The sequence below is a fragment of the Candidatus Puniceispirillum marinum IMCC1322 genome, assembly GCF_000024465.1.
Classification (GTDB): domain Bacteria; phylum Pseudomonadota; class Alphaproteobacteria; order Puniceispirillales; family Puniceispirillaceae; genus Puniceispirillum; species Puniceispirillum marinum.
The window spans coordinates 2,548,701-2,605,233 of sequence record NC_014010.1; the positions used below are offsets into that span (position 1 = coordinate 2,548,701).

At 50.8% G+C, this 56,533-nt stretch carries 59 protein-coding genes, 3 tRNA genes and 1 other RNA gene (2 of these 63 only partly in view); 33 read left to right on the forward strand and 30 right to left on the reverse strand.

All coding sequences use genetic code 11. The features are described from left to right. The 16 genes from ftsZ to SAR116_RS11995 all read right to left on the reverse strand — a co-directional run. A protein-coding gene (ftsZ, locus tag SAR116_RS11920) for a cell division protein FtsZ (RefSeq protein ID WP_013047198.1) crosses the window boundary here: on the reverse strand, positions 1–272 show its start. It extends 1,627 nt beyond the left edge of the window; only the first 272 of its 1,899 coding nucleotides appear in the window; its start codon is at positions 270–272; its stop codon lies off the left edge, out of view. 158 nt (positions 273–430) lie between these two features. Then, entirely contained in the window at positions 431–1,729 is a 1,299-nt protein-coding gene (ftsA, locus tag SAR116_RS11925; protein ID WP_013047199.1) for a cell division protein FtsA, read from the reverse strand. Next, positions 1,726–2,565 carry a cell division protein FtsQ/DivIB gene (locus SAR116_RS11930; RefSeq protein ID WP_013047200.1) on the reverse strand — a complete coding sequence of 280 codons (840 nt, stop codon included), beginning with the start codon at positions 2,563–2,565 and terminating at the stop codon, positions 1,726–1,728. The genes ftsA and SAR116_RS11930 overlap by 4 nt, the downstream gene beginning before the upstream one ends. Further along, a complete protein-coding gene (locus SAR116_RS11935; protein ID WP_013047201.1) occupies positions 2,553–3,461 on the reverse strand; it encodes a D-alanine--D-alanine ligase in 909 nt (302 codons plus the stop codon). The genes SAR116_RS11930 and SAR116_RS11935 overlap by 13 nt, the downstream gene beginning before the upstream one ends. Beyond that, a complete protein-coding gene (gene murB / locus SAR116_RS11940) occupies positions 3,458–4,387 on the reverse strand; it encodes a UDP-N-acetylmuramate dehydrogenase (protein ID WP_013047202.1) in 930 nt (309 codons plus the stop codon). Before murB ends, SAR116_RS11935 begins: the two co-directional genes overlap by 4 nt. Then, the gene (murC, locus tag SAR116_RS11945; RefSeq protein WP_013047203.1) at positions 4,384–5,805 is read right to left on the reverse strand and encodes a UDP-N-acetylmuramate--L-alanine ligase; all 1,422 of its coding nucleotides are present in this window, start codon (positions 5,803–5,805) and stop codon (positions 4,384–4,386) included. The genes murB and murC overlap by 4 nt, the downstream gene beginning before the upstream one ends. Beyond that, positions 5,802–6,986 carry an undecaprenyldiphospho-muramoylpentapeptide beta-N-acetylglucosaminyltransferase gene (murG, locus tag SAR116_RS11950; protein WP_013047204.1) on the reverse strand — a complete coding sequence of 395 codons (1,185 nt, stop codon included), beginning with the start codon at positions 6,984–6,986 and terminating at the stop codon, positions 5,802–5,804. The genes murC and murG overlap by 4 nt, the downstream gene beginning before the upstream one ends. After that, positions 6,983–8,107, reverse strand: a complete 1,125-nt coding sequence (locus SAR116_RS11955) for an FtsW/RodA/SpoVE family cell cycle protein (RefSeq protein ID WP_013047205.1) — start codon at positions 8,105–8,107, stop codon at positions 6,983–6,985. Before SAR116_RS11955 ends, murG begins: the two co-directional genes overlap by 4 nt. Then, positions 8,100–9,455, reverse strand: coding sequence for a UDP-N-acetylmuramoyl-L-alanine--D-glutamate ligase (murD, locus tag SAR116_RS11960; protein WP_013047206.1), 1,356 nt, complete (start codon positions 9,453–9,455; stop codon positions 8,100–8,102). The genes SAR116_RS11955 and murD overlap by 8 nt, the downstream gene beginning before the upstream one ends. Before the next feature lie 9 nt (positions 9,456–9,464). Further along, positions 9,465–10,553 carry a phospho-N-acetylmuramoyl-pentapeptide-transferase gene (gene mraY, locus SAR116_RS11965; protein ID WP_013047207.1) on the reverse strand — a complete coding sequence of 363 codons (1,089 nt, stop codon included), beginning with the start codon at positions 10,551–10,553 and terminating at the stop codon, positions 9,465–9,467. Continuing rightward, positions 10,543–11,994, reverse strand: coding sequence for a UDP-N-acetylmuramoyl-tripeptide--D-alanyl-D-alanine ligase (locus tag SAR116_RS11970; RefSeq protein ID WP_013047208.1), 1,452 nt, complete (start codon positions 11,992–11,994; stop codon positions 10,543–10,545). The genes mraY and SAR116_RS11970 overlap by 11 nt, the downstream gene beginning before the upstream one ends. Further along, complete coding sequence (locus SAR116_RS11975; RefSeq protein WP_013047209.1) at positions 11,991–13,499, reverse strand: UDP-N-acetylmuramoyl-L-alanyl-D-glutamate--2,6-diaminopimelate ligase; 1,509 nt, start codon at positions 13,497–13,499, stop codon at positions 11,991–11,993. Before SAR116_RS11975 ends, SAR116_RS11970 begins: the two co-directional genes overlap by 4 nt. Then, positions 13,486–15,207 (reverse strand): peptidoglycan D,D-transpeptidase FtsI family protein, encoded by a 1,722-nt coding sequence (locus SAR116_RS11980; protein ID WP_013047210.1) that lies wholly within the window; start codon positions 15,205–15,207, stop codon positions 13,486–13,488. Before SAR116_RS11980 ends, SAR116_RS11975 begins: the two co-directional genes overlap by 14 nt. Continuing rightward, the gene (ftsL, locus tag SAR116_RS11985) at positions 15,204–15,671 is read right to left on the reverse strand and encodes a cell division protein FtsL (RefSeq protein WP_013047211.1); all 468 of its coding nucleotides are present in this window, start codon (positions 15,669–15,671) and stop codon (positions 15,204–15,206) included. The genes SAR116_RS11980 and ftsL overlap by 4 nt, the downstream gene beginning before the upstream one ends. Next, a complete protein-coding gene (gene rsmH, locus SAR116_RS11990; protein ID WP_013047212.1) occupies positions 15,662–16,666 on the reverse strand; it encodes a 16S rRNA (cytosine(1402)-N(4))-methyltransferase RsmH in 1,005 nt (334 codons plus the stop codon). Before rsmH ends, ftsL begins: the two co-directional genes overlap by 10 nt. Continuing rightward, positions 16,666–17,148: a division/cell wall cluster transcriptional repressor MraZ gene (locus SAR116_RS11995; RefSeq protein ID WP_013047213.1), complete on the reverse strand. Its 483-nt coding sequence runs from the start codon at positions 17,146–17,148 to the stop codon at positions 16,666–16,668. Before SAR116_RS11995 ends, rsmH begins: the two co-directional genes overlap by 1 nt. Positions 17,149–17,637: 489 nt before the next feature. Between SAR116_RS11995 and SAR116_RS13385 the strand changes: the two genes are divergently transcribed. The 3 genes from SAR116_RS13385 (at position 17,638) to SAR116_RS13390 (ending at position 20,491) form a co-directional block, all read left to right on the forward strand. Then, entirely contained in the window at positions 17,638–19,197 is a 1,560-nt protein-coding gene (locus SAR116_RS13385; RefSeq protein ID WP_013047214.1) for a hypothetical protein, read from the forward strand. Between the two features lie 9 nt (positions 19,198–19,206). After that, entirely contained in the window at positions 19,207–19,488 is a 282-nt protein-coding gene (locus tag SAR116_RS12005; protein WP_013047215.1) for a hypothetical protein, read from the forward strand. A 136-nt stretch (positions 19,489–19,624) separates the two neighbouring features. Continuing rightward, positions 19,625–20,491, forward strand: a complete 867-nt coding sequence (locus tag SAR116_RS13390) for an FkbM family methyltransferase (RefSeq protein WP_013047216.1) — start codon at positions 19,625–19,627, stop codon at positions 20,489–20,491. Positions 20,492–20,580: 89 nt separating this feature from the next. Here SAR116_RS13390 and rnpB read toward each other — a convergent pair. The 3 genes from rnpB to SAR116_RS12020 all read right to left on the reverse strand — a co-directional run bounded on the left by rnpB (position 20,581) and on the right by SAR116_RS12020 (position 23,684). After that, positions 20,581–20,972, reverse strand: an RNA gene (gene rnpB / locus SAR116_RS13415) — RNase P RNA component class A. Between the two features lie 81 nt (positions 20,973–21,053). After that, a complete protein-coding gene (locus tag SAR116_RS12015) occupies positions 21,054–22,961 on the reverse strand; it encodes an ABC-F family ATP-binding cassette domain-containing protein (RefSeq protein ID WP_013047217.1) in 1,908 nt (635 codons plus the stop codon). Further along, positions 22,962–23,684 (reverse strand): TerB family tellurite resistance protein, encoded by a 723-nt coding sequence (locus tag SAR116_RS12020; RefSeq protein ID WP_013047218.1) that lies wholly within the window; start codon positions 23,682–23,684, stop codon positions 22,962–22,964. A 146-nt stretch (positions 23,685–23,830) separates the two neighbouring features. On the opposite strand from SAR116_RS12020, the gene SAR116_RS12025 reads away from it, so the two are divergent. Continuing rightward, on the forward strand, positions 23,831–24,094 hold the full coding sequence (locus SAR116_RS12025; protein ID WP_013047219.1) for a sulfurtransferase TusA family protein: 264 nt from the start codon (positions 23,831–23,833) through the stop codon (positions 24,092–24,094). Here the strand turns inward: SAR116_RS12025 and SAR116_RS12030 are convergent. Beyond that, positions 24,091–24,423, reverse strand: coding sequence for a hypothetical protein (locus SAR116_RS12030; RefSeq protein ID WP_013047220.1), 333 nt, complete (start codon positions 24,421–24,423; stop codon positions 24,091–24,093). The genes SAR116_RS12025 and SAR116_RS12030 overlap by 4 nt on opposite strands. Before the next feature lie 134 nt (positions 24,424–24,557). Here SAR116_RS12030 and SAR116_RS12035 point away from each other — a divergent pair, with 134 nt between their 5' ends. Genes SAR116_RS12035 through SAR116_RS12050 form a run of 4 tightly spaced genes read left to right on the forward strand, consistent with a single transcriptional unit; the run spans position 24,558 to position 26,105 of the window. Continuing rightward, positions 24,558–25,223, forward strand: a complete 666-nt coding sequence (locus SAR116_RS12035; protein WP_190275449.1) for a lysophospholipid acyltransferase family protein — start codon at positions 24,558–24,560, stop codon at positions 25,221–25,223. Then, entirely contained in the window at positions 25,223–25,615 is a 393-nt protein-coding gene (locus SAR116_RS12040) for a DUF2237 family protein (RefSeq protein WP_013047222.1), read from the forward strand. Before SAR116_RS12035 ends, SAR116_RS12040 begins: the two co-directional genes overlap by 1 nt. Positions 25,616–25,667: 52 nt before the next feature. Continuing rightward, positions 25,668–25,871 carry a hypothetical protein gene (locus SAR116_RS12045; RefSeq protein WP_013047223.1) on the forward strand — a complete coding sequence of 68 codons (204 nt, stop codon included), beginning with the start codon at positions 25,668–25,670 and terminating at the stop codon, positions 25,869–25,871. A 51-nt stretch (positions 25,872–25,922) separates the two neighbouring features. Beyond that, positions 25,923–26,105: a disulfide bond formation protein DsbB gene (locus SAR116_RS12050; protein WP_013047224.1), complete on the forward strand. Its 183-nt coding sequence runs from the start codon at positions 25,923–25,925 to the stop codon at positions 26,103–26,105. On the opposite strand, the gene SAR116_RS12055 is transcribed toward SAR116_RS12050, so the two are convergent. Beyond that, a complete protein-coding gene (locus tag SAR116_RS12055; protein WP_013047225.1) occupies positions 26,102–26,485 on the reverse strand; it encodes a TfoX/Sxy family protein in 384 nt (127 codons plus the stop codon). The genes SAR116_RS12050 and SAR116_RS12055 overlap by 4 nt on opposite strands. A 131-nt stretch (positions 26,486–26,616) precedes the next feature. Here SAR116_RS12055 and SAR116_RS12060 point away from each other — a divergent pair, with 131 nt between their 5' ends. Beyond that, complete coding sequence (locus SAR116_RS12060; protein ID WP_013047226.1) at positions 26,617–27,570, forward strand: homocysteine S-methyltransferase family protein; 954 nt, start codon at positions 26,617–26,619, stop codon at positions 27,568–27,570. Positions 27,571–27,573: 3 nt separating this feature from the next. Here SAR116_RS12060 and SAR116_RS12065 read toward each other — a convergent pair whose 3' ends face one another. Beyond that, positions 27,574–29,100 carry a carotenoid oxygenase family protein gene (locus tag SAR116_RS12065; protein WP_013047227.1) on the reverse strand — a complete coding sequence of 509 codons (1,527 nt, stop codon included), beginning with the start codon at positions 29,098–29,100 and terminating at the stop codon, positions 27,574–27,576. 39 nt (positions 29,101–29,139) lie between these two features. Then, positions 29,140–29,604 carry a DUF2141 domain-containing protein gene (locus tag SAR116_RS12070; RefSeq protein WP_013047228.1) on the reverse strand — a complete coding sequence of 155 codons (465 nt, stop codon included), beginning with the start codon at positions 29,602–29,604 and terminating at the stop codon, positions 29,140–29,142. A gap of 174 nt (positions 29,605–29,778) precedes the next feature. Here SAR116_RS12070 and SAR116_RS13395 point away from each other — a divergent pair, with 174 nt between their 5' ends. From SAR116_RS13395 to SAR116_RS12085, 3 genes are all read left to right on the forward strand, one after another. After that, positions 29,779–30,561, forward strand: coding sequence for a LytTR family DNA-binding domain-containing protein (locus SAR116_RS13395; protein ID WP_190275450.1), 783 nt, complete (start codon positions 29,779–29,781; stop codon positions 30,559–30,561). Between the two features lie 110 nt (positions 30,562–30,671). Then, the gene (locus SAR116_RS12080; RefSeq protein WP_013047230.1) at positions 30,672–31,046 is read left to right on the forward strand and encodes a rhodanese-like domain-containing protein; all 375 of its coding nucleotides are present in this window, start codon (positions 30,672–30,674) and stop codon (positions 31,044–31,046) included. Between the two features lie 17 nt (positions 31,047–31,063). Continuing rightward, positions 31,064–31,600, forward strand: a complete 537-nt coding sequence (locus tag SAR116_RS12085; RefSeq protein WP_013047231.1) for a tetratricopeptide repeat protein — start codon at positions 31,064–31,066, stop codon at positions 31,598–31,600. Between the two features lie 266 nt (positions 31,601–31,866). On the opposite strand, the gene SAR116_RS13765 is transcribed toward SAR116_RS12085, so the two are convergent. Next, entirely contained in the window at positions 31,867–32,037 is a 171-nt protein-coding gene (locus SAR116_RS13765) for a hypothetical protein (RefSeq protein WP_013047232.1), read from the reverse strand. A 97-nt stretch (positions 32,038–32,134) separates the two neighbouring features. Between SAR116_RS13765 and SAR116_RS12090 the strand changes: the two genes are divergently transcribed. The 4 genes from SAR116_RS12090 to SAR116_RS12105 all read left to right on the forward strand — a co-directional run bounded on the left by SAR116_RS12090 (position 32,135) and on the right by SAR116_RS12105 (position 35,384). Then, positions 32,135–32,731, forward strand: a complete 597-nt coding sequence (locus SAR116_RS12090; RefSeq protein ID WP_013047233.1) for a glutathione peroxidase — start codon at positions 32,135–32,137, stop codon at positions 32,729–32,731. Positions 32,732–32,843: 112 nt separating this feature from the next. Next, positions 32,844–33,770 carry a glutathione S-transferase family protein gene (locus tag SAR116_RS12095; protein ID WP_013047234.1) on the forward strand — a complete coding sequence of 309 codons (927 nt, stop codon included), beginning with the start codon at positions 32,844–32,846 and terminating at the stop codon, positions 33,768–33,770. 287 nt (positions 33,771–34,057) lie between these two features. Further along, on the forward strand, positions 34,058–34,417 hold the full coding sequence (locus SAR116_RS12100) for an SET domain-containing protein-lysine N-methyltransferase (RefSeq protein WP_013047235.1): 360 nt from the start codon (positions 34,058–34,060) through the stop codon (positions 34,415–34,417). A gap of 67 nt (positions 34,418–34,484) precedes the next feature. Further along, positions 34,485–35,384 (forward strand): phytanoyl-CoA dioxygenase family protein, encoded by a 900-nt coding sequence (locus tag SAR116_RS12105; protein WP_013047236.1) that lies wholly within the window; start codon positions 34,485–34,487, stop codon positions 35,382–35,384. A 39-nt stretch (positions 35,385–35,423) separates the two neighbouring features. Here SAR116_RS12105 and SAR116_RS13770 read toward each other — a convergent pair whose 3' ends face one another. Together SAR116_RS13770 and SAR116_RS12110 are read right to left on the reverse strand one after the other, a co-directional pair. Next, the gene (locus SAR116_RS13770) at positions 35,424–35,600 is read right to left on the reverse strand and encodes a hypothetical protein (RefSeq protein WP_190275451.1); all 177 of its coding nucleotides are present in this window, start codon (positions 35,598–35,600) and stop codon (positions 35,424–35,426) included. A 68-nt stretch (positions 35,601–35,668) separates the two neighbouring features. Continuing rightward, positions 35,669–36,283, reverse strand: a complete 615-nt coding sequence (locus SAR116_RS12110) for a glutathione S-transferase family protein (protein WP_041861508.1) — start codon at positions 36,281–36,283, stop codon at positions 35,669–35,671. Between the two features lie 192 nt (positions 36,284–36,475). Here SAR116_RS12110 and SAR116_RS12115 point away from each other — a divergent pair, with 192 nt between their 5' ends. From SAR116_RS12115 to SAR116_RS12125, 3 genes are all read left to right on the forward strand, one after another. After that, positions 36,476–37,159, forward strand: a complete 684-nt coding sequence (locus SAR116_RS12115; protein ID WP_013047239.1) for an SDR family NAD(P)-dependent oxidoreductase — start codon at positions 36,476–36,478, stop codon at positions 37,157–37,159. A 125-nt stretch (positions 37,160–37,284) separates the two neighbouring features. After that, complete coding sequence (locus SAR116_RS12120; protein WP_013047240.1) at positions 37,285–37,929, forward strand: HAD-IA family hydrolase; 645 nt, start codon at positions 37,285–37,287, stop codon at positions 37,927–37,929. Positions 37,930–38,241: 312 nt separating this feature from the next. Then, entirely contained in the window at positions 38,242–39,174 is a 933-nt protein-coding gene (locus tag SAR116_RS12125) for a DMT family transporter (protein WP_013047241.1), read from the forward strand. Positions 39,175–39,468: 294 nt separating this feature from the next. Here SAR116_RS12125 and SAR116_RS12130 read toward each other — a convergent pair. Next, a tRNA-Thr gene (locus tag SAR116_RS12130) sits at positions 39,469–39,544 on the reverse strand. Positions 39,545–39,615: 71 nt separating this feature from the next. Continuing rightward, positions 39,616–40,476: a LysR family transcriptional regulator gene (locus tag SAR116_RS12135; protein ID WP_013047242.1), complete on the reverse strand. Its 861-nt coding sequence runs from the start codon at positions 40,474–40,476 to the stop codon at positions 39,616–39,618. A gap of 123 nt (positions 40,477–40,599) precedes the next feature. On the opposite strand from SAR116_RS12135, the gene SAR116_RS12140 reads away from it, so the two are divergent. Beyond that, entirely contained in the window at positions 40,600–40,968 is a 369-nt protein-coding gene (locus SAR116_RS12140; RefSeq protein ID WP_013047243.1) for a DUF1127 domain-containing protein, read from the forward strand. Positions 40,969–40,981: 13 nt separating this feature from the next. On the opposite strand, the gene rlmB is transcribed toward SAR116_RS12140, so the two are convergent. Beyond that, entirely contained in the window at positions 40,982–41,920 is a 939-nt protein-coding gene (gene rlmB / locus SAR116_RS12145; protein WP_013047244.1) for a 23S rRNA (guanosine(2251)-2'-O)-methyltransferase RlmB, read from the reverse strand. A 97-nt stretch (positions 41,921–42,017) separates the two neighbouring features. Here rlmB and SAR116_RS12150 point away from each other — a divergent pair. From SAR116_RS12150 to SAR116_RS12170, 5 genes are all read left to right on the forward strand, one after another. Next, positions 42,018–42,102, forward strand: a tRNA-Tyr gene (locus tag SAR116_RS12150). Between the two features lie 121 nt (positions 42,103–42,223). Next, the gene (gene tuf / locus SAR116_RS12155; protein WP_013047245.1) at positions 42,224–43,414 is read left to right on the forward strand and encodes an elongation factor Tu; all 1,191 of its coding nucleotides are present in this window, start codon (positions 42,224–42,226) and stop codon (positions 43,412–43,414) included. A 49-nt stretch (positions 43,415–43,463) separates the two neighbouring features. Beyond that, a tRNA-Trp gene (locus tag SAR116_RS12160) sits at positions 43,464–43,539 on the forward strand. Positions 43,540–43,688: 149 nt separating this feature from the next. Then, positions 43,689–44,534 (forward strand): isocitrate lyase/PEP mutase family protein, encoded by an 846-nt coding sequence (locus SAR116_RS12165; protein ID WP_041860949.1) that lies wholly within the window; start codon positions 43,689–43,691, stop codon positions 44,532–44,534. Between the two features lie 28 nt (positions 44,535–44,562). Beyond that, positions 44,563–45,213 (forward strand): glutathione S-transferase family protein, encoded by a 651-nt coding sequence (locus SAR116_RS12170; RefSeq protein WP_013047247.1) that lies wholly within the window; start codon positions 44,563–44,565, stop codon positions 45,211–45,213. A gap of 36 nt (positions 45,214–45,249) precedes the next feature. On the opposite strand, the gene SAR116_RS12175 is transcribed toward SAR116_RS12170, so the two are convergent. Then, the gene (locus tag SAR116_RS12175; protein WP_041861510.1) at positions 45,250–46,128 is read right to left on the reverse strand and encodes a DMT family transporter; all 879 of its coding nucleotides are present in this window, start codon (positions 46,126–46,128) and stop codon (positions 45,250–45,252) included. Positions 46,129–46,497: 369 nt separating this feature from the next. On the opposite strand from SAR116_RS12175, the gene secE reads away from it, so the two are divergent. The 8 genes from secE to rpoC all read left to right on the forward strand — a co-directional run. Continuing rightward, positions 46,498–46,695 (forward strand): preprotein translocase subunit SecE, encoded by a 198-nt coding sequence (gene secE / locus SAR116_RS12180; protein ID WP_041860950.1) that lies wholly within the window; start codon positions 46,498–46,500, stop codon positions 46,693–46,695. 54 nt (positions 46,696–46,749) lie between these two features. Further along, positions 46,750–47,280, forward strand: coding sequence for a transcription termination/antitermination protein NusG (nusG, locus tag SAR116_RS12185; protein ID WP_013047249.1), 531 nt, complete (start codon positions 46,750–46,752; stop codon positions 47,278–47,280). A 70-nt stretch (positions 47,281–47,350) separates the two neighbouring features. Next, entirely contained in the window at positions 47,351–47,782 is a 432-nt protein-coding gene (gene rplK / locus SAR116_RS12190) for a 50S ribosomal protein L11 (protein WP_013047250.1), read from the forward strand. A 4-nt stretch (positions 47,783–47,786) separates the two neighbouring features. After that, the gene (rplA, locus tag SAR116_RS12195) at positions 47,787–48,473 is read left to right on the forward strand and encodes a 50S ribosomal protein L1 (protein WP_013047251.1); all 687 of its coding nucleotides are present in this window, start codon (positions 47,787–47,789) and stop codon (positions 48,471–48,473) included. Between the two features lie 280 nt (positions 48,474–48,753). After that, positions 48,754–49,272, forward strand: coding sequence for a 50S ribosomal protein L10 (rplJ, locus tag SAR116_RS12200; RefSeq protein WP_041860951.1), 519 nt, complete (start codon positions 48,754–48,756; stop codon positions 49,270–49,272). 37 nt (positions 49,273–49,309) lie between these two features. After that, entirely contained in the window at positions 49,310–49,690 is a 381-nt protein-coding gene (rplL, locus tag SAR116_RS12205) for a 50S ribosomal protein L7/L12 (RefSeq protein ID WP_013047253.1), read from the forward strand. Between the two features lie 183 nt (positions 49,691–49,873). Further along, a complete protein-coding gene (gene rpoB, locus SAR116_RS12210) occupies positions 49,874–54,052 on the forward strand; it encodes a DNA-directed RNA polymerase subunit beta (protein WP_013047254.1) in 4,179 nt (1,392 codons plus the stop codon). A gap of 84 nt (positions 54,053–54,136) precedes the next feature. Beyond that, positions 54,137–56,533: the 5' portion of a DNA-directed RNA polymerase subunit beta' gene (rpoC, locus tag SAR116_RS12215; RefSeq protein WP_013047255.1), read on the forward strand. The gene runs 1,797 nt beyond the window's last position; the window shows 2,397 of its 4,194 coding nt (coding positions 1–2,397); it begins with the start codon at positions 54,137–54,139; its stop codon lies beyond the right edge, outside the window.

A 56,533-nucleotide genomic window follows, 5' to 3' on the forward strand; every position in this document is an offset into this window, starting at 1 on the left:
TCAAGGCTTTCCTCGGCAGCAGCACGCCCTATTTCTGGTTTTGAACCAGCGCCTAGTCCTTGCGTAATCGCACCTCCAAGTTGAATTTTCTGGCTGGCGAGCGAGTGCGCGAGCGCTTGCCCGTCGGTATTTGCAACCAGAAAATCGACACCTTGCAGATCGGCGTTGATCATGTTGTTAACAGCATTGCAACCTGCGCCGCCTACACCGACAACGGTGATACGTGGACGCAATTCCTGCATGGTTTGTGGAACAGATAGATTGATAGTCATGATGGACTCCCTTCAGTTTGGGTTGGTCTAGAAAAAGCGTACATAGGCACGCCGATATGGGGCAGGGCAGCAACAGGCTGCGTCGTCCCGCGATAGGTTTGCGTGTGACTGCGATAAACATTGGTAAAGATAGTGATTGGCATTTAACCGTTCCTTTCTCACAGATTGTCACGAAGCCACGCACCAATACGTTCAAATGGCCCGTATGACAGGGTGCGTGTCTGTCGGTCGGTCGGGTCATTTTCCTCTAAACGGCTGACATGTGTCAGCGCGCCAATAGCTGCGGCAAATTCGGGGCCGCTATTTTCGTCAAGCAGACCATCTACGCCTTGCGGTTTCCCCAGAATGACGGTTTTCTGCGTGGCGTGGGCATAGAGATCGGCAAGGCCGGTAAGCTGGCTGGCACCGCCAGTCAAAAGCAGACGGTTACCAGCAGCATGTTGCATATGTGCATTGTCTATGCGTGAGGTCAGAAGTTCGATGATTTCTTCAATCCGGGGTCGGATGATGGCACTAAGCAGATTACGCTCGACGCTTTTGCCACCAATTTCGATATTGTCACCTTGCGTTGGGATCACGATATTGTCGCTATTGCCGTTACGCATGACCTCGCTCAATGAGGCAGGCGGTGTCCCACTCAACTCGGTAGGCATAACCGATCCGTCGATGGCTTTAATGCGCTCGGCATCGGCAACAGGCAGGGACAGGATGCGCGCTATATCGGTGGTGACGCGATGACCGCCAACTGGAATTGTGTCAACATAGATTAACTTGCCATGCATGAAAATCGAGATTGATGTTGTGCCCCCACCCATATCAATGACGGCACCGCCAAGGTCACGTTCTTCTTCACTCAGACAGGCAAGTCCGGCGGCGTAACCAGCATGAATGAAACGGTCAACTTCGAGATGATTCAGAACCAGCGCTTCACGGAAATTGGTCAGGCTTGTGCGGGCGCCGCTGACAATCGTGTAATCGACCGAAAGCGCACTACCCCGCATACCGCGAGGATCGGCAATGCCACGCACATCATCAAGGTCATATTGCAAGGTCTGTAAATGCATGGCTTGATGCGAATCGGGTGTGTCTGCATCATTTTCGCGTGCCATCAAACGTTGCATGTCGCGGCGGCGCACAGTCTTGTCAGATAGAGTCAGTGTCTGTTTACCAAGGCGCGAAACAGGCATACCGCCAGGCGTAACAATACTCATCGACTGAATTGATGTGCCGGCATCACGCTCGGCGGCGTGAACGGTTTTTCCGATAACGGTGCTTAACAGCTCCAGATTGCTGACTTCGCCATGCCGCATGCCAGCCGATGCATGCATGCCTTGTCCCAAAAGTTGGACTTTACCTTTGCCATCGGCCTCACCAATCAAACAGGTGACTTTGGATGATCCGAGATCAAGCACGGCAAATGGGCGGCGTAAGGCGCTCTGTTTATTACGCAGAATCATGTGCTTTTTCCCTTTCCGCGAACTGGAATATTGGGTTCGACAATTAATTGTTCGGGAATGCGCAGATCGATAACGGCAAGATCACGATTGATGATCTGTTTGCGTCTTTCCATGACGGCCAGACGTGACCATGCTTGCCGTGGCTCAACTTCAGGAAGACGAATTTCTATGCCATTGCGCAGATGCACATCCCACCGGCGGCCTGACTGATAACTGATTGCCCATACCTCGGCGAACAATTCAGGTTCGGTTTTCAGAACCGACAGAATTTTTTCGGCATGTTTAGCTGAACCATCGCCAGCAACGACAGGTAAATGGGTAAAGTCACTGGCTTTAGCACCTTTGATAATAACGCCATGCGCGTCGATAAGCTGATGCCCGTCTGCTGTTTGCAAAAGCCCCATAGGCAAGCGCTCTCTTATCGAAATCCGAACGGTCGATGGCATCCGGCGTTCAACAATAACGTCTTCAACCCAGCCAATGGCACTGATGCGTTTATGAACCTCATCGATATTGATGCCCAAAATTGGATCGCCAAGCCGTAAATCGGTGGCGGCAACCAGTATGTCTGTTGGGGTATGTGCGCGTCCACGAACCTGAATGAATTGCAGATTAAGCCCTGCCTTACCAGTTGCCATAAGCATCTCGTCAATCAGCCGCTCGCGATCCATATAGCCAAGCGTTGCTGTTGCCGCCAGCGTCAAGCCGACAAACCCCAGAAACAGTGTTTTCAAACGAGGCAAGCTGGTCTTGCGGGCAGGCGTTTCACGCCGCAAGCTTGATCTTTTGGTCTTATCGGTTGGCAAAACGCCAGGCTTCGATATTAATCGTCGCATTGTGCTGTCTCCAAAAGATGATTGACTAATTCTTCACCAGTCATGCCAACAAAGCGCGCCTGTTCAGGCACCAGCGAAGTGGCTGTCATGCCAGGTTGCGTATTGATTTCCAGCATAAAGAGCTGGTTGGTTACATCGTTCCAGCGATAATCGGCACGGATAACACCGCGACACCCAAAGGCCCGATAGGCACTTTCAGCCCACTCACAGGCCTGCAAGGTCACATCTTCGGGAATGTCAGCTGGCAGAATATGTTGTGATCCACCCGGGGCATATTTGGCGTCAAAATCATAAAAGCTGTTTTCAGAGGTGATTTCGGTAACGCATAAAGCCGTGCCCTCAAGCACCGCAACGGTCAGTTCTCGCCCGGGAATAAACGGTTCGCATAATAGCTGGGTATCAGTATTCCACAGACTTCGTGCAGGTGCCTTGTCACCATCCTTGACAATAACAACGCCAAAACTTGACCCGTCATTCAGTGGCTTGATCACATGCGCCTGCATGGCATGTTCCGGATAGACATGGGTATCTTCAACCAATGCTAGGGTGGCGGGTACCCTGATGCCACATGTGGTCATAATCATCTTGGCTAGCACCTTATCCATTGCCAGCGCCGAGGCCACCAGACCGCTATGCGTATAGGGAATATTCATGATGTTCAGCAGACCCTGAATATTGCCGTCTTCGCCAACCTGTCCATGCAGGGCGTTAAAGCAACGGTCGGGTTTCATCTCGGCCAGCTTTTCGGCAATATCACGATCAACTTCGACTTCGACAGCATCCCAACCAGCCGAACGCGCTGCCTGTCCGCAAAAGCTTGCTGAAACACGACTGACCGATGCCTCGGATGTCCATCCGCCCATAAGAACGGCAACACGACTAGGATGCGCACTCATTGCGATGTCTCCTGCTGCTTTGACGTGGTAAGGACACGACCGATACGGCGGATTTCCCAGCGTAAATCTGGGCCACCTGATGCCAGCACACGCGCCCGCACGGTCTCACCAAGGGTTTCGATTTCTTCGGCGGTGGCACCGCCATTATTTATCAGGAAATTACAGTGCTTTTCGGACACTTGAGCGGCACCAACTGCCAACCCACGGCAACCTGCACGATCAATCTCTTGCCATGCTTTGCCACCGTCCGGATTGGCAAAGGTGCTTCCACCCGTACGCACGCCGCGTGGCTGGGCATCACCGCGGCTGGTGACAATCTCTTTCATCCGTGTACGGATAGCGGCATGGTCGCCGGGGCGTGCCTGCATGCTTGCCGATGTAAAGATCCAGTCAGCAGGTGCATCACTATGCCGATAGGCCATGCCCATTTCGGTTGGTGTGGCGCTGATCGGATTGCCAGCCCGGTCAAAGCCGTGCGCGATCATTGTGATATCTTTGAATTCGCTGCCATAGGCACCGGCATTCATGCGTAAACCGCCGCCGACCGTACCGGGGATGCCAATCAGAAACTCAAGTCCGGTCAAACCTGCCTTGGAAGCATAACGCGCAACCTCGGCGTCAAGCGCGCCTGTCTGCGCGGTCACAACCGTGCCGTCATGATGGATATGCTTCATATGATCGGTCAGCTTGATGACGACCCCGCTTACGCCGCCATCACGAACCAGAAGGTTCGATCCGGCACCAATTGGCAAAATCGGAATATCGGCATCGCAATGGGCAAGGAAATGAGACAAATCATCTTCATCAACAGGGCTGAAAATCACATCAGCTGGACCCCCAACACCAAACCAGGTATGCGCTGACATAGCATCCTTCATGGCGTAATCGCCGCGCACTTTGGGAAGGCGTGTTATCAGATCAGTCACGATGACCCCTCCCGCAATGCGTCAAGCTCGGCTGGCAATGCTGCTGCCCAGCTGGTGATATCACCGGCACCAAGACACATGACAAGATCACCTTTGTTGGTGCGGTTCATGATCTCCTGTGCCAACGCCGATTGACTGTCTAGCGCTGCTGGCCCTTTATGGCCATGGTCACGAAGCCCTTCAACAAGCGCGGCTTTGTCAAACCCTTCGATGGGTGTTTCACCGGCGGCATAGACATCAGCAACCAGCACGTCATCAGCGTCGTTGAAGCACCCACAGAAATCGGTAAATAAATCAGCAAGCCGGCTATAGCGGTGCGGCTGCACAACAGCAATCAGCTTATTATCACCACACATCATCCGGCCAGCTTGCAAGGCGGCTTTTATTTCAACGGGATGATGCCCATAATCGTCAATGATCGTAACCCCATCGCTGACGCCTTTGGTCTCGAACCGGCGTCCAACCCCACCGAATGCGGCCAGTGAGTCTTTGATCTTTTTGGCATCGATATTCATTTCCAGCGCCACCGCAATCGCGGCCAGACAGTTCTGGACATTGTGATCGCCCAGCATTGGAAACAGCACATTATCAATCCGTTCCATTTCGCCAACGAGGCGATCGGATAGCAAAACATCAAACAGCATATTCCTGCCTTCAACCCGCAAATTTGTGGCGCGCACATCGGCGTTGGCTGACATGCCATAGGTGATGATCCGGCGATCTTTGATATGCGCCATCATGCGCTGAACGGCAGGATGATCAATGCACAAGGTGGCAAAGCCGTAAAAGGGAATGGAAGATACAAAATTCAAAAAGGCGGTTTCCAGCGCCTCAAAACTGCCATGATGATCAAGATGTTCAGGGTCTATATTGGTGACCACGGCTACAGTAGGTTTCAGTTTGGCAAAGGAGCCATCACTTTCGTCGGCTTCGACAACCATCCATTTGCCTTTACCAAGCCGGGCATTACTGCCCCAGCCGGTAATGATACCGCCATTGATGACAGTCGGATCAATCTGTGCGCCATCCAGCAAGGTTGCTACCAAAGATGTCGTTGTGGTTTTACCATGCGTACCGGCCACGGCGACTGACCAGCGCAACCGCATCAACTCGCCCAGCATTTCGGCGCGATGCACGATCGGCAGAAAACCTGCCCGTGCGGCTACCACTTCTGGGTTGTCGGCCTTAATCGCGGTCGATGTGACAACCAGAGCTGCGTCACCCAGATTTTCGGCACTTTGACCAACCATGACCGGAATGCCTTTTGCACGCAACCGTCGTACATTGGCATTTTCCGACATATCACTACCTTGAACAGAATAGCCAAGCTCGAACAGGATTTCGGCAATGCCGCTCATGCCGATGCCGCCAATACCGGTGAAATGCATTGTACCGATTGATAAAGGTAGCTCGCTCATAACGCAGCCCCCTGATTAGATGATGGGGACGTGGAAGACGGGTTCCCTTCGATACAGGCTTCGACCATATCGGTGATGCTTGCCGCCGCATCTGGTCTTGATAACTGCTTTGCCTTGTGCGCCATATCAGTCAGCGCTGATCGGTCACTCAACAAGTCTGTCAGGTGCCTGGCCAGACTCTTGGCGTCCAAACCGCTTTCGGCAAGGCATAGACCGCCCCCCAGATTCTGCATCTGCATGGCGTTTTGTGTCTGATGATCATCCATGGCATGGGGAAAAGGAATGAAAATCGTTGGCGCACCCAAAGCCGCTAGTTCGGCAACGGACGACGCACCCGCCCGGCTGATAATCAGGTCGCTTTGGCGGATATGGCTGGCGATATCGGCAAAGAACGGCGCGATGGTGGCGGTGATGCCCATTTCGGCATAAAGCGCGACTAGCGCGTCAATCTGATCGGGGCGGGCTTGCTGGGTTATCATAAGACGGTCTTTTATGTCAGCAGGTAGCATCCCTATGGCCGCGGGGATCAACGAGGCAAAAACAGCCGCGCCCTGTGACCCGCCAAAGACAGCCAGATGCAGTTTTTCACCCTTATGTGCGGGGGCTGGTTTTTGCGAGGTGGCAGATACACTGTCCTGATGAAACACATCACGCACAGGCATGCCGGTGACTTCGATATGAATGTTATCAGGCAGATTACGGGTGCCTTCCCAACTGAGCGCCAGATTGCCTGCATGACGAGCCAGCAGATGATTGGCTCGTCCCAGAAACGCATTCTGTTCATGCAGAACACGTGGGACGCGCAACAACCCGCCCGCAAATAAAGGCGCAAAGGATGGATATCCGCCAAACCCTATAATCGCAGCCGGACGTTTCAAGCAGAAATGCAGCAGACATTGCCCGACGCCAAACCCAAGTTTGAAAAGCGCACTCAGGCGGCGGATGATGCCGCGCTGGAACGGTGATGCACTGGCAATGACGGTCACGCCAAGTCGTGCTGATAACGCATCCTGAATGCTGGCTGTGGCAATTTTTGCCCCGCGCTTATCGGTGAATAGCTGGGTTCGATACCCACGGGCGCTCAGTGTCTCGGCAACCGCAATGGCTGGGAATACATGCCCGCCTGTGCCACCTGCGGCAAGACATATCAATGGCTTGTTAAGCGTCGCAAAGCGGGTCATAGCTGATCCCCCCGGGCAAAACTATCGGCCGCTGTCCGCTTGCGGGTCAGCGCCAGAATCAACCCCATTGTCAAACTGCTGGCAAGCAAGGAGGATCCGCCATAGCTGATAAAGGGTAGGGTCATACCCTTGGTCGGGATCAGATCGACTGATGATGCCATATGAATACATGCCTGTACGCCAAACTGCATGACCAGGCTGGAAGCGGCAATCAGACAGAACAGGCCTTCGCCTGACATCGCCCGGGTAAAACCACGAAGAACGATGAAAGCATAAAGCCCAAGCAGAACCAGACAGGCAATCGCACCATATTCCTCGGCCGCCACAGCGAAAATGAAATCCGAATGTGCATCTGGCAGATTTAGCTTTACCCGTCCGTCGCCAGGTCCGACGCCAAAGAAACCGCCTTCAGCAAAACTTTCACGTGCTTTATCGACTTGCCATGATCCGCCATTGAAAAACTTGTCCACGCGCATCTGCACGTGATTCAGATTCTGATAGGCAAGATAAAAGGCTATGGGTGCCAGAGCGATAGCGCCAATTACGAATAACAGCGGCATGCCGGCTAGAAACATTTGAAAACCCCATGTCAGTGTAATGACAACGGTCATGCCGATATCAGGCTGTAAAACCAGAATTGTCACCAGAATGGCCAGCAAGCCGGTCGAGTAAATCCAGCCGGGAAAATCCTGTCCTTCACGCCACAAGGTCAGAAGCCACGCTGAAACAATGGCGAATAGCGGTTTGGCAAATTCGGATGGTTGCAGGTTAAACCCAGCAATCGTAATCCAGCGTGTCGCGCCTTTGATTTCACTGCCAGCAACAATCGCCAGAATCATAAGCCCGATGGTGCCTGCCATGCCGACCAGCGCCAGCGCCCGTATGGGGCGCGGCTCCAGCAATGAAACGCCGAAAATAATGGCTATTGCGGGCACAAGATACATCACCTGGCGCACAATGAAATGCTGTGATGGTAAGCTGATAAGATTAGCCACCGCAGGCCCCGCTGCCATCACCAGTAAGGTGCCGACAACCATCAGAATCAGAGCGCATGCCAACAGCCAGCGGTCAACAGTCCACCACCATACCCCAACCAGCGAGCGATCTGTACGATCAAGCATAGCTACCTCCGATAGAGCTGGTCATTGAACGGGACGATGTAGCGCAAAGTGTCTTGGCCACGGTGGTAAAGGCATCGCCACGGGCTTCGAAACTATCAAATTGGTCAAATGATGCGGCCGCAGGCGATAGCAGAATATGCGCTGTATGTGATACGCTTTGGGCATCGGCAAAGGCGGCATATGTCGCGCTTGTAAGATCATGATGAATTTCGGTAGCGCATTTGCCATCAAGCTGGCCGGCGAATAGATCAGCCGCGGCACCAATCAGATAGGCCTTTTTGACCGCACCAAGGGCGTCACCTGCCGCGCCGATACCATCATCCTTGGCCAGACCACCAGCTATCCAGTAAATATTGTTAAATGCCGTCAGCGCTTTCGCCGCGGCAACACCATTGGTGGCTTTGGAGTCATTGATAAAGGTGATATGCCCTGTCTGTCCTACAGGTTGCAGACGATGCGGCAGGCCAGCAAATGACGCCATACCTGCATCAATCATGTTTTCGGCATAGCCCAATAGGCGCATGATGCTGGCCATGGCGGCGGCATTCTGTGCATTATGCGCACCTTTGAGAGCAGGGGAGGCATCGCGGCCTTTGGGCGCATCTGACGATGTGACCGTTTTCACAGTAACCGTGTCAGCAACATTCGTGTTGGCAAAATCACGCACATACGCATCATCACTGCCCAAAATGACATGGCCGCCAGCACGGGTTGCCGTGACCATAAGCTGCTTGGCCGCAACATAACCATCCATGCCACCATGGCGGTCAAGATGATCTGGCGTTATGTTCAGCACAACGCCAAAATCAGGTGCCAGAGACGGTGTGGTTTCAAGCTGATAGGATGATAGTTCGAGAATGATATAACCGTTGGTGCCCGGATCTTCCAGCGAACATGCCGCATCTCCTATATTGCCGCCAACGGCAATCTTGGCGCCAGCCTCGGTCAAACAATGGGCCAGCAGGGCGGTACAGGTCGATTTTCCGTTGGTGCCGGTAATCGCAATCAGTCGGGCGTTGCTTTTGGCGCGCAAAGCCAGTTCGACTTCGCTGATGATTGGAACGCCCATGCTGGTGGCCTTGGCCGCCGCCGGATGCGGTTTAGGATGCAGATGCGGAATGCCGGGGCTGATGACCAGCGCATCTAGTGTTTCCCATGACCAGTCCTGCCAGTCCTGCCAGATAAAGTTATCAGCGGTGCATCCAGATGGTATGTCGCTATGGGTCTTATCATCATAGGCATATGTAACCGCGCCTGCCGCCGCCAGTGAACAGGCAGCCGCAATGCCGGAACGCCCAAGGCCCAAAAGCCCTATGCGCTGTCCTGACATGTTGTGCGGTATCATCATGCTTTGCCCCTAACGTAGCTTTAGTGATGACAAGGCGACGATGCCCAGCATGAAAGCAATGATCCAGAAGCGGATAACGATGGTTGACTCGGCCCAGCCCTTTTTTTCGAAATGATGATGCAAAGGTGCCATCAGAAAAATGCGCTTGCCAGTCAGTTTGAATGAGGCAACTTGCAAGATAACCGAGGCTGTTTCGAGCACGAAAAGACCGCCAGCAATCGCCAGCACCAGCTCATGTCTGGTAGCTACTGAAATCGCGCCAAGTGCGCCGCCCAGCGCAAGCGACCCTGTATCGCCCATAAACACGCGGGCAGGGGGGGCGTTAAACCATAAAAAGCCTAATCCAGCGCCGATCAGTGCCCCGCACATTACCGCCAGTTCACCAGTGCCTGGGACATAATTGATTTGCAGATAATTGGCGAAATTCACGTTACCAGCTAGATAGGCGATCAAGGTGAAACAACCGGCCACGATCATCACTGGCACAATGGCAAGACCATCAAGCCCATCTGTCAGATTCACCGCATTTGATGCGCCGACAATTACCAGCATGGCAAAAGGCACGTAAAACAGGCCAAGCGCAATAATGGTGTCTTTCATGAAAGGTACCGAAATACCATAGCGCACTTCGCTTGGCGACAGCTGAACAAAGACCAGCGTGGCAAAGAAAGCAACAATTAGCTGTAGCCCCATCTTCATACGTCCCGACATACCCTGATGCGAACGCCGACGCAGTTTCAACCAGTCATCAACACTGCCAATAGCCCCAAAAACCAATGCCACCGATAAAACAGGCCACATATAGGGGTTCGATAACGGTGTCCATAGCAATGCCGAAATGGCAAAAGCTGCCAGTATCAGCAACCCGCCCATGGTGGGGGTGCCAATCTTGGTAATCAGATGCGATTGCGGGCCATCATCACGAATAGGCTGGCCTTCTTTCTGATTTGCTTTCAGCCAACGGATAAATACCGGACCAAATAACAGGCTTAGAAACAAAGCTGTGACCGTTGCCCCGCCAGTTCTAAAAGTGATATAGCGGAACAGATTGAAAAACTGATATTCGCCTGCCAATGGAACAAGTAAATCAGGTAACATGCAATTTTTCCTTGGCTGGGTGTGAGGTGGCAGAAGTGGTTGGCGTCTTGTCGGTCAAGACGCTGAGCACGGCGTTGGTGACACGCCATGCTCCGGAACCTTTTGATCCCTTGATAAAGATTGTATCGTCAGCCTGAACAAGACGTGCCAGCATGTCAGTTGCATGTGCCGGATCATTGGCGATGATCACATCACAGTCATGGGCCACCTTGGCAAAGGCATGGGCAAAGTCATCCCCGATGGCAATTACATGGCGCGGGCCAATGCTGGCGACGGTTGCAACAATATCGTCATGCGCGGCGGCGCTATGGCTACCCAGTTCGAGCATGTCACTCAACACCATTATGTCGGTATGGCGTGCACCTGTTAAAAATGGGGCAAGCGCAGCCGACATCGATGCCGGGCTGGCATTATAACTATCATCAATAACCGATATGGCATGGCCATTGAAAATGCCGTTATGACATGCGCCACGTCCAGCAATATCACCAAAGCTTGCCAGACTATCGCTGGCGGCAACCGGATCTTCGCCTAGCGCATGCACACAAGCCAGAACGCCCAAAGAATTCATCGCCCAATGCTGTCCTGACATGCCTAAATGAAAGCTGACGGGAACACCGGATAAATCAGCCTCTATTTTCATGCCATCATTATCCTGACGCGATGACAGCAAACAGAATTCGGCATCGCTATGACTGCCAAAGGTTACAATCCGGCTGATGCCCGCGCTCTTGGCAGCTTGGGATAGGTGCGGGAAAAACGGATCATCAATATTCAAAACAGCCGTGCCGCCGTGCATGCCTTCGAATATTTCGGCTTTGGCGTTGGCGATGGCGTCAATTGACTCAAAATGCCCCGAATGGACGGCGGCAATCCGGGTGATCATGGCAATGTCAGGCCGTGCAATACGGGTCAGCTTGGCAATTTCACCTGCGTGGTTCATGCCGATTTCCTGAATGGCAAACTGGCTACCTGCTGGTAGCGCGGCAAGGCTTAACGGCAGGCCGATATGATTATTGAAATTGCCTTCATTCGCATGGCTTTGTCCACATGCGCGTAATAGATGCGCCAGCATCTCCTTGGTGCCTGTTTTGCCAACGGAACCGGTGATGGCAATCATCGCGCCCTTAAACCGGTTGCGTCCGGCAACTGCCAACGCGGTCAAGGCGGCCAGACAATCCGGTACAATGATCTGTGCAAGTTCGATAGAGATGTCGGGCGTTGTGACAAGTGCCGCGCTGGCATCCGCATTGGCAGCTTTGGCAAGAAAGTCATGCCCGTCCGCTTGCGCCCCTGGCAAAGCCACAAACAGACTGCCTTTACGGCACATGCGGCTATCCATTGTGATATGATCTATCGGTGCGGGCACCATTGCTGTTTCAGCCATGATACCACTGGTATGCGTGCAGATTTCATCAACAGTCCACAGCGGCGCGGTCATTTATGCGCCTCCTTCATATCTGCAATAATCCGGCTGGCAACAGATATGTCGCTAAAGGGCAAGGTTTCATCACCAATCAATTGAACAGTTTCATGCCCTTTGCCAGCTATCAACAGCACATCACCCTCAACCAGCTGTTCGAGTGCGGTTTTGATGGCGGTATCGCGTGGGAAAATTTCGATGCTTTTAGGGCTGGCGGCCATAATCGCTGACCGGATGCTGGCGGGGTCCTCCGAACGCGGATTATCGTCAGTGACGATCACCACATCCGCGGCGTCATCAGCAATGGCACCCATCAACGCCCGTTTAGATGGGTCGCGATCGCCACCACATCCAAAAAGCACATAAAGCTTATGGCTAACTTCAGGGCGCAGGGCTTCAAGCGCAGCGCGCAAGGCGTCAGGCGTATGGGCAAAATCAACAACAATCTGTGCGCCCTGTGGATGCCCCGTTACGGTCTGCATCCGTCCTGGGGCTGGCTTGAGATAAGCCAACCCACCAAGCGAGTCCTGAAGCGGCAGGCCACTCATATAGGCCATGATGCCCGCGGTTAAGGCGTTAACCGCCTGAAAGGTGCCGGACATGGCAAGTGGAATATGCCAGCTTTTGCCGTCATGTTTGACTGACATATCCAGAATATTGTCGATGGGAGTGATTTTCTCGATCTGGAAGTCGGCATCATCGGCAAAACCGAATGTCTGTATAACGATCTGTCGCGCGTCGCCTTGCGCTGTCAGCATGTCGCAAAGCCGGCGGCCATAGGGATCATCAATATTGATGATGGCCGCACCTGCATGCATCAGCAGATCCATGAACAGATGTGATTTGGCTATAAAGTAAGACTCCATATCATTATGATGATCGAGATGATCTTGCGTCAGATTGGTGAAGGCGGCGATATGGATGTTCAGCCCGTCAAGGCGCTGTTGCACAAGCCCGTGCGAACTGGCCTCAAGCGCAAGATGCGTTACCCCAGCATCGCATAAGGGGGATAGGGCAGAATGCAGAGACACACTGTCGGGTGTTGTAAGCTTTGGTAAATCGAGGATTTTACCATCCATTTTTCGTGTATCGGTGCCTTTGACCCCCAAAGTGCCGATCGATGATGCCTGCCAAGTAACACGTGTCCATAGTTGGCGCAGAAAATCGGTTGTGGATGTTTTACCATTGGTGCCAGTCACCGCGGCGATCATGCCTGGTTGTTTGTGCCAGAAGCGGGCGGCGGCCTTGGCGAGAACAAGCCGCGGGTTTTCAACCATGATAATCGGGGTGTCCAGATCATCAAGCGGGGCTTCCAGAGGGCGCATATCCGTCAGAATGACACGGGCGCCGGCATCAATGGCGGCCTTGATATAAATACGACCATCGGTCGAGCTACCTGCCACCGCGGCAAACATATCGCCCGGTTTGATGGCGCGTGAATTTTCGCTCATGCCACCAATCTTTATTGACGCGGCCTGATCGGGAATATCTGCCAGATTTTTCAATAGATCAGAAAGATGCAAGTGTTGCCTCCTGATTGCCAATATTGAAATCAAGCATGAGTTTCTGGCGAATTGATGGCGATTCTTCGTCAACAGGATGTACACCTAAAATAGGTGAAATCTGCTCGACAATCCGGCGTACTGCCGGTGCCGCCACCCAGCCCCCAGTTGCAAAACCATGTGATTGCTTCTGTCCTTTTGGCTCATCAACCATAATAACGATTACATAGCGCGGGTCATGGACGGGAAAGGTCGCAACAAAGGTAGCCAGATTAGCCTTGGCATTATAGCCGCCATTTGCCTGCACTTTTTCGGCGGTGCCGGTTTTACCACCAACCATATACCCGGTTGCACGGGCTTTCTTGCCAGTGCCTTCTTTATGCGAAACAACTAGCCGCATTATGGATCTGACGGCGTGTGCCGTATGTTCGGAAAAGACGCGCGTCTTGATGATTTCATCACCCGTTTTACGCTTTAGCAATGTTGGTGCTATCCGCAGGCCATTGCTGCTTGCTGTTGAAACAGCGCTAGCAAGATGCACGGGTGAAATCGAAATGCCATGTCCGTATGACACCGTAAGGGTTGCCGCACGCTTCCAGTGTTTTGGCGATAATGGCTTAGCAATTTCTGGCAGTTCAAGTGGCAAACGATCCAGCAGGCCAAGCCGCTTCATATATTCTTTCTGAATCGATGCACCAAATTCTTCTGCCATCAAAGCCGAGCCAATATTTGACGAATGCACCATGATCTCGGCGACATTCAAAGGCTTTTTGCTGGGGTGATAATCATTGATCGTAAAGCGCGACACCCGTAGCGGTTTCATGACTTCAAATTCGGTGCGCGGCGTTGCTGCCCCTGTTTCCAGCGCAATCGCGGTGTTCAGCACCTTAAAGGTCGAACCCATTTCATACAGACCCTTGGTTGCGCGGTTAAACCGTGCATCATCACTGGCTTTGGCAAAATGATTGGGGTTGTAATCAGGCAGAGAGGTCATCGCCAGAATTTCGCCAGTGCGTGTATCGAGCAAAACCCCAGCGCCGCCAATAGCCTCAAACTCATTAATTTGTTTTGATATTTCAGCACGAATGATCGCCTGTAGTCCCACATCTAGTGATAGATGAATATCCTTGCCTGCGGCCAGATGTGCGTCTTGCGATTTTTCGATGCCAGCAATGCCGTTATGTTCGGGATCGACCTGACCTAGAATATGTGCGGCTGTCTCAGCGCGTGGATAAACACGTAAAGTGCTTTCGGCAAAATAAACACCTGGAATGCCAAGCTGCAGGATTTCGGCATGGCGCGCTGGTGTCAGTTTCCGATCAAGTTCGACATAGCGGGTTTTTTTGGACAGTAATGTTTTCAGACTTGCCACATCATGCCGTCCAATCAGCGGTGCCAGTTTGGTAGCTGCGTCGGTTACATCCATGATTTCACGGGGATCAGCGTGCAAAACCGTGATTGGCAGATTGGTCGCCAAAAGACGCCCCTTGCGATCAATTATCTGGCCACGCTCGACATGCGATGTTTTCAAATGATTGGCCATACGCTCGCGTGCGCCCGCGTCAGACAGGTTGAAAATCCGAAACCCTATAACGCTAAAAGCCAGTATGGCGACACTCGCACATAGCACGAGACGAATTTCTGCAATCACCCGTGATGCGGCGGGATCAGGTCGTGGCGGCAACACCAGATTGCGCAGATTTGATAGAAATCCCCGCCCGCGCATCATGGTTTGTCCTCATCGGCCAGAACGGCCTTAAGATTTACCCCTTTTAACGTGAGGTCAGGCAATTTGACCGACATTTTCGTATTTGTTTTGCGAGCATTCTGGGGTTCCGAATGGTTGATGGCGCGGGCTTTTGGCGCTTTTGGTGCTGGAAGTTGCACTATTGGTGTCGGTTTATTGGAATCGGTGTCTGACATGACGCGCATGGGGATGGCATCAAGTGGCAGAATACGATCATAGCTGATTGGCTCCATATTCAGCAGTGTGCTGGATAGAGTCATGATCCGCTCAGGCCGTGATAAATACGCCCATTCGGCTTCAAGCACAGCAATATCACGTTTGGTTGCCGCGATGGTCAGTTTCAGATCATTCAGCCGATCCTGTCGTGCATCGATGCCGGTTTTGACCTGATACAGGGTGGTGCCAAGGCCAGCCAGAACAAGGGCGCCAATTAAAATCATGCGCATAGGGCATCCTCCTGTCCCGGATAGGGGGCATTGGTGCGCATAGCGACACGTAATTTGGCAGATCGGGCGCGGCTGTTATCTTCGCGTTCGCGTGTCCCCGCTTGCAGGGCTTTGCGGGTCAGCAGTTCAAATGTTGGTGCTGGGCCATTACTGGGTGGGCGATGCCGCGATGGTTGAGATGCAATCTGGCTTCGGGACGCCAGAAAACGTTTTACAATGCGGTCTTCGAGCGAATGAAAAGATACAACCGCCAGAATGCCACCAGGTTTCAACATGGCCTCGCTTGTCGTCAGCGCAGATTTCAACTCGTCAAGCTCGCGATTGACATAGATACGCAAGGCCTGAAAACTGCGCGTTGCGGGATCAATCTGGCCGGGGCGCTTGGCCGGCATAACACTATGGATGATGGCAGCAAGCTGGCTGGTGCTGGATATGGCGGTTTCACTGCGCGCTTTGACAATGGCTTTGGCAATGCGGCGGGATGCTTTTTCTTCGCCATACTCCCACAGAATCTGCGCGATATCATGTTCCTCATGCGTCATAACAATATCGGCAGCGCTGATTCCGGATTGCGACATGCGCATGTCCAGCGGTCCATCCTGACGAAACGAAAAGCCGCGATCTGCCTGATCAAGTTGTGTCGAACATACACCAAGGTCAAAAGCGGCACCGTCCAGAACCGGCACGTCTGCATGGCTTGTGGATCCCGAACCTGTCGATACAAGTGCGCTTTGAACCAGAGACTGCATTTCGGAAAAGCAGCCTTCGACAAGGGTAAAGCGGGGCTTATATTCAGCCACCATTTTCTGTCCACGGGCGATTGCGTCGGGATCGCGGTCAATCGCGATGACGGTGCAGTCAGCGGCATCAAGAAGCGCTCGGCTATAACCGCCATTACCAAAGGTGGCGTCAAGATAGACCTTGCCATTGGTGGGGCGCAAAGCATCCACCACCTCGTTAAGTAAAACCGACTGGTGAAGCATCTGGCCACTCATTAGCGGCCTCCGCTATGCGGTGGATCTTGGGGCGCGCTCCGGCCTAGCCTTAGCGAGGGCAGTCCCGCTGTTTTGGCACGGTTACGCGCGTCCGTTTCGCGATTGCGATAACGATCAGGCAACCAGATCTGGAATGACCGGCCAATACCGGCATAGAGTGCGCTTTCATCCAGTGCGGCAAAGGCGATGAAGTCGGCTGACAACATGATACGGCCTTCGCTATCGAGTTTCATTTCCTGTGCACTGGACAGCATTGTCTGCAAAGTGGCGACTTCTTCGGACAGGCTGTCCATCGTATCGATCGCATCAACAATCTGGCCAATCCGTTCAGATCCACAACCCTCAAGGCACGGTTCGGTGAGCGATTTATAGATATAAAGCGGATCATCCCGACGTTCCAGCACAGCACGGAAAGGGGCTGGCACGGATAAGCGCCCCTTTTTATCTATCCGATGCTCAAATGTGGATAGAAATAAATCCACGCGACGCTCCTATAATCCTAAGCCGTGCCAGCCAGTTGCTCCGGGCATAAGCGGAATGCCATGCGCCGGGTATCACTCTACAAACCCCTAATTCTTCAGATGCAGCGCAGGATTCCGCAGGGAGGAACTGGAAAATGCGCCATTCACCCAAAGATGGGATATTATGGGATAACATGGGAAATGATGGTCGTCAATGGGTTTTGACTTGTTTCTCATGGGAAAATGCAAGCTTTTCAATGTATTAAATGTAAAATATGAGCAAATATCTCCAACCCAATGAAAAATATTATTTTTTCAATTTATGTTCATTTTTTGTTCTGTTTTTAACGTTTTTTTAACCATGTTGCTTCCATAGTCCGCAACCTCGCATTCAGATGTGGGCAGATGACGGCCACAGCTTCATGCGGGTGTCGTTATGACATGCCCTTTGTCGCGCTACTTCGCGTGCGTCTGATGTTGGGATGATGTGAACCAACCATAGGAGTGATTATGCAAACATCTCAAAATATCAATGTAACAACCATATCGGATCTGAATGATGCCGAGTCCGGAACGGCATTCTTTGACGCCACCACGGCCAACAAACCCAGTGGCGTAACGGACGCTGGAACGGTACATACCATTTATCAAGGCGACATTGGCTGGCAGATGCTGATCGTCAATGATGCCCCTCGTGAATTCTGGCAACGCACGCGTAAACCGGACGCACCGCATTGGCGCACTTGGCGCAAGTTTGTTGATTTCCGTACCATCAGGGATGCGATTGACGCGGCTATCTCGACGGCAGGTCATGTTGATGCCGATACGGTCAGAAGCCTGATCACCGAACATGGGGTCACCGAAGCGGATGCGCGTGATGCGGCCATAGCCAACGCGGTGTCATCGGCGGTCAGTGACATCCCGCAGGGTCTTGATCGCGCGGCGGTGGAAACCATTGTCGATAGCAAGCTGGATGATGAGCTGGATGACGAGCGCACAGCGCGTAATGACGCCATCAATACGGCGGTGAACGCGGCAACAACAGCTATCATTACGGGACGCCAAGGCGCGATTGATGCGTCGATTACCACCGAACGTGCGGCGATTGACCGTTCTGTTGACAGTAAAACAGGCATTATCGACGCCAAGGTAACAACGCTTGATGGCAAGCTTGAAAGCGAACGCAATGATCGCATGGCGGCGATTACGGCAGAGGCACGCAAGCGCGAAACGGCACTTAACGCTGAGCGCAGTACCCGCGAGGCCGCGATCACGGCTGAACGTGATGCCCGCCACTCAGCAATGCACGCCCAGCGCACCGAACTAAAGAACGCCATTGCCAATATCACGCCTGATTTTGATGCGCATATGGCCACCGTCATCCAGACCGAACGCAGTGAACGCACTGCGGCGATCCTAGCCGAGGCTGACAAGCGTAAGACGGCTATCGCGGCTGAGGCCGATTCACGCGATAATGCCATTCGTGCGCTTGATACAAAGGTTGCGGGTGATATCGCCGAAGTGCGCCGCGTGATCACTGGTGATATTGCAACGGCGGTGGCGGCCGAACGTGACGCCCGCAAGGCGGCAGACAGGGCTGTGACAACACAGATCGCCAATAGTAGCTTTCCATCCGGCACCAAGATGCTGTTCCGGCAGTCAACAGCGCCTACGGGCTGGACAAAGGATACAGCACATAATGACAAGGCTTTGCGTGTGGTTAGCGGCTCGGCTGGAAGCGGGGGAACAAATGGATTTATAAGCCGGTTTGGGCGAGGTCAGGTTCGTGTTGCTGGCACAATAAGTGGCCGCACAGCTGGCCATGCCATCACCGAGGCGCAGATGGCACGTCATACCCATTCAATTCCCACCGCAGATGCTGGGGGTACATCATCAACCAGTAGGGTTGGAGAGGCTAGGGAGGCTAGTTGGGGAAGCAGTGGGAGAGCATATATGACCCATACAGGCGGCAACCAACCGCATTCACATGGTGCGGGGTCACTTGAGGTGGCATCCAGTATTGCGCTGGACGTGGCCTATGTCGATGTGATTATCGCGACCAAGGATTAGGGGGTAGTCATGAAAATCGAACCGCAACCAAATTGTCCGCTCAATGCGTTTGAACCATGCAGAAAATTTGATTGTGCATGGTTCATGAAGGTGGCTGGCACGCACCCCAACACAGGTGCCGAAACCGAAGAATGGGGATGCGCGATGGCATGGTTGCCGGTTCTGCTGATCGAAAACGCCCAGCAATCGCGGCAGACCGGCGCGGCGGTGGAAAGTTTCCGCAATGAAGTGGTGAAAAACACCACCCGCGCGCTCCCCGATGCAGGTGCCAGTCTGCCGCGTCTATCCTAGCTAGCGAAGCCGAACAGCTATCTTTCAATGTTATGGGGTGTCTTAGACCGCACCCCATAAATGCGCCCAATCGAAATGGTTAATGGTTTTATGGTGTCATTAAACATCGGCTACAGTGAGTCAAGGAGCAGGCGAGATGAAAAACATTGTTTTTCGCGGTAAAAATTTCTTTTTGCCCTTTCGCCCTATCTTGAATAATTTTAATCATCGAATTGCAAAAGAGAATATAAAGAGTTTCCCGCAGATGGCCATTTTCTCATTTGACCATATTGGGCTATTGATAAATCTGGATGGAAGATACGAGCATGACGCATTAGATTTGATCAAAGACTATATTTTGACAAGCGGTTGTATTGATCCCACGTCCTGTGCGCTAGACATAGGTGCAAATATTGGTAATCACGCTCTTTTCTTTGCTGAATATTTTAAACATGTTTTCGCGTTTGAACCAAATCCGATCGCGCATAAATTACTTGAAATAAACGCTATTTCGCGAAATATCACCCCCCTGAATTATGGGCTGAGCAACAAGAATTGCAAGATGGCATTTCGGGTCAATGCATCAAATATCGGTGGTTCCAAAATACTGGAAAACAACAGTGATGTCAGCGATGGTAAGGTTATAGATGTTGACGTAAGACGCTTGGATGATCTCATTGAACTGGCAGACGTCAACATATCACTCATAAAAATCGATGTAGAGGGACACGAGCTATCCGTTCTCAAAGGGGCAAAAGGCATAATCGAAAGAGATGACCCTATTATTCTTTTTGAGCAAGGAATTGATGAAATCAGCGAAGGTTCATCCGCGGTAATCGACTTTGTGCGGTCACATGGCTATCGTTTGCTTGCCATTGAAAATAGATTTTACATTGGTGAAAAATTTTCTTTAAGGCTTCTATCCTTATTGCTCAAGACGGTATTCGGCTATCAGAAAATTTTGGTCGATAAGGCTTACTTTGAAAAAAAGCATTACGAAATGATTGTGGCGATTAAACAATAATAAACACAATCTATGAATATATGTTGGTATTGTTTTTATTTCTGGCTCGGCCACGCCAGAGTCAAATTCTGAAGTTATATCCTGAAAAATCTGTCAGATGGCCTATAAGCCGGGTTCTGTACCGTTTGCTTGCGCTGGCGGTGACGACTATTCATCTACGATGCCTGTTACCAGACATCTTTAGCAACCTACCCGGACAAGATGCAGGATCGCATCTGCCATTTGCATGGCGTTTGTCCCTATATGGTCTTGCTCCGGATGGGGTTTACCATGCCCGTTCTGTTACCAGACCGGCGGTGCGCTCTTACCGCACCTTTTCACCCTTACCCCATAAGGTATCACCTTGGAGGGCGGTTTGTTTTCTGCGGCACTTTCCCTGGGGTTACCCCCGCCGGGCGTTACCCGGCATCCTGATCCTGTGGAGCCCGGACTTTCCTCTCCTCTTTTACGAAAAAAAAGCAGCAGCCATCCAGCCATCTGACAGGCCGCCACTATAACGATGCCAAAGCATCCCCGTCAATATGACAGGGTGTTTTACAAGCTGGGTAAGCGGGATAATCCCCTAACCTCCATCCAGCTGTTCGGCTTTTTCCGCCGCCGCCAGCCAGGCCATTTCCTTGGCCTCTTTATCGGCACGCAGACTGGCAATCGCATCGGCGGTGCGGGTAAATCTATCGGGGTCTTTGGCAAACAGACCCGGATCACCAAGCACACTTTCCAGCTTTGTGATCGCGGCGTCCAGCGCCTCAATCTCACCAGGCAAAGTATCCAGCGCGTGCTTATCCTTAAAGCTCAGCCGGGGCGCGCGGCCATTATCTGATCCACGCGCTGATGCGCTGGTGGCTTTGGCCGCTTTGCTTTTACCTGCTTTTGATTTTGCCGTGCTTTTATCGCCGCGCGCTTCGGCACGCTCTATGGCGCGATTACGCCGTTCCAGATAATCCGAATAGCCGCCAGCATGCGCGACAATCCTGCCATCGCCTTCAAAAGCCAGCAGGCCAGTCACTGTCCGATCCAGAAAATCGCGGTCGTGGCTGACGATCAAAACGGTGCCGTCATAATCGGCGATCACTTCTTGCAATAATTCCAGCGTTTCCAGATCCAGATCATTGGTCGGCTCGTCAAGCACCAGAAAATTATGCGGACTTGCAAACAGCTTGGCCAGCAACAGGCGGTTTTGCTCACCGCCAGATAATGTCGCGACGCGCTGGGTCATTTTCACATCTTCAAACATGAAATCGCGCAGATAGCTGGTGATATGTTTTTGCTGTCCGGCGACCTCGATCATGTCACTGCCGCCTTCGCTCAGCACTGTCCATGGCGAGGCTTCTCGATCAAGCGCTTCGCGGCGCTGGTCGAAATAGGCATGATTGAGGCCAAACCCCTCGCGCACCCGCCCACTATCAGGCGCGCCAACGCCCAGCAGAATCCGCACCAATGTCGATTTGCCAATGCCGTTCGGCCCAACAATGCCAATGCGGTCACTGCGCCGGATCAGCAAATTGAAATGGCGCATCAAAATGCGGCGTCCATTTTCGTCCAGCGTTTGGGTTGATGACGTGCTGGCATTATCGGGGGCTGGCACGCTGGCGGTAATATCGATCGCTTCCAGCACCAGTTGCCCGCCACCTTCGGCAGGGCCAGTTTCCATTTTGACAGTTCGTGCGGTGATCCCGCCTGCCTTGGCACGCTCGGCACGCAGACTATGCAGTTCGCGCAACCGCCCCTGATTGCGTTTGCGGCGCGCGGAAATGCCTTCGCGCGACCATTTGGTTTCGCTGGTAATACGGCGATCCATTTTGTGCAAGGTCACCGCTTCTTCGGCCAGAATGCCTTCCGACCATTCGTCAAATTCGGAAAAATGCCCATCACGGCGGCGCAGCTTACCCTCATGCACCCAGACAATGCCGGTACCCAGATTACGCAAAAAGGCGCGGTCATGGCTGACCACCAGCAAGGCGCCCTTATGCTGGCGTAACATGCCTTCCATCCATTCGATGGTGGGCAGATCCATATGGTTTGTTGGCTCGTCCAGAAGCAAAATATCCGGCTCGGTATAAAGCGCCCGTGCCAAGGATACGCGCCGCGCTTCACCGCCAGACAAGCCGTCGGTCATGCGGGTGCCATCCAGCCCCATACGCATCAGAATCGCTTCGGCCTTATGTGCCTGTTTGTCACCGCTGGCCGTTTCCATCCCCGCGGTCACCACCGAAATCAGGCTCATGCCTGGCGGGATATGCGGGGCTTGCGGCAGATAGGCGATTTCGGCACCGGGCGCTGTCCACAGACTGCCTTCGTCCATTTCACCAGCGCCCGACATCAGCTTCATCAGGCTGGATTTACCGGCACCATTGCGCCCGACCAATGCCAGCCGATCACCTGCATGAAGCGACAGGTCTGCCCCACGCAAAAGCCAGCGGTCACCCAGATTGATTCCGGCATTCGCCAGCGTCAGAAGCGGCGGTAACATCTAGCTGATTCCGCGCTGGCGGCAGATGGCATCATAGGCGGCATTGATCGCGGCCAGCCGTTCATTGGCGGCGTTGATAAATTCTTCGGGCATGCCATCGGCCATCAATTTATCCGGATGATGCGACCGCACCAGCTTCTTCCACTGCGTTTTCAGATCGGCATCGGATATGTCCTTGGTAACAGCCAGCACCTCATAGGCTGACGGGCCATCGCCTTGATGAATAGCGGCAAAGCGGGCAAAATCATCGGCGCTAAAGCCAAAAATATGCGCGACTTCGGCTAGATATTCCTTTTCTGGCTGGGTGATCGCACCATCTGAACGGGCGATATAGAACAACAAATCCAGCAACTGTTCCAGCACCGGTGTACGCGGCGCGAACAGGCGTGCCACCTGATGCGCATAATCCTGAAACCCGTCAGGTGTTTTACGCGCCAGATCCCAGAATTTGCCAACCTGTTTGACTTCGGAAGCGGGGATATGAACGCGGTTACGAAAAGCACCGATTTCATCGCGCGTGACCATGCCATCGGCTTTTGCCATTTTGGCCGATAGGGCAATCACCGCTACTGTAAAGGCCACCTGTTTGGTCGCGTCACTATCGGGTTGCGGGGTCAGCCGTTTTTCAACCGCGTGACCTGCAGCAGCCCCAAGTAATGCGCCGATCGGACCGCCCATAGCAAATCCGGCTGTACCGCCGATGATGATACCCCAGATGCTCATGCAGATTATCTAGCTGGTCTGATATGTGATTGGCAAGGGAATTGGCATCAATTCAGCTATAGATAATGTCAATTAAGCTTTCGCCTTGATCAAGATGTGGATTACTATATGCCCTTATTATTATCGATTCTGGAAAGTTTCTGTTTATGACCAATCCTGTTGATCCCGCATCCCACCTTCAAAAGGCAGATATCAGCCTTGATCTGACGGGCCTTAAATGTCCGCTTCCCGTGCTCAAAGCACGACGACAGGTCGGTATGATGGCCGCGGGTACAGTGCTTGAAATAAAGGCCGATGATCCGGCAGCGCCATTGGATTTTGACCATTTTTGTGAAACCAGTGGGCATCGACTGATTGCCAGCGAAACGATCGCAGGCGTGTTTCATATCACGATCGAGGTTGGGGACTAGCCCAGCAGATTGAGATGAAAGGCAGTGGCCATCGCCCCATCGGGTGCCCCGTCATACAGCCCAAGCTCATTACATTTAATAAAGAAGCCGGGGGCAGGCAGGCCGCCGCGTGCGCGTGAAATAACCCAGGCGGCGCGTAACGGCATCGATTGCGCATGGTCACTTTCCATTGTGGCTTCCAGCCAGACGGATAATTTGTTGATCCGGTGCGGGGCAGGGATCGTCGCCGCGTCGGCCAGTTCGGCATAGGTGATCAATGTCCGGTTCTGCATCGCTACCGCCAACGCCATTTCGGCACGAATTTGCCATTCATTATCGTCTTTGGTCATATGTCCAAAATACCTGCTTTGCCAAACTACCTGCCGTGATGGTGATTTTCGGCATTGATGTTATGGCGCAATATAACTAGCTTGTCGCCATGGTTTATCTCAGATCATTTTTGTTTAACAGCCTGTTTTACCTGATGACAACTCTGATTGTTGTGCTGTTACTGCCGCTTCTGCTTTTGCCCAGACAGGTGGTGTGGTGCGTCGCGCGTTTCTGGGGTTGGACAACGTCTAAAATGCTGTATATCTGCGGCATTGATCATGACATCATCGGTGATATGCATCTTGATGAAACTGTTATCTATGCCGCAAAACACCAATCGGCATGGGAAACCATCGTTCTATATGCCACCTTAAAAGCGCCGATTACGGTGATGAAACGTGAATTACTGTTTCTGCCTTTTATAGGCTTTTTCTTTTTGCGCGCTGGATGTATTGCGGTGAACCGTTCAGGTGGCATGAAAGCATTACGCGAATTACGGGCGGCGGCATTGCGGATCCGTGATAATCCGCGGTCAATATTGATTTTCCCGCAAGGCACAAGGGTTATGCCGCGCACCCCGCATGATTACCAGATTGGTATATTTACGCTTTATGACACAACGGGTTTTACCGTTATACCTATCGCGCTTGACTCAGGCCGTGTTTGGCCGCGCAACAGCTGGTTGAAATTCCCCGGACGGGTACAAGTCCGCTTTCTCGAGCCCATTAAGCCGGGCTTGACCCGCAAGCAATTCATGTCCACCCTTGAAACCAGAATTGAGAGCGAAGTGGCTATTCTCGAAGCAAATGAGGTGGCATGATGGATGGTGGTCAGGGACGCCCAAGCGGGCAGACAAATGTGCTTGGCGGTAATCTTGCCAGCTGTTCGCATGATCCGGTTACTGGCTTTTTCCGTGATGGTTGCTGTAATACGGGGCCATCCGATCAGGGCTTGCATACAGTTTGCGCGGTAATGACAGATGCTTTTTTGGCCTATAGTAAAGAAGCCGGTAATGATTTATCGACGCCGATGCCTGATTATGGTTTCCCCGGGTTGAAAGCTGGTGATCAATGGTGTTTGTGTGCTGCCCGCTGGGAACAGGCACGCGCGGCAGGCTGTGCGCCAAAAGTCCGGCTTGCGGCGACCAATCAGGTGACATTGGCAGTTTGCACATTAGAAGATCTTAAAGCGCATGCCATCGACCTGAATTAGGTGCTGTGGTATATACTGAACTTTAAGATGCCATAGATAGGTGATAGGAACCATGCTTGCACTTGATCAGAAAGTAACTCTGTCCTGCACCGAAACGGGTCAGGATGCAGCCGGCACAATTGTTCGTATTCAGGGTAGCCGGGTTGATGTGGCGCTGAGTCAGGGCGGCGGTAATCTGCTGGTGTCCTTGCATATGCAAAAAGCGGGCCTCTATGTTGGAAGTCAAAGCGGTCTTGAATTCGTAATGCGCATCTGATTAAGGCATGCGCCTTATCACCTTATATAAAGCCCTTGAATGAGGTGTGTCATGTCAGATCAAAACCAGTCTGATAAAAATCAGTCTGATGAGATAAAACAAAATCCTGACCGAAGCTTGTGGATCATGAGTGCTGTTTTGGTGCTGGTTGCGGTTGCCATCCTGCCATTTGCGGCACGCCATTCATCGGTGGTGCGGTCAATTGCATCAATGTGCGGGTTTGATCTGGGCTAATCGTGATCTTTGTTATTTGTCCGGCTTCTGGGTTTACGTGGTGTCCTGGTTTTCACCTTGGGCGGCAAACTACCAGTAAAAAACACCGCCAGATCAACATAGCGCTGTAAATCTTTATCCTCAGAAATCCCATCATGTGTGACCATCATCCAGCCCTTCATAGGTCGGCCTGTCAGGTCAAACGGGCGAACATGCGGTTCATTCATCAGCGCGTTTGCGGCTTCAACGCCAACCCGAATGACAAGCATGTCATTCCAGATCGCGACACAGATATTACCATTCATCAGATAGCCAAAGCCACCGAACATATAGGTAACTTCCATCTCGAACATATCGCCGACAAGTTCGGTCAGGCGTTCGGCAAGCCCTTTGTCATGCATCTGTTTTCCTTTGCTATGATGGTGTCACTGATTGCGCGCTCAGCATAACAAAATTAATCATCATATTTATGATCAAACATCTGGACAAACCAGCCCGTACAGACTTAGTCTCATAAGTGGGGGAGAATATTATGATAATCCTAGATGGTGGCTTGGGCCGTCAGCTAGCCGCTGTAGGTGCGCCTTTCAGGCAACCCGAATGGTCTGCGCTAGCGTTAATGGAAGCGCCGCAATATGTCCGCGATGTGCATGACTCATTCATTGCCGCCGGTGCGGATGTTATCACGACGAATTCTTATGCCATTGTACCTTTTCACATTGGTCAGGATCGGTTTGATGAGCTGGCTCCACAACTACTAACCTTGTCCGGCACATTGGCACAGGCGGCGGCCGAAGCTGCGGATCGTCAGGTCAAGGTGGCGGCCAGCATTCCGCCAATGTTTGGCTCATACGAACCTGATAAATTTGATCCACAGACGGGACAACAGATGATGCAGCTGTTCCAGCGTCATCTGGCACCAAGCGCAGATATCTTTCTGGCCGAAACATTGGGATCGGTGATCGAAGCTAAGATATTCCTTGAATCCTTTGTCGATTGTGCTGCCGACCTTTGGCTTTCAGTTACGTTGGAGGATGTTAAACCGGTGCCTGGTGCCCCGCGCTTGCGATCGGGCGAACCGTTATCGGCATTGCTTGATGTGATTGCATCAAAGCGGCTTGATGGTTTGCTATTTAACTGTTCGCAGCCCGAAGTCATGCATGATGCCGTCACATGCGTGTCAGAATTTCGTGCCCGACAGCCGTCGCGGCCAGCGGGGATGGGCTTGCAGATTGGTGTTTATGCCAATGCCTTTCCGTTGATGAATGATGATTACGAACATGCAAATTCAACCTTGCATCAAATTCGTCATGACATCACGCCGCAGAATTATGCCAAATATGCGGTGCAATGGGCCGCGGCTGGTGCCGATATTATTGGCGGCTGTTGTGGTATTTCGCCTGAACATATTGAGATTCTGGCCGCGGCACTCAAGAATAACCAAGCTGCCCAGCTATCGTCATCCACATTTGCACGCCAAGCCTAGCGCCTAGGAAGCCATGACAAAATTGCCATGCAATCCTGGGGGCAGACCATAAGGTAATGTCACCACGGCCTGTGGGCCAGCGGCCAGATCATAGGCATCCAGCACTGCCAGCTTGGTTTGACTTTGTTGCACGTCAAGGTGAAGCCCGATTAGCCATCCCTGCGTAACACCGTTTATCACCGGACGGTCTTGATCAGCTACAAAGATATGCTCTTCAAGCATGCAATCAGCACCATAATCATAGCGATCCACCTTGCCGGTTTCGAGGTTGACACCAAGCGCATAGCGGAACAACCCGGTTTCCATATCCAACCCGATAGACCAGCCATGCTGGCTTCGGTGACTGTTTGATGAAGGTGCCATGTGCGGAAATTCATTAGACATATTATGGATGCGCTCAATTTTACCATCATATATATTGGGCGACAGTGTTACGCGACTATGCTGTGGCCGCGTCGGTGATTGGCTATGATCCTTTTCATCATTATTCAGGTATAAATTAAAAACAATATCGGCATTTTTATAGTGATATAGATCCAGTTCAATCGTGCCATCGACGGTTTCGAACGCACCACCTATATGGAAATGAAAGGCGTTGGGAAGCTGATGCCGACGCACAACCGATAGATCATTTTTATTGATAACCAGAATCTCCACAGGCCGGTTTTCATGCCATTCATGCGCATTCAGAAAGCTTGCATTATTCTTTGCCTTATCCAATTCCCATGTCAGTGGCGGTAGCATAAGAATGATTGATTTTTCAGTGATCGCAAAATCATGAATCATGCTGGTATTTGGCATATCCAACAGCTTGTATTTATGTAATTTGCCCTGGGGGTTGATGTGATACAGAATCATTTCCTGACTCCATTGCACTTGTCCGAAATTCCACAGACTGCCATCGTCGTCAATACGTGGGTGTGCTGAAAACGGTGCCATAGCAAGATCATCATGCCAGACAAGTTTTGTCATGCTGTCCAGATTGTCTGGATCAACTTGCCATGCTGATCCAGCTTCCCACAACGCCATCAGACGATTGCCGTGATGCACAATATTCGTATTGGCGGTATTGGTTTCATCGGCTGATCGTGCTGGCGGTGAACCTGCCCATTTATGGCTGAAAGTCTCGACAAAATAATCACCAGCCTTGCTTTCGGCATTGTATTTTTCGGTATGTACAAACTGACCTTGATGCTGCACGGTCTGACCATCAAAGCGAAACGCTTGGATAAAGCCGTCACCATCAAAACTATGTGGATAAGTCCGCTTAAATCCCTGCCTTAAAGCGGGTCCATTTTTGTAATAGGTGCCACGTAAATTGTTTGGTAGCTTTCCTTCAATTTTTGGGGTTTGTGTTGCCAACTGGTCGGGCAGGCGGATGTGTAAGGCTTTTTCACGTTGTGATAATCCTGCAAATGCTGATGAAAGACCATAATGCGATGTGGCAAAGGCAAAGCTGGCAGCACCAGCTAGTGTCAGCGCATCACGTCTTGAAAAGTCGTTTGCCTCAAAATTGTATTTAGCTGTCATGATATATCTCCTAAGGCGCATATTGAGTGCGGCTTAAAGTTAGTAAATCTTGATCGTGTGCCGGTTCCTCATGGTGTCTTTTTTGATAATGAATGCGGCATCAGTGAATTCAGGGGGGCCAAACAGGCCACGCGCATCATTGGAAAAGCCATAGGGTTCGGTTGGCGCACCAATCAAATTCATATCTAGTTTCTGATTGTTGTTGATATCCAGAAACGCACTCACTGCGTAGGCGCCAGATGGAATATCCTTAATGGTAAACTTGGCCTTGCTATGGGGTATCATAGCCATTTTTTTATTGTAAATAGCTTTGCCACGGGGGAAACTGTTAGCCTCACTGGCTGGCTGGACTGAAATAAAAGCAACGCCGCTACTATTATTTTCGTTGATGACATGGATGGTAAGATCGGCGGCAGATGCATAGTGGGTTGCCAGCGCTACCATTGTGCTGGCGAGAAAAATCCGTATCAATAATCTTGTTCTAAAACGTAAATGCTGTTCCATATATTTCCCCATAGTTTGTGACCATTTAGAATGTGGGTCATGTTTGGTTGCGATAAATGAATGGTAAGCACGCATTGTGGATGAATGAATGTTGGTTTCGTAAAGCGTGTCCTTTCTTTCGTGATTTACACAAAAACGCATTTCACGTGTCGTGAAACGCAGGGAACTTGTAATGTGGCTAAATTACATAGATATTTTAGAGTAGAAGATATCGTCGGGTCGGTTATGTTCGCCGCCATCCTGGCTGTTTCGCAGGCCTTTGGCGTTGGCAAGAATTTTCATTTCGTTGCGTCTTTTGCGATATGGGTCGTTGTGATATTTCCTGTTTGGATGCTTGTCGCATTACCCATTCGTTGGGTTCTGCAAGCGACCCAGCAATCCTATCTGGTAGGTTTGATGCTGGCTATATCGACCGCACTTTTGGCGTCGATACCTCAAACGCTATATATTCAATTTTGTATTGGATTAACGCTCAATCAAACGATTGCTTTTGAAACTACATTTATTCAGGTTTTAACTGTCTCGTTATCGATCACAATTTTAGTATATGTGCTAACGGGCAGTGCAGTGCGCATCGCGAGCTTAGATGAAGCCAACAGAAACAAAGCATCAGACCTGTCAGAAAATAACTCAAGCGCGAAACTTTTGACGGATCAATTGCCGCCTGAAATAGGTATAAACATTACTTCAATACATGCTGAGGATCATTATCTTCGCGTTGTTACCGACAAGGGTGAGGCGCTTATATTAATGCGATTACGCGATGCAATCGCAGCGATGAGTAAGGATGCTGGTATGCAGACGCATCGCTCACATTGGGTTTCTGACGCGTCTAACCCCGAATTGGTCCGGCAAAATGGAAAACCGGCTCTGATGTTAGATGATGGGCGCACGGTTCCAGTCAGCCGTCATTATTTGCGCGCGGTTCGTGCGTCTTTATCAGCAAGGAAGCCATGACAAAATTGCCATGACCCTTGAATGTGCGGACACTCTTCCCACTTCATATGAATACAAATATAAAATAGCAGATGGCTGGCGCGCCAGCCATCTTGATCAAGGGGTTTAAAATGAAACGTGCACAAGATTATCTTGCCGAAGCCAACGCAGTTGTTCCAAAAATCACACCCGAAGACGGTATCGCCAAACATGAAGCGGGCAATAGCTTGTTTATTGATGTGCGGGCCAGTACGGCAATTGATGACAGCGGCACGATCGCGGGCGCTGTTCGGATTGACCGTGGCTTTATCGAATTTGCTGCTGATGATTCGACACCGTACCATAATCCGGCTCTGACCAAAGATGCCGATATCATCTTGGTTTGCGCTGCCGGTGGCCAGGCCGCGCTGGCAGGCAAAACATTAAAAGATATGGGTTATGAAAATGTTGCCAATGTTGGCGGCATTGGGGATTGGATTGCTGCTGGCGGTAAAACCGAAGCTTAACCACAGGTGAGGTGGCTATGAATATTAAGACAAACGCCGAAGGGCAGATTTTTCACACCCTGCTTATGCGGGTCTTTATGGCTGGTGCATTGGCTATTCTGATAGCATCTGCAAGCACAATGAGCTTTGCGGCAGGCAGTGACTCAGGATCGTCAGATTCGAGTGGCTACAGCACCGCAGGCACCAATAATAGCAAGGAATTACGTGAAGCTATTAAGCTTATAAACCGTAATCTGTTCGAAGCCGCATTGGTGCCGCTTGCCCTTGAAACAATGCAGAATCCGAAAAACGCTGATGCGTGGAATTACACGGGCTTTGCTTTGCGCAAAAGTGGCCGCTATGACGAGTCAATGGCCGCCTATGACAAGGCGTTGGCGCTTGACCCTGAACATGAAGGCGCGCTGGAATATCAAGGCGAGCTTTTCCTGACGTTAAAACAACCTGACAAGGCCAAGGAAAATCTTGCCAAGCTGAAACAGCAATGTTCGTTTAACTGCAAGGAACGCGACGATCTGATGCGGGCAATCAACGCCTATAACGCCGCGAATAAATAAATCTGGACAAAATAAAGGGGGATAAATCCCCCTTTACGTGATTGGCTATCGAAATAACCTGTATTCAAATTGTTAAGTTAACCGCGACGCGAGAGGCTGCTCTCACATCCAGAATACCCAACCAGGTTATTTGATAGATTCCGAATATCACTAGACATTAGATCACCTCCTTTTCATGTTGTTACTGTTATCAAATACCCTAGCGGGTAAATTCAGGCTTGTCACTAACCGCATGATCCTGTCTGCGTAAAACTATTGGTCGCAGGTCAACTGCCCAGAAACGATTTTGACATATCCATAATCATGGTCATTTTGTCAGCCAGAAAATGGCTGATATCTTGACTTGCACTAACCGCATGTTTAAACCCCGCATCGCTGATGGCCACGACATTATCGGTAAAGCTTGTCCATAATTCCACGAGTGATATATCATCCATCTTTGATCCTTCAATTTACTTTTGCCAAATGGTCACCTTGTGGCAGTCGAGAGTGTCATTATATAAGCGTTAATGAATTTAATGTTGAGAGATCAGAATGTTTGAACCTGCGTCACATATAGCCTTTGTAGCACCATCCAAATCGGTATCTATCTGGGCTATTATTCTGCTGTTTGTAACATTTGTAACGGAGCCTCTGATGCCTGCACATGCCAAGAACGCCCATGATATTTCGTTCGAAAATATCGAAGGGGGCACGCTTGACCTTGCCGAATTTCGCGGCAAGGTGATTTTGCTTGTCAACACAGCGTCACAATGTGGTTTCACACCGCAATATGAAGCTTTGCAAGCTATGTGGGATAATTATCGTGACCGCGGTCTGGTGGTGATTGGCGTGCCAAGCAATGATTTTGGTGGTCAGGAACCAGGCGCCAATTCCCAGATCAAGCAATTCTGCACGATCAATTATGGCATTGATTTTCCAATGACTGAAAAGGTTGCGGTCACCGGATCGGATATACATCCCTATTATCAATGGGTGCTTGAAGCTGGTGGACGTTTGGCGATGCCACGCTGGAACTTTTACAAACATCTGATCGATCAAGAGGGTAATTTTGTCACCTGGTTTGCCGCGACCACCGCGCCGGATGCCCGGAAAATCCGGCAGGCTATTGAAAAGCTTCTACCCAATTAGATAACAGCATCTATCACCTGATGTGCGCATATAGGCAGGGTTTTAGCTTTCCTCTTCATAAATGCACGTTCTACAATGAAAACGAAAACTATTGATAAATCTGGAGCCTGTCATGTCGCTGATCCTTCATCATTACCCGCAATCACCTGTTGCGCATAAGACGCGCATGGCATTGGGCATTGCGGGCGCAACATGGCAAAGCGTTGAAATTCCGCGCATTCCACCAAAGCCTTTGCTGATGCCGCTTACCGCTGGCTATCGCCGGACGCCGGTTTTACAGATTGGCGCGGATATCTATTGTGACAGCCAGAATATAGTCCGGGCTCTTGAAGAATATGGCTGTCCTAACAGCCTGTTTCCCGATGGGGTTACGGGACGCTCGATGATGATGGCATCATGGGCTGAAAACACATTATTTGATCTGGCGGTGCGGGTGGTCATTACCAATGCACTGGATTCGGCACCAGCCGACTTTATCGCTGATCGTGGTGCGCTTTATTTTGAAAAAGACTGGTCGCCAGAAACCTTGCGCGCAGATATGCCCGGCGTCTTATTGCGTTTACAGGCAGGGCTGGCCTGGGCTGAATTTCAGCTTGTCGCCAGTGATGGTGTGTTTCTGAATGGTGACACGCCATCTTATGCCGATGCGTCAATTGGCTATATTGCTTGGTTTTTGCGCGGGCGCTGGCAAGGCGGGCCAGGATTCCTTGGTCCATTTGAACAGGTCTGTAAACTCGAATCTGCCCTGGCCGATATTGGGGAAGGTAACAGCAGCGACCTATCGGGCGAAGACGCACTGGCCATTGCCAAAGCGGCAAATCCGGTGTCGCCAACGGGGGTTTCGGTGCCCTTTACCGCTGGTATCAAAGAAGGGCATATGGTTGCCATTCAGCCGCATGGCACGAATGCGGATCCACAGGTCACAGGCAGTTTGCGCTATCTTGATGCCACACGGGTATCGATCGATCATGATACGCCAGAAACAGGTCCGGTGGCAGTGCATTTCCCGATCGCTGGATATGATATACGTCCGCTTTAGTGATAGAGTTATAATTTGGCAGTTTGGTATGGTGATGCAATAATTGCATCGCCATACGGCGTAACCAGCACTTCTGTTATGCGCTAATTTTGCGCATAACAGCTTTGCAAGGAGCGCACCTCCCTCCAATCCGGTTACTCTCCAGTTTCCACGCGCTCCTTGCCGAATCTCCGTTAACTTCCCCTGGCTGCTATGCAGACCAGGGTTTTTTTTATCTTATCCCCATCACACTCTTGACCTTGCTGGGTGATCGTTACACAACAGGTCACCTAGTCGCGAGGATATCTATGAAAATTACCATTAAGGACTCACCATTACATGGACTTGGCGTTTTTGCTGTAGAAGATATCGCTGCTGGCAGCACGATTGAACGATGCTTTTATCTTGTGATTGATGACGATGATCTGCAAAGCACCAACCGGTTGAATGATTATCTATTTACCAGTCCGGATGACCCGAATGACTATCTATGCGTTATGGGATGCGGGATGGTTTATAATCATGGCAATCCTGCCAATGCTGAATGGCAGATAGATGATGACGATAATCGCTTTGTCCGCTTTTCGGCACTTTGTGACATAAAGGCAAGTACTGAAATCCTGCATGATTACGGCGCCGACTATTGGACCACGCGCGCCGAAACCTAATGCTGTGTCACACATGATAAATCGCTAAACCAAGGCTTTGAAATCTGCATGTTATGGGATAAAGATTATGTATGTTGATATGGAGGATCGCGTGATGACAGGTCATATTTTTGATACATATAAGCAAAATTTTGAACGTGACGGTTTTGTCATGATGAAAGATGCGCTCACTGCGCAACAGGTGCAGGATATGAATGCACAATTGCGTTTATGGGTCGATGAATCGCGCAATCATGACAAAGCCTATGGGCAGATTGCTGATGGCCGCCCGCGTTTTGATGTTGAACCGTCAAGCCATAGCCATGACACACCTGCATTGCGCCGGATTTCGGCGCCTATCGAAGTGTCTGATATCTATCTTGATGTGATGCGTAATAACGCTGCGCTTGACCTGACAGCGCATATTTATTCACCAAACATAAAACTACATGCCACCAAGATTAATCTGAAACTGCCTGGTTCAGGCACTGCGGTGAAATATCATCAGGACTTTCCTTTTGAACCGCATTCAAATGATGATGTGATGACAGTGCTGTTTTTTCTTGATGATGTAACCTTGGAAAATGGCCCACTTGAAGTGGTATCGGGCAGCCATAAAGGCCCACTTCACTCACTGTGGCAGGATGGCGTATTTACCGGCGCGGTTGATGCCGATATCGAGGCCGATGTGCGGGCAAATGCGCTCAAATGCACAGGCAAGGCTGGTGATGCCTGTCTGATGCATTCGCGGCTGTTACATGGATCACTGCCAAACATGACCGATGCACCACGCTGTCTATATATTGTGACTTACGTTGCCGAAGATGCCATTGCGCTGGATCGTAACCCGATTCCCCATAAATATGATGGCGAGATTGTACGGGGGCACTATACAGGACGCGTGCGCAGTACGTCGTTCGAGATGGAAATGCCCGAATATCCGAAAGAGGCATCATTCTTTGGTCAGCAATCAAAAGTTGAGTCATAGCCTAGCCAGACGCTCCGGACTTGTGCCCAACGGCCACATCTAAGTTCTTTTGGCCAGCCATTCTTCGGTTGAACAGGTGGGATGCGGGCGCAATAGATCGATCGGGGGGGACGTCCGGTCGATAACCAGCTCGATTTCACCGTCGGTTTCGTCTTCATCGGGTTGCTGTGCATAGCGGCGGTTATTAGGCCGCCCCATATTGTCCCGTATGTTCATAGAATTGATCCGCATAACAGAAACATGAACGACGCACATCGACGGTATTTTAGGTCATGGATGGCGGTTTATATGTAAAACGGCATGACCGCCTGTACTGATGAACGCGCGCGCATCATCGCGTCATGCTGTTTCAGTTTTGGAAAATGATCCAGCTCTACACCATCGCCTCCAAACCAGCGAATGATAAGCGCCAGATAGGGGTCACATAGTGAATATTGGTCGCCCAGAACATAGGGTCCAATGAAATAGTGATCCTCAATCATCTGGGCATAGAGGGTCATGTTTTCAGCGACCTTTGCGCTCATGCTGGCTTGCGCCGCTTCATCATCTGCCCAGCGATAGCCACGATGGCGGTGGGCATGGGCAACATGCACCGTCGAGGCGATAAACATATTAAACGCCTGCGCCTGTGCCAACAGAAACGGATCGGTTGGTGCTAACTGCTTGTCTGGATTTAACTGGGCGATATATAGCAGAATCGCCGGGTTTTCGGTCAGAATCCCCTGCGGGGTAACCAATGCGGGGACGCGTCCCTTGGGGTTCACCGCCAAAAAGGCTGGCTTGTTCTGTTCGTCTGTTTCAAAGTCAACTGGCATGGCCGTAAATTCTGCACCGGCATCATACAGCAATATATGCGGGGCATAGGCACAGGACATCTTTGAATAATATAGTGTAAGCATGATCATGATATCCTTGTTGGCTTGGGTCTATCTAATGATAGTTTGACTATCAGGGCAAGTGAAACAACCATCCACATGGCCTTTAAATCATCCGCCGCGGTGCTCAATTTTATGGCTGATATATGACCAGAACCGGCCGCTGATGTGCTATGTCTTGTTAATGTCTAGGCACATAATTTTAGGAGAAATAAAGTGGCTGAATCAGTTTTAATAGTGGGTGCGGGACAAGGTCTGAGCGCGTCTTTGGCGCGGCTATGCACTCAAGAGGGCATGTCAGTTGCGCTGGCAGCCCGCAATATGGACAAGCTCGGTGATCTAGCGGTTGAAACCAATGCCAGCTTGCATAAATGCGATGCTGCCGACAGTGACGATGTTGCTAAATTATTCACCCAATTGGATGCGACGATCGGGACACCTGATCTGGTGATATATAACCCGTCAGCCCGCCTACGTGGAGGGATTGCAGACCTGGATCCTTCGGCCACTTTAGACGCGCTTAAAATCACCTGTTTTGGCGCCTTTTTGGTAGCGCAACAGGCGGCCAAGCGCATGCAGGCGCGTGGCAGTGGCAGTATCTTCTTTACGGGTGCTTCGGCGGGTGTCAAAGCCTTTCCATATTCGTCGGTTTTTGCGATGGGTAAATTTGGCCTTCGTGCTCTTGCGCAGTCACTGGCGCGCGAACTGCATCCACAGAATATACATATCGGTCATTTCATTATCGATGGCAGCATCCAATCATCCGCCACTATAGATGATCCTGATCATACCAGACTTGACCCTGATGAAATTGCCCGCACCTATATCGAATTTCACCGGCAACACCGGTCTGTCTGGGCATGGGAAATCGAATTGCGGCCGTGGGTGGAGACCTTCTAGATTATCCTCATCTTCCAACATGAATAAAGAATATTTCATACCGCATTCGGATCGATTGTGATCGCCGCGTCATATATATATATATATATATTATCTAATGAATGTATCGTTATTTGGAGTTTGTGATGAAAGCTTTACTTTTTGGATCGATTGGCGTCATCGCAGAAACCTCTGAGTTACAGCGTCAGGCCTATAATATGGCCTTTGCCGAGCATGGTCTTGATTGGTATTGGAATGTTGCAAATTATTGTCGGCTTCTAAATGAGCCGGGAGGCGTAAAACGTTTGACCTCTTATGCTAGCGGCAAAGTTTCGCCAGATTTAATCCATAGCATTCACCAAGCGAAAGAAAGCTTTTTTGAAACCTTGCTCAAGCAAGGTATCGCGCCGCGTGAAGGTGTCGTTGAATGTCTTGAACATTGTGCCAGACAGAATATTAAAGTTGGCTTTATCACAACGACGTCGCAACGGAATATCGATAATCTGGCAAAGGCATTGTCGCGTCACATTGACTTTGGCTGTTTTGATCTCATCACAACCAAGCAGGATGTGGTTGAAGAAAAGCCAAATGGTGCTGTTTACCAGCTGGCGGTTACAAAATTAGGCGTTGCGCCCGAAGACACCATAGCCATCGAGGATACCGAGCCTAATCAGGAAGCCGCGCTGCAAGAACAAATCCTTTGTTACCTATATGCAGGTGAATATGCAACTACGCGCCATAACATCAACGCCGTGAAAAACTTGGATATTATCAGCAGTCAAATATCCTAAAGAACAGGCGTGAGCGCCCCTCTGATACATTGTGGATGGCGTCACTAGGCTAAGCACCCTAGTCATTACAACAGGCTCAAAACCCATGGCGTCGTGTCGCGGGAACCAGATTGTTTGCTGTCAAACGTCTGCAAATCAGCTCATCCAAACGCCCGGTGTCATGATCAGAATGAAAATGATAGGTGCGTTATTTACTATATGCAGGTTATGTAATTATGTGGTTTAGTCGAAGTCCGTTATAGGGCAACTGGCGGATAGTGTGCTGACAGACACATGCTAGGCCATGTCTGGTTTTGATGAAATGGAAACACAATGTTAACCTGGTTACGCACCATGCCGGCATCAAAACGTGGTGCTGTGCTTCTTGTTTCGGGGATCTCTATTTTCGGATTCTCCGACAATTTGACATTGCTGGTTTCGGATCAGGTTGGTGTTGGCCAGTTTCATTTTAGCCGGTCATTATTCGCGGTTTTAATGGTGACATTGCTTGGCAGAATTTTTGGGCTTTCCATCATGCCACGTCATTGGAAGCCTATGCTGGCCAGAACCGGTTTCATGGTGACATCGATTCTGCTTTATTTCAGCGTCATGCCGATGATGCCGATTGCCGAAGCGGGGGCAGGTCTCTTTACATCACCCATTTTTGTTCTGCTATTTTCAATGATTCTGTTTAAAGAGCGCATTGGGTGGCGTCGGATAGTGGCCGTTCTGATTGGTACAATTGGGGTCCTTTTGGTTTTGCAGCCAGGCAGGGATGGCTTTGCCATTTATCATATGCTGCCGATCATCGCGGGGGCGTCCTATGCGATGGGGTCAATCATCACCTACCGGTATCTTCAAGACGAAAGTTCACTTGCCATTTTGATGAGTTTTATCGTCAGCATCGGATTATGTGGTGCCCTTGGTACATCTGCCTTAACACTTTTTCCGGTATCGCCCGATTTGCTGGATCAAGCGCCTTTCCTGTTTCGAGGCTGGCACGCTGTCGATGGTGTGTTTTGGTTATGGATGGTTATCATTGCGGCGGGTGCCTGCGCGGCTTTATCCTTGATGACGCGCGCCTATCAACTGACCAAAACGAGCTATGCCGCGATCTATGAATATGCCTATCTGATTTCAGTTGGTTTGTTTGGCTGGCTGTTTTGGGGGGTCATGCCCAACATCATAAGTATTATTGGCATTGCCCTTATCATAAGCGCTGGTGTCATTATTGTGCTTGCACAACAAAATATGGATGACGCATAGACAATCACGAATAGCTATCAATTCAGCTTTTCATAAACCTCAGTGATTGAGAATAATATATTGCCTGTAGTTCCATCATCATGGTTTGCGCGATATACATATCTACAAAACTGTTGAACCTAAACCATTCTGGAGGGTGCAAGCAGCCGACAATCGACCTGCTCAATAAGCCCAGTCATTAAAACCCTTTTGGTGTGAGGTGACAGGGTCAGGCGCGATTATGGCGGGCTAGGCCACTGGCCAAACATATGGCTAGGTCAATTCGAGGGTTAACACATGATGTGAAGGGGAGAATGGTGCTGGCGGAGAGACTCGAACTCCCAACCGCCCGATTACAAATCGGGTGCTCTACCAATTGAGCCACGCCAGCACGTAACGGTCTTTTACCAGAGTTTTTGCTGGGGTCAACTATTTGCGATACCAAAGTTAAAACAATTTATCCTAATGTGCTGTTTTAGCCATTATGAGCCGTATAAATCGTGCCAGCTCCTGCACCAGCATATCTTGGCCACCTTCGGCGATATACATATGGATTCCATAGTTGGGCAAAGGCGGCAGTCCGGCGTCGGCGGGGATGATTTCCCAGTTCGGATTATGCGTACCTTCCAGCACGGCCGTAATCGCCAGATCGGCGCTGACAAAGGCCATAATATTCTGATAATCATTACTGTTGATAGGAATGTCCCAGGTGATATCATGCTGATCAAGCGTGGCTATGGCTTCGCTCCGAAAAATACAGCTTGGCTGATAGGCCAGTTGAACAGGCCGCTTTTTCCATACCTCGCCACCTACGGCGCCATACCAGCGCAAGGGCGTGCGCTGTAACAGTTCAGTATTAGCATCAGTCTTTGTTTCGGTGGTTAGGATAATATCCGCTTGGCCGTGCGCCAGATTTTCCTTCAGAGCAAGCGACGGTTCACAGGTCAGCTTGACATTTACCCGTGGAAAATCGGTTGCAAAATGATGCAATACTTCGGGGATATGCGGATATATAATGTCTGGTGGTACGCCCAAATTAATATCACCCTCATAGGCATCATGCGTAAGTCGCCCCCAGGCCTCGTCATTCAATGCTAGCATCCGGCGGCCATAGCCAAGTAACTGTTCGCCTTGCGCTGTCAAACTGATGCCCCGCCCAGATCGTTCAATCAGGTCAGTATCCAGCAGATTTTCCAGCCTTTTGAGCTGCATCGATACGGCTGACTGCGTGACATGCAGTTTGCCTGCCGCGCGTGTGACGCCGCCTGTATCGGCCACGGTCACAAAAGAGCGAAGCGCTGTCATATCCAGATTCCGGTACATATCACATCTCCTTATGTCTGTGCTCACAATCATTCATTTCACAAATTAGGCGGCATTAACCAAAATCATCAAAGAAAATGATGAAAATGTCTCATCACATAACGAAATGGAAAGGATCAAGAAATGTTATATATTTACAATATGTTAAAAAAGCAGATCATTGCCGCCTTTCGGGGATTGTTGCAAAGCGTCAGGTCTTTATGGGCACGCTATCGTCATGCGAAGGCACTTTACCAATCACGTTCTCATTTGGTGGCGCTTGATGATCGCGAGCTTGATGATATTGGTATTTCACGCGCCGATAGAGACGCCGAATGCGCCCGCCCCATTGGTCAGGACAAAGCGCCATGGATAGAGTCTTCACACTTATCTGACTCGCCCTTTCGTCGTTCGGCGATTGACAGGCCCGCACCAGCGCATATTCGTGGGCGACCGGCCTCGCACATTCGTTCTTTTTACAACGAGCGCGGGCGATGCCCGACGGCGCGCTAGACCAGCTTTGGTATCAGCCTTTAGCCGCATATAGGGCGATCGCCGCGGCGATTGACACGTTCAAGCTGTCTGCATCGGGTGCGATATCGATGCGGACAAGATGATCGCAATGTTCGCGGCTTAGCCGACGCAAGCCTGGGCCTTCGGCGCCCAGCATGATGGCCAGACGCGGGAAATCGGCCAGCGCCCCAACATCCATCGTGCCATCACCAGCCAATCCGGCAACGGTGATATCATGATCCTGCAGGCTTTCGACCGCCCGCGCCAGATTGACCACCCGAATGATCGGAATATGTTCAAGCGCGCCTGTTGCTGTCCGGGCAAGCGCGCCATTTTCTTCGGGGGCATGACGTTGTGTGGTGATGATCGCGTCACACCCAAAGGCACGCGCCGAACGCAAAATAGCCCCTACATTACGGGGGTCGGAAATCTGATCGAGCATGATGATACGCACAGGCTTATCGGCAATGTCTGCGATGAAATCGTCCAGATGCGGGGCGTCCAACGGCCAGACTGCCGCCGCCATACCCTGATGCACCACCTTTTCGCTATCATGCCCGCCAATACCATCAAGCCGCCGCCGTTCAATCGGGCGGGCGTCGGGAAGTTCGGCCTGCCTGTCCATGGCTAGGGTTTGCCACATTTCATCAAAGCTGTCGCGGCTGTCATCGGTAACATATAGCGCGGCGATCCGGCGGTCCGGATTGACCAGTGCCGCGGCAACGGCATGCCGCCCCCACAGAAAATAGCCACCTTGAGGAGGTTTTGGTGCAGCTTTGATCTGTGAATCGTCATTTTGCCTTGCTGGTGCCCCCCGACGCGGTGCCCCCCGGCGCGGTGCATTTGACGCGCTTCGGCCTGATGCGTCTGCTGCACGTTTTACAGGGTCAAAAAGTGGGTTTTTGCCCTGGCTTTTGACCTTGGGTCGCTTTTTACTGCTTTTTGCGCTCATTATATGACTTCTTTGTTGACAAATTGGCTCGTACTTTTTACTTCGCAATACCTTCACTTTTTCGCAAGTCTAAAGGTGCAGGTTTTTAAGGCAATCCGGTGGGGTGGCCGAGTGGTTAAAGGCAGCAGACTGTAAATCTGCCCGCGTAGCGTACGTAGGTTCGAATCCTACCCCCACCACCATTGTTATGGCATCAATTTGCCAGTATATACAGTTTTTCCCGTCAGCTAGCTGATAAATAATCCATCGGACCTTTGAATGCCTGCGGCACGGTCCACCACATGTAGAGAAAAGGGCGAGCCCATGTCTAAGGAAAAGTTTGATCGTTCCAAGCCACATTGTAACATCGGAACGATTGGTCACGTTGACCATGGTAAGACGACATTGACAGCAGCGATCACCAAGGTGATGGCGGAAGCTGGCGGCGCAGAGTTTCAGGATTACGACCAGATTGACAAGGCGCCTGAAGAGCGTGCGCGTGGTATCACCATTTCGACAGCGCATGTTGAATATGAGACAGAGCAGCGTCATTACGCGCATGTTGATTGCCCGGGTCACGCCGATTATGTGAAGAACATGATCACTGGTGCGGCGCAGATGGATGGTGCGATTTTGGTTGTATCAGCGGCTGATGGCCCGATGCCACAGACCCGCGAGCACATTTTGCTGGCGCGTCAGGTTGGTGTGCCGGCTTTGTGCGTATTCATGAACAAGGTTGATCAGGTTGACGATGAAGAGTTGCTTGAGCTTGTTGAGATGGAAATCCGCGAATTGCTGTCATCATACGAATTTCCAGGCGACGATATTCCGATTGTCAAAGGTTCGGCATTGACCGCACTTGAGGGTGGTGATGATACGATTGGTTCTGGTGCGATCAAGGAATTGATGGCGGCGGTTGATGCGTATATTCCCCAGCCAGAGCGTCCGAAGGATCAGCCATTCCTGATGCCGATTGAGGATGTGTTCTCGATTTCGGGTCGTGGTACGGTTGTGACCGGACGTATTGAGCGCGGCATTGTGAATGTTGGCGAAGAGATCGAGATTGTTGGTCTGAAAGACACACAAAAGACGACCTGTACGGGTGTTGAGATGTTCCGCAAGCTGCTTGATCAGGGTGAAGCTGGCGATAATGTTGGTGTGTTGCTTCGTGGTACCAAGCGTGAGGAAGTTGAGCGTGGTCAGGTTCTTTGTGCGCCTGGTTCAATCTCACCACATACCGAGTTCAAGGCCGAGGCTTATATCCTGACCAAGGATGAGGGTGGTCGTCATACGCCGTTCTTCTCTAACTATCGTCCACAGTTCTATTTCCGGACGACGGATGTGACTGGTTCGGTTGAACTGCCATCAGGCACCGAAATGGTGATGCCAGGTGATAATATTGCGATGACCGTGACCTTGATCGCGCCGATTGCGATGGATGAAGGCTTGCGCTTTGCGATCCGCGAAGGTGGCCGCACCGTGGGTGCTGGTGTCGTCGCAACAGTGGTAAAATAAATCGAATATCCAGCCTGATTGATGTTACAATCATGCTGATGACAAGTTTAGGAGTGTAGCTCAATTGGTAGAGCACCGGTCTCCAAAACCGGGGGCTGTGGGTTCGAGTCCCTCCGCTCCTGCCATCTTCACCGATGGTCTTATGAAAACCCCCGGCTTTTATAGCTGGGGGTTTTTTCATGGGTTCTGTTTGTTCAGCTGCAAATGTATTTTGGGTAAAGCTTAATGGTTATAGACTTCTTTGGTGAGCTTGACGAAATCAATGGCAAGACCAATGGCAACCACGCAACAGCAAAAATATCAAAGCTTTAAAGCCCTTCATGAAAATGAAAATGCCTTTGTCATGCCTAATCCCTGGGATGCGGGTTCGGCCATCATTCTTGAACAAACCGGATTCAATGCACTGGCAACGACAAGTGCGGGTTATGCCTTTGGTGCCGGTCAGCGTGATTCATCTGGTGTTGTCACGCGCGCTGATATTCTGGCCAATGCAGGTGCGGTTGTTCAGGCTACATCCCTACCTGTTTCGGCTGATTTGGAAGATGGATTTGGCCTTGCCCCGGATATCTGTCATGAAACCATTTCTTTGGCGATACAGGTGGGGCTTGTTGGCGGTTCGATCGAAGATGCCAGCAGTGATGCAGACACGCCGATTTTGCCGCTGGATATAGCGGTCGAACGAATCAAGGCCGCAGCATCGGCAGCACATGGACAGCCCTTTATGCTCACGGCGCGCGCTGAAAATTATTTGTGGGACAAGCCTGATTTAGCTGACACAATCCGGCGGTTACAGGCGTTTGATCAAGCTGGTGCAGATGTGCTTTATGCGCCGGGTCTAGATAATCTCGACGATATTCGCACGCTTTGTGCCGCGGTCGATAAGCCAGTCAATGTCGTGATGGGGTTGCAGAACGCCCTGTTTAGCGTTGCGCAATTGGCTGAAGTCGGCGTCAAACGGATCAGCGTGGGTGGCTCATTTGCCCGGGCTGCCTATGGCGCATTGATTCGGGCGGCAACCGAGGTCATTGAGCACGGCACCTTCACCTATGCGCGTGATGCGATACCGGATCATGACATTAACCAGATGATGTCCGCTGAAAAACGCGCCAGCCGAACCTAATCTTCAATAGGGTATATGGAGGACAAAAATGCCTAAGATTAAAATATGGGGGCGGTCATCATCATCGAATGTACAGGCGGCTTTGTGGTGTCTTGCCGAATTAGAACTGGATTTTGACCGCATTGATGCGGGTTTGATGTATGGGGTGGTTGATACATTAGACTATGCGCGCATGAACCCGAACAAAACCATTCCGACATTGGTTGATGGCGATCAGCAACCGTTGTTTGAAACTGGCGCGATACTGCGTTATCTGGGTGGGCGTTATGGTGATGACCGTTTCTGGCCAGAGGATATTAGTGCACGGGCACAGATTGATAAATGGGCTGAATGGGCAAAGATCAATACTGTTGATAAATTTACGTGGCCAATTTTCTGGAAAGTTGTGCGGACGGCACCATCGAAACGTGATCCCGTGCTAATTGCTGAAAATCTTGAAATTTTAAACCGCTATTTGGCGATTGCCGATGAACGGTTGGCGCATCATGCCTTTCTGGCAGGCGCGGATTTCACCCTTGCCGATATCCAGTTCGGTCATGTCCTATATCGCTATTTTGATATTGAACTGGATCGCCACGATTTCGCACATATCCGCCGCTATTACGATGATATGGTAAAGCGTCCAGCCTTTGAACGTTGTGTCATGGTATCGTATGACGAATTGGCGGTTTCCGACTGATATTGCCAATGGGCGCAGGTTTTTGGAGTTGTCGTCTCATGTTTTTTTTGAGGTGACAATGCGTTCGCGCCGGAACATATAGATGCCGGTGGTAACGATGATTGCCATGCCGATAAGCGTCAGATTATCCGGCCATTCGTCAAATACCATATAACCCAGAATGATTGCCCAGATCAGCGCTGAGTAGCGGAATGGTGAGACAAAGCTGATATCGCCAACCCGCATGGTCATGACGCTGAACAGATAGGCCACAACAATCACGCATGCTGTCGCCACCAGAACCACCCAACTTGTTAATGATGGGGGCACCCAGCCTGATGCCGGCATCATGACCGCGCCAAGACCAGTAATTGCGATTGCGGTAATCAGTGTGACAAACAAAGATGGCATCTCGCGCGACAGACGGCGGGTGACAATATCGCGCACAGTTACACAGACTACCGCCGCCAGTCCCCATAATGAATACAGGCTGAAACCCTCTGTCCCGGGGCGTATGATAATCAGAACCCCGATGAAGCCGATAATGATCGCGCTCCAGCGTCGCCAGCCTACAGGCTCGCCTAGGAACAGCGCCGCCACCATTGTCACGCTCATAGGCAGGGTCTGTAAGATCGCAATGGTATTAGCCAGTGGCATATTCGCCAGTGCTGTTAGAAAGCAGATTGTTGCTGCTACTTCGGCGCCAGCGCGGATCAGAACGATACTCATGTCATGGCGAGTTGCGCGGACGAAAAGTTGCGCGCGTCGATGCGCCATATAGGTGATTACGGGTAAACACAGCAATCCACGTAACAACACGGCCTGAAATAACGGAATGTCACCGAACAGGAATTTCATCATCGTGTCATTGGCCGTAAAGCAGAGTACGCTAAACGCCATCAGTGCTGCACCGCGGGTATTGTCTGAGACAGGCATATGTTTCATATCCAGTGGCTGTCATGCTGGATCGCACCGCCCTCAATTCCACCTATGCCGATCACGGACAATGGTCAAGCATATTACGTCTTGGGGTGAATTAACGTTATCCGGTTGTTCCTGTCATGGCGGTGAAAATTGTTGCGACATATATGCTTAAATCCCATATCAAGGGTTGCTTTGCTGGTGATGTTTTGGTAATAGGCTCCATCCACGGTGGCATTCTTTGACTTTCATAGTTGTAGCGGGATTACCCGGCACAGGCACATAGGCCTTGGTCGGGGGGCTTGGGCTGAGAGTTTTAACTAGGAAAGACAATGCAAATGTATGCTGCTATTGTGAAAATTGAACTTGAAGTGGCAGCTATTGATGGCTAAGGTATCGCCCGCACAGTTTGTTAGGCAGGTACGTCAGGAAATCAGTCGTATTTCTTGGGCGTCTCGGCGTGAAACAGGTACAGCTACGCTAACTGTGTTTATTATGGTAACCATTGCCGCAATTTTCTTTTTGCTGGTGGATATGGTGCTTTCTAATGTTGTCCAGTTTGTTCTAGGTCTTGGTAGCTAGGAACGAAGTGGTTTTTTGACGTTTTGCCTGTGGCAAGACAAATGGGATTTATTGATGGCCAAACGCTGGTACGTTGTTCATGTGTTCTCAGGATCTGAGAAAAAGGTCGCTCAGGCAATTACCGAGCAGGCCGTGACGCATGGGCTAGAAGATCAGATCGATGAAGTGATGGTTCCTACCGAAGAAGTAGTTGAGATGCGTCGTGGTGTGCGCGTCCAGTCCGAACGTAAATTCTTCCCCGGTTACATCCTTGTAAAATTGGAACTCAGCGATGAGGCGTGGCAGCTTGTCACCAGCCAGCCGCGGGTCACAGGTTTCTTGGGCGGCAAAGGTAAGCCTATTCCGATTACCAATAGTGAGGCTGAACGCCTGATCAAGCAGATGAGCGAAGGCGTAGAACGTCCCCGTTCAACAATCACATTCGATATTGGCGAGCAGGTACGCGTATCTGATGGCCCGTTTGCCTCCTTTAACGGATATGTCGAAGAAGCTGATGATGATAAGGCAAGGTTGAAAGTTACAGTGTCCATCTTTGGGCGCTCAACCCCAGTCGAACTGGAATATAGTCAGGTAGAAAAAGTTTAAACAGGTGCGGTTAACGCAATAACGAAGGCATCATTTAACATGATGTCTCGTAAGTCAGGGAAAGATAGTTATGGCAAAGAAGATTGACGGATATATCAAGCTGAATATTCCAGCTGGAGCGGCTAACCCGTCACCACCAGTAGGTCCAGCACTGGGCCAGCGCGGTGTAAATATCATGGAATTTTGTAAGGCGTTCAACGCGGCAACTGATTCACTGGAAAAGAATATGCCTATTCCGGTTGTTATCACCGTGTATCAGGACAAATCCTTTACCTTTGCCACCAAAACAGCACCGGTCAGCTTTTTCCTGAAAAAAGCGGCAGGCTTGCCAAAAGGTGGTCAGGAGCCTGGCCGTACTGTTGCGGGCAAAGTGACAATGGCGCAGGTGCGCGAAATTGCTGATCAGAAGATGGGCGATATGAATGCGATTGATATTGAAGGTGCCATGCAGATGGTGATGGGTTCTGCCCGCGCCATGGGCCTTGAAGTCGTGGAGGGCTGAACCAATGGCTAAACAGACAAAGAACTTACGTGCTGCTTATGAAGCGGTTGACCGGAACAAAGCCTATGCGCTGGCTGAGGCTGTCGAGCTGGTAAAGTCAAACGCCAAGGCGAAATTTGACGAAACCATCGAAATTGCCATGAATTTGGGTGTTGATCCCCGTCACGCTGACCAGATGGTTCGTGGTGTTGTGGCGATGCCTAATGGCACGGGTAAAACTATGCGGGTTGCGGTTTTTGCTAAAGATGCTAAAGCTGATGAGGCGAAAGCCGCCGGTGCTGACCTTGTTGGTGCTGATGATCTGGCTGAAGCTATCCAGAATGGCGAGTCTGCTTTTGATCGTGTGATTGCAACGCCTGACATGATGGGTGTTGTTGGTCGTCTTGGTAAGGTACTTGGCCCACGTGGCCTGATGCCTAACCCTAAGCTGGGCACGGTGACAGCTGATGTAGCCGAGGCTGTTAAAGCCGCTAAGGCTGGTGAAGTTCAATATCGCGCCGAAAAGGCTGGTGTTGTGCATGCCGGTGTTGCCAAAGCAAGTTTTGGTGCCAAACAGATCGAAGAAAATGCCAATGCCTTTATCGAAGCTGTCCGCAAGGCGCGGCCCAGTGGTGCAAAAGGTACTTATATCAAAAAGATCACGATCAGCTCAACAATGAGCGCCGGGGTGTTTGTCGAAGACAACGCCTAGACGAATTTGAATTCTTCATCGGCGCGGAAACGTGTTGATGATGATTAGGGGTGGTGCTTGCACGACCCCGCACCTGTCCAAGACTGCAGGGGCACCGATCCAGCCATCAGGCTGACACGTGCTTAATAACCTGCAATAGACGGGGAGCAAAAGCGGAAATTCCGCTTGAACTTCTTATGGGCAGGCCAGCGGACCGGAGGACTATTTCCGGTCTTGTTTTGCAACCGGGATGGCATGCCCAACAGGGTATAAGATCCTAAACGAAGAGTGGAGATTATCGGTGAATAGAACAGAAAAAGCCGAATTGATCGAAACCCTGCAAGCAACCTTTAATGCCTCAACAACAATTGTTGTGACGCATCAGGTTGGTTTGACCGTTGCAGAGAGTGGCGAACTGCGTCTGAAGATGCGGGAAGCCGGTGCTGGCTTTAAGGTAACCAAAAACCGGATTGCCAAGCTAGCGCTTAAAGACACGCGCTACGAAGATTTGGACAGCCTGTTTACCGGACCAACAGCGATTGGTACGTCGCAAGACCCGGTGGCAGCAGCCAAAACCCTCGTAGAATTTGCCAAGACGAATACAAAATTGACCATCATCGGCGGTAGCATTGACGGGAAAGTTCTCGACAAGTCTGGCGTTGAAGCGTTGGCCAAATTGCCTTCACTTGACGAATTGCGCGGCAAGCTTGTTGGGCTTTTACAAGCCCCAGCAGGAAAACTTGCACGTGTGGCTCAGGCTCCGGCCGGAAAGCTCGCACGCGTCATCAAAGCACGCGAAGACCAATTGCAGAGTTCATAATTTAAACCTAGAAGTTCAAGCTTAATGGAGTATACAAATGGCTGATATAGCAAAAATCGCAGAAGACCTATCCAACCTCACAGTTCTCGAAGCTGCTGAGTTGGCAACTATGCTGGAAGAGAAGTGGGGCGTTTCTGCTGCCGCTGCTCCTATGGCAATGGCAATGCCAGCTGGCGGCGGTGACGCTGGCGGCGCGGCTGAGGCAAAAACCGAATTTGACGTTGTTCTGACTGCCGCTGGTGCATCAAAGATCAATGTTATTAAAGAAGTTCGCGCGATCACAGGTCTTGGCCTGAAAGAAGCAAAAGACCTCGTCGAAGCTGCACCTAAGGCTGTTAAAGAAGGTGTGTCTGAAGACGAAGCAAACGAAATTAAAGGCAAGCTTGAAGAAGCTGGTGCCTCTGTCGAAGTTAAGTAACTTTGACGGAACAGCTTGGATTTAAAAGCTGTTGAAAATTGCTTGCACCGGGTGGCGTTTCGCTATCCGGTGCAAGGTCGTTAAAAACCTGAAAGCTGAAACATTTTCGCTGGAGGGACTAAACCACGCTTCCAACTTGGTTTTTTGAGTTGGGAAGCCGAGATTTTGATGAGGGATCACTAAATGGCATCGCATGTAAGTACCTTGGATAGTCGAAAGCGGGTTCGCCGTACGTTTGGGCAGTTGGAAGAAATCACCCCAATGCCAAACCTGATTGATGTTCAGCGGTCAAGTTATGATACTTTTTTGCAGATGGATGTTCCGGTCCCTGATCGTATTGATCACGGGTTGCAGGAAACCTTTAAATCAGTGTTCCCGATTGGGGATTTTGCTGGTCGTTCGATACTTGAATTTGTGTCTTATGATCTTGAAAAACCAAAATATGATGTCGAAGAATGTCAACAGCGTGGGCTGACCTTTGCCTCGCCGCTGAAAGTGACCTTGCGACTGGTGGTCTGGGAAGAAGACGAAGACACAGGCGCGCGTTCAATCCGCGATATTAAGGAACAGGACGTCTATATGGGCGATCTGCCGCTGATGACATCTAACGGTACCTTTATTGTGAATGGCACCGAGCGTGTGATCGTTTCACAGATGCACCGTTCGCCTGGCGTGTTCTTTGACCATGACCGTGGCAAAACACATGCTTCGGGCAAATTGCTATTTGCTGCCCGCGTTATTCCTTATCGTGGGTCATGGCTGGATTTTGAATTTGATGCCAAAGATATTCTGAATGTGCGGATTGACCGCAAGCGCAAACTGCCATCTACCACCTTCATGATGGCTTTGCCCGATGCTGACTCATTGGCCTATATGGATGCCTGCGCCGAATCTGGCGAAGACGTTGACCCAACGCGCATTGTTGGCATGAGCCGTGAAGAAATTCTTGGCTATTTCTACAATGCGGTTGACTATAAGCGTGATGGTGATGGCTGGCGTTACGCGCTCAACCCTGAGGCACTAAAAGGTAGCCAACTGATACGCGATCTTGTTGATGCCGACACCAAAAAGGTTGTTGCCAAAGCAGGCACAAAAATGACACCGCGCGCGCTGAAAAAGCTGGTCGAAGATGGCGTTAAAGACGTTCTGGTGCCTGATACAGATGTTCTGGGCCGGTTCATTGCTGAAGACATCATCAATATGTCAACTGGCGAAGTCTATGCCGAAGCGGGTGAAGAAATCACCGAAGAGCTGATGGCACGCTTTGTGGAAAACGGCAATGATGATATCAGCATCTTGTTCATCGATAATGTCAATTACGGTCCGCATCTGCGCAACACGCTTGCCGCTGACCGGAATACCTGCCGTGAAGAGGCGCTGGTTGATATTTATCGTGTTATGCGTCCGGGCGAGCCGCCAACATTGGAAAGCTCGCATGCTTTGTTCCAGAGCCTGTTTTTCACATCCGAGCGTTATGATCTGTCATCGGTTGGCCGGGTGAAGATGAATTCACGCCTTGAACTCGATACAGATGATTCTGTTCGTATCTTGCGCAAGCAGGACGTGATGGCGATCCTGAAAGTGCTGACAGGTCTGAAAGATGGTCGTGGCGATATTGACGATATTGACCATCTTGGTAACCGCCGGGTGCGTTCGGTTGGTGAATTGATGGAAAATCAGTACCGTGTGGGTCTGTTGCGGATGGAACGTGCCATTCGCGAACGCATGGGCGCTGTTGAAATCGACACTGTTATGCCTGCCGATCTGATTAACGCCAAGCCGGCCGCTGCCGCTGTACGTGAATTTTTTGGATCATCGCAGCTGTCTCAATTTATGGATCAGACTAACCCCTTGTCTGAAATCACCCATAAACGCCGTGTATCGGCGCTTGGGCCGGGCGGTCTGACCCGTGAACGTGCGGGCTTTGAAGTGCGCGACGTACATCCAACGCATTATGGCCGGATTTGCCCGATTGAAACGCCTGAAGGCCCGAATATTGGTCTGATTAACTCGCTGGCAACCTACGCCCAGATTAATCGTTACGGCTTTATTGAAACACCCTATCGCAAAGTTGTTGAGGGCAAGGTCACTGACGAAGTGCGTTATATCTCGGCGATGGAAGAAGGTCGCTACACAATTGCACAGGCGAATGCCGAACTTGATGCCAAGGGTGTATTTGTTGGTGAATTGATTCCGGTGCGTCGGGCTGGCGAAATCGGCCTTGCGCGTCCAACTGATATCGAACTGATGGACGTATCGCCAAAACAGCTAGTTTCGGTTGCTGCGGCGCTGATCCCGTTCCTCGAAAATGACGATGCGAACCGTGCCTTGATGGGGTCGAACATGCAACGTCAGGCTGTGCCTCTGGTGAAAGCCGAAGCCCCGATCGTGGGTACTGGAATGGAAGCCCGCGTTGCGCGTGACTCGGGTGTGACCATTGTTGCCAAACGTGCTGGTGTGATCGATCAGGTCGATGCGACACGTATTGTTGTTCGTGCCAGCGAAGAAACCGCCGAAGATGTATCACCTGTTGATATATACAGCCTGCTGAAATTCCAGCGTTCGAACCAGAACACCACGGTCAACCAGCGTCCGCTTGTCAAAGTGGGTGATACGGTTCGTCGGGGTGATATCATCGCTGATGGCCCATCAACCGAAGACGGTGAATTGGCGCTTGGCCGGAACGTGCTTGTCGCCTTCATGCCGTGGAATGGGTACAACTTTGAAGATTCAATCCTGATTTCTGAGCGTATCGTCCGTGACGACGTATTCACCTCGATACATATCGAAGAATATGAAGTGATGGCACGTGATACAAAGCTTGGTCAGGAAGAGATCACCCGTGACATTCCTAATGTCGGTGAAGAAGCACTGAAGAATCTTGACGAGGCTGGCATTGTATATGTCGGTGCCGAAGTCGGACCTAGTGATATTCTGGTTGGCAAGGTGACACCAAAAGGTGAATCACCAATGACACCGGAAGAAAAACTGCTCCGTGCCATTTTTGGTGAAAAGGCGTCCGACGTTCGTGATACCTCGCTGAAACTGCCACCTGGCGGTTCAGGCACGGTTGTCGAAGTGCGTGTGTTCTCTCGTCGTGGTGTTGAAAAAGACGAACGTGCGCTGGCCATTGACCGCGCTGAAATCGATCGTCTTGGCAAGGACCGTGATGACGAACGTAGCATTCTTGAGCGTGGTTTCTACGGCCGTATGACTGAACTCTTTGCTGGTCAGACAGTGGCTTCAGGTCCAAAAGGCGTGAAAGCAGGCACCAAAATCGATGATGCGTTGCTTGATGAACTGCCAAAATCACAATGGCAGCAGATCGCTGTTAAAGATGACAATGTGCAAAAGCTGATCGAAGCGCAGATTGCCAACTTTGAAAGTGCTGTTGCGGCTTTGCAGGCACGTTTCAATGATAAGGTTGACAAGCTTCAAGGTGGCGATGAATTGCTACCTGGCGTGATGAAGATGGTAAAGGTCTTTGTTGCCGTGAAGCGCAAGCTTCAGCCTGGTGACAAAATGGCTGGCCGTCATGGTAACAAGGGTGTGATCTCACGGATCGTACCGGCTGAAGATATGCCGTATCTCGAAGATGGTACGCCGGTCGATATCGTGTTGAACCCGCTTGGTGTGCCGTCACGAATGAATGTTGGTCAGATTTTGGAAACCCATCTTGGCTGGGCGGCGCGTGGTCTTGGTAAACAGGTTGGTGCGGCAGCTGAAGCGGCGCGTGCTAATGCAGATACCTCAAAGCTTCGCGATACCTTGTCAGGTATGTATTCTGCTGAACAATATGAGAATGAGCTGGCCGTGATGGATGATGATCAGATCATTGAACAGGCCGAAATTCTTGGTCGTGGTGTGCCTATGGGAACGCCGGTATTTGATGGTGCGCGTGAAGCCGATGTCTTGGCTCTGCTGAAAAAGGCTGGGCTTAGCGAAACAGGTCAGGAATGGCTCACCGATGGACGTACAGGCGAGGTTTTCGACCGGGCGGTTACCGTTGGCTATATCTATATGCTGAAATTGCATCACCTTGTTGATGACAAGATTCACGCTCGTTCGATTGGTCCTTACTCGCTGGTTACACAGCAGCCACTTGGTGGTAAGGCACAGTTTGGTGGACAGCGCTTTGGTGAGATGGAGGTCTGGGCACTTGAAGCTTATGGTGCGGCCTACACCTTGCAGGAAATGCTCACCGTCAAGTCGGATGACGTTTCAGGCCGGACAAAGGTTTACGAGGCTATTGTTCGCGGTGATGACGACTTTGAATCTGGCATTCCGGAATCCTTCAATGTTTTGGTCAAAGAGCTTCGCTCACTTGGTTTGAATGTTGATTTGCATGAGGCAGAATACTAGGCCGTTTAGGCTGGTGCCCCCACCGCGATGTCGGTGGGTGGCAGGTACTTATTTGAAACCAACTTATGTTGGAAAGGTAGATAGATGAACGATTTGATGAATCCTTTCGGGCAAACGCAAGGCCCGCAGAGCTTTGACAAAATCAGAATTTCCATCGCATCACCCGAGCGTATTCGGTCTTGGTCATTCGGTGAGATTAAAAAGCCTGAAACGATAAACTATCGTACGTTTAAGCCAGAAAAAGACGGTCTTTTCTGTGCCCGTATTTTTGGTCCTGTTCGTGATTACGAATGTCTTTGCGGTAAATATAAGCGGATGAAGTATCGCGGTATTATCTGCGAAAAATGTGGTGTTGAAGTTACCCTTTCCAAAGTACGCCGTGAGCGTATGGGGCATATTGAACTAGCTGCGCCTGTCGCGCATATCTGGTTTCTGAAATCGCTTCCAAGCCGTATCGGTCTGCTTGTCGATATGACATTAAAGGATCTGGAACGCGTTCTGTATTTTGAAAACTTTGTCGTGATTGAGCCTGGTATGACGTCGCTGGTCAAAGGCCAGCTTCTGTCAGAAGAAGAATATTACGATGCGCAGGACGAATTTGGTGATGATGCCTTTGAAGCCAGTATCGGTGCCGAAGCAATCAAAAAAGTTCTTGTCGATCTTGACCTTGATCAGGAACGCGTAAAAATCCGCGAAGAGCTTATTGCGACGGGTTCAGAAGCCAAGCGCAAAAAGCTGGTAAAGCGTTTAAAACTTGTTGATGCGTTCAAAGAGTCTGGATGTCGTCCTGAATGGATGATCCTTGACGTTGTGCCTGTGATTCCACCTGAATTGCGCCCACTGGTGCCGTTGGATGGGGGGCGCTTTGCAACCTCTGACCTTAACGATCTCTATCGCCGGGTTATCAACCGTAACAACCGTCTAAAGCGTCTGATCGAGCTGCGCGCACCGGACATTATTGTCCGTAACGAAAAGCGTATGTTGCAGGAATCAGTTGACGCGCTGTTTGACAATGGCCGTCGTGGCCGTGTTATCAGCGGTGTCAATAAGCGCCCCTTGAAATCACTGTCAGATATGCTGAAAGGTAAGCAAGGTCGTTTTCGTCAGAACCTGCTTGGTAAGCGCGTCGATTATTCTGGCCGTTCGGTTATCGTTGTTGGGCCTGAGCTGAAACTGCATCAATGTGGTTTGCCAAAGAAGATGGCGCTGGAACTATTCAAGCCGTTTATCTATTCAAAGCTAGAGCTATACGCGATGGCGAGTACGGTCAAAATGGCCAAACGCATGGTGGAAAAAGAACGCCCCGAAGTCTGGGATATTCTTGAAGAGGTGATCCGCGAGCATCCGGTGATGTTGAACCGGGCACCGACCCTGCACCGTCTTGGTATTCAGGCGTTTGAGCCGGTTTTGATTGAAGGCAAGGCCATTCAACTGCATCCATTGGTATGTACCGCCTTTAACGCTGACTTTGATGGCGACCAGATGGCGGTGCATGTGCCTTTGTCACTTGAAGCCCAGCTTGAAGCCCGTGTTCTGATGATGTCGACAAACAACATCCTCAGCCCGGCCAATGGCAAGCCGATCATTGTGCCGTCACAGGATATCATCCTTGGTCTTTATTATATGTCGATGATTCGTGATGGTGAAAAGGGCGAAGGCATGGCGTTCTCGAACGTCAAAGAAATCCTGCTCGCCCTTGGCAATGGCTCGGTGAGTCTGCATGCCAAGGTAAAGGCGCGTGTCCCGACCCGTGATGCCAATGGCGAGCGTGTGTTGGCGGTTGTTGAAACCACCCCGGGACGTGCCCAGTTGGCTGATTTGCTGCCTGACAACCCGTCTTGTTCGTTCGAGCTGGTTAACAAGCTGATGACCAAGAAAGAAGTCAGTAACGTGATCGATCACGTCTATCGCCATTGTGGTCAGAAAGACACGGTGATTTTCTGTGACCGTTTGATGAGTCTTGGTTTTGGTCAGGCATGTGATGCTGGTATTTCGTTTGGTATCGCCGATCTGACAACGCCTGATCTGAAGGAAAAATACGTCAATGAAGCTGAAGACGAGGTAAAGACCTTTGAACAGCAATATCTCGATGGTCTGATCACGCAAGGTGAGAAATATAACAAGGTGGTCGATGTATGGTCACGCTGTTCGGATCTTGTTGCTGATGAGATGATGAAAGGTATTTCAACCGAAAAAGATGGCGAGCCAATCAATTCGGTCTGGATGATGGCGCATTCAGGTGCGCGTGGTTCGGCCGCCCAGATCAAACAGCTTGCTGGCATGCGCGGCCTTATGGCCAAGCCGTCAGGCGAGATCATTGAAACCCCGATCATTTCATCCTTTAAAGAAGGTCTGAATGTTCTGGAATATTTCAACTCGACGCATGGTGCCCGTAAAGGTCTGGCTGACACCGCTTTGAAAACCGCGAATTCGGGTTATCTGACGCGGCGTCTTGTTGACGTGGCTCAGGACTGCATCATT

Excerpts from the sequence above, each read along its gene's own strand:
- ftsA (WP_013047199.1), bottom strand. The coding sequence starts at position 1,729 with ATGATTCTGCGTAATAAACAGAGCGCCTTACGCCGCCCATTTGCCGTG.
- SAR116_RS11930 (WP_013047200.1), bottom strand. The coding sequence starts at position 2,565 with ATGCGACGATTAATATCGAAGCCTGGCGTTTTGCCAACCGATAAGACC.
- SAR116_RS11935 (WP_013047201.1), bottom strand. The coding sequence starts at position 3,461 with ATGAGTGCGCATCCTAGTCGTGTTGCCGTTCTTATGGGCGGATGGACA.
- murC (WP_013047203.1), bottom strand. The coding sequence starts at position 5,805 with ATGAGCGAGCTACCTTTATCAATCGGTACAATGCATTTCACCGGTATT.
- murG (WP_013047204.1), bottom strand. The coding sequence starts at position 6,986 with ATGACCCGCTTTGCGACGCTTAACAAGCCATTGATATGTCTTGCCGCA.
- SAR116_RS11955 (WP_013047205.1), bottom strand. The coding sequence starts at position 8,107 with ATGCTTGATCGTACAGATCGCTCGCTGGTTGGGGTATGGTGGTGGACT.
- murD (WP_013047206.1), bottom strand. The coding sequence starts at position 9,455 with ATGATGATACCGCACAACATGTCAGGACAGCGCATAGGGCTTTTGGGC.
- mraY (WP_013047207.1), bottom strand. The coding sequence starts at position 10,553 with ATGTTACCTGATTTACTTGTTCCATTGGCAGGCGAATATCAGTTTTTC.
- SAR116_RS11970 (WP_013047208.1), bottom strand. The coding sequence starts at position 11,994 with ATGACCGCGCCGCTGTGGACTGTTGATGAAATCTGCACGCATACCAGT.
- SAR116_RS11980 (WP_013047210.1), bottom strand. The coding sequence starts at position 15,207 with ATGATGCGCGGGCGGGGATTTCTATCAAATCTGCGCAATCTGGTGTTG.
- ftsL (WP_013047211.1), bottom strand. The coding sequence starts at position 15,671 with ATGCGCATGATTTTAATTGGCGCCCTTGTTCTGGCTGGCCTTGGCACC.
- rsmH (WP_013047212.1), bottom strand. The coding sequence starts at position 16,666 with ATGAGTGGCCAGATGCTTCACCAGTCGGTTTTACTTAACGAGGTGGTG.
- SAR116_RS13385 (WP_013047214.1), top strand. The coding sequence starts at position 17,638 with ATGCAAACATCTCAAAATATCAATGTAACAACCATATCGGATCTGAAT.
- SAR116_RS12005 (WP_013047215.1), top strand. The coding sequence starts at position 19,207 with ATGAAAATCGAACCGCAACCAAATTGTCCGCTCAATGCGTTTGAACCA.
- SAR116_RS13390 (WP_013047216.1), top strand. The coding sequence starts at position 19,625 with ATGAAAAACATTGTTTTTCGCGGTAAAAATTTCTTTTTGCCCTTTCGC.
- SAR116_RS12015 (WP_013047217.1), bottom strand. The coding sequence starts at position 22,961 with ATGTTACCGCCGCTTCTGACGCTGGCGAATGCCGGAATCAATCTGGGT.
- SAR116_RS12020 (WP_013047218.1), bottom strand. The coding sequence starts at position 23,684 with ATGAGCATCTGGGGTATCATCATCGGCGGTACAGCCGGATTTGCTATG.
- SAR116_RS12025 (WP_013047219.1), top strand. The coding sequence starts at position 23,831 with ATGACCAATCCTGTTGATCCCGCATCCCACCTTCAAAAGGCAGATATC.
- SAR116_RS12030 (WP_013047220.1), bottom strand. The coding sequence starts at position 24,423 with ATGACCAAAGACGATAATGAATGGCAAATTCGTGCCGAAATGGCGTTG.
- SAR116_RS12035 (WP_190275449.1), top strand. The coding sequence starts at position 24,558 with ATGACAACTCTGATTGTTGTGCTGTTACTGCCGCTTCTGCTTTTGCCC.
- SAR116_RS12040 (WP_013047222.1), top strand. The coding sequence starts at position 25,223 with ATGGATGGTGGTCAGGGACGCCCAAGCGGGCAGACAAATGTGCTTGGC.
- SAR116_RS12045 (WP_013047223.1), top strand. The coding sequence starts at position 25,668 with ATGCTTGCACTTGATCAGAAAGTAACTCTGTCCTGCACCGAAACGGGT.
- SAR116_RS12050 (WP_013047224.1), top strand. The coding sequence starts at position 25,923 with ATGTCAGATCAAAACCAGTCTGATAAAAATCAGTCTGATGAGATAAAA.
- SAR116_RS12055 (WP_013047225.1), bottom strand. The coding sequence starts at position 26,485 with ATGCATGACAAAGGGCTTGCCGAACGCCTGACCGAACTTGTCGGCGAT.
- SAR116_RS12060 (WP_013047226.1), top strand. The coding sequence starts at position 26,617 with ATGATAATCCTAGATGGTGGCTTGGGCCGTCAGCTAGCCGCTGTAGGT.
- SAR116_RS12065 (WP_013047227.1), bottom strand. The coding sequence starts at position 29,100 with ATGACAGCTAAATACAATTTTGAGGCAAACGACTTTTCAAGACGTGAT.
- SAR116_RS12070 (WP_013047228.1), bottom strand. The coding sequence starts at position 29,604 with ATGGAACAGCATTTACGTTTTAGAACAAGATTATTGATACGGATTTTT.
- SAR116_RS12080 (WP_013047230.1), top strand. The coding sequence starts at position 30,672 with ATGAAACGTGCACAAGATTATCTTGCCGAAGCCAACGCAGTTGTTCCA.
- SAR116_RS12085 (WP_013047231.1), top strand. The coding sequence starts at position 31,064 with ATGAATATTAAGACAAACGCCGAAGGGCAGATTTTTCACACCCTGCTT.
- SAR116_RS13765 (WP_013047232.1), bottom strand. The coding sequence starts at position 32,037 with ATGGATGATATATCACTCGTGGAATTATGGACAAGCTTTACCGATAAT.
- SAR116_RS12090 (WP_013047233.1), top strand. The coding sequence starts at position 32,135 with ATGTTTGAACCTGCGTCACATATAGCCTTTGTAGCACCATCCAAATCG.
- SAR116_RS12095 (WP_013047234.1), top strand. The coding sequence starts at position 32,844 with ATGTCGCTGATCCTTCATCATTACCCGCAATCACCTGTTGCGCATAAG.
- SAR116_RS12100 (WP_013047235.1), top strand. The coding sequence starts at position 34,058 with ATGAAAATTACCATTAAGGACTCACCATTACATGGACTTGGCGTTTTT.
- SAR116_RS12105 (WP_013047236.1), top strand. The coding sequence starts at position 34,485 with ATGTATGTTGATATGGAGGATCGCGTGATGACAGGTCATATTTTTGAT.
- SAR116_RS13770 (WP_190275451.1), bottom strand. The coding sequence starts at position 35,600 with ATGAACATACGGGACAATATGGGGCGGCCTAATAACCGCCGCTATGCA.
- SAR116_RS12110 (WP_041861508.1), bottom strand. The coding sequence starts at position 36,283 with ATGCTTACACTATATTATTCAAAGATGTCCTGTGCCTATGCCCCGCAT.
- SAR116_RS12120 (WP_013047240.1), top strand. The coding sequence starts at position 37,285 with ATGAAAGCTTTACTTTTTGGATCGATTGGCGTCATCGCAGAAACCTCT.
- SAR116_RS12125 (WP_013047241.1), top strand. The coding sequence starts at position 38,242 with ATGTTAACCTGGTTACGCACCATGCCGGCATCAAAACGTGGTGCTGTG.
- SAR116_RS12135 (WP_013047242.1), bottom strand. The coding sequence starts at position 40,476 with ATGTACCGGAATCTGGATATGACAGCGCTTCGCTCTTTTGTGACCGTG.
- SAR116_RS12140 (WP_013047243.1), top strand. The coding sequence starts at position 40,600 with ATGTTATATATTTACAATATGTTAAAAAAGCAGATCATTGCCGCCTTT.
- rlmB (WP_013047244.1), bottom strand. The coding sequence starts at position 41,920 with ATGAGCGCAAAAAGCAGTAAAAAGCGACCCAAGGTCAAAAGCCAGGGC.
- tuf (WP_013047245.1), top strand. The coding sequence starts at position 42,224 with ATGTCTAAGGAAAAGTTTGATCGTTCCAAGCCACATTGTAACATCGGA.
- SAR116_RS12165 (WP_041860949.1), top strand. The coding sequence starts at position 43,689 with ATGGCAACCACGCAACAGCAAAAATATCAAAGCTTTAAAGCCCTTCAT.
- SAR116_RS12170 (WP_013047247.1), top strand. The coding sequence starts at position 44,563 with ATGCCTAAGATTAAAATATGGGGGCGGTCATCATCATCGAATGTACAG.
- SAR116_RS12175 (WP_041861510.1), bottom strand. The coding sequence starts at position 46,128 with ATGCCTGTCTCAGACAATACCCGCGGTGCAGCACTGATGGCGTTTAGC.
- secE (WP_041860950.1), top strand. The coding sequence starts at position 46,498 with ATGGCTAAGGTATCGCCCGCACAGTTTGTTAGGCAGGTACGTCAGGAA.
- nusG (WP_013047249.1), top strand. The coding sequence starts at position 46,750 with ATGGCCAAACGCTGGTACGTTGTTCATGTGTTCTCAGGATCTGAGAAA.
- rplK (WP_013047250.1), top strand. The coding sequence starts at position 47,351 with ATGGCAAAGAAGATTGACGGATATATCAAGCTGAATATTCCAGCTGGA.
- rplA (WP_013047251.1), top strand. The coding sequence starts at position 47,787 with ATGGCTAAACAGACAAAGAACTTACGTGCTGCTTATGAAGCGGTTGAC.
- rplL (WP_013047253.1), top strand. The coding sequence starts at position 49,310 with ATGGCTGATATAGCAAAAATCGCAGAAGACCTATCCAACCTCACAGTT.
- rpoB (WP_013047254.1), top strand. The coding sequence starts at position 49,874 with ATGGCATCGCATGTAAGTACCTTGGATAGTCGAAAGCGGGTTCGCCGT.